At 62.0% G+C, this 57,542-nt stretch carries 51 protein-coding genes and 1 pseudogene (1 of these 52 running past the window's edge); 29 read left to right on the forward strand and 23 right to left on the reverse strand.

What is annotated here, in order from left to right; genetic code table 11:
• Positions 1-175: 175 nt before the first annotated feature.
• Complete coding sequence (locus tag M5B99_RS02990) at positions 176-1,042, reverse strand: LysR family transcriptional regulator (RefSeq protein ID WP_248802585.1); 867 nt, start codon at positions 1,040-1,042, stop codon at positions 176-178.
• A 128-nt stretch (positions 1,043-1,170) separates the two neighbouring features.
• Here M5B99_RS02990 and gstA point away from each other — a divergent pair, with 128 nt between their 5' ends.
• Positions 1,171-1,776: a glutathione transferase GstA gene (gene gstA / locus M5B99_RS02995; RefSeq protein ID WP_248802586.1), complete on the forward strand. Its 606-nt coding sequence runs from the start codon at positions 1,171-1,173 to the stop codon at positions 1,774-1,776.
• Between the two features lie 156 nt (positions 1,777-1,932).
• Here gstA and M5B99_RS03000 read toward each other — a convergent pair.
• Positions 1,933-2,040, reverse strand: a pseudogene (locus tag M5B99_RS03000) (fatty acid desaturase); the annotation flags it as partial.
• Positions 2,041-2,357: 317 nt separating this feature from the next.
• Between M5B99_RS03000 and M5B99_RS03005 the strand changes: the two are divergent.
• Both M5B99_RS03005 and M5B99_RS03010 read left to right on the forward strand, forming a co-directional pair.
• Positions 2,358-2,783 carry a GNAT family N-acetyltransferase gene (locus M5B99_RS03005; RefSeq protein WP_248802587.1) on the forward strand — a complete coding sequence of 142 codons (426 nt, stop codon included), beginning with the start codon at positions 2,358-2,360 and terminating at the stop codon, positions 2,781-2,783.
• A gap of 60 nt (positions 2,784-2,843) precedes the next feature.
• Positions 2,844-3,680, forward strand: coding sequence for a class I SAM-dependent methyltransferase (locus M5B99_RS03010; protein ID WP_248802588.1), 837 nt, complete (start codon positions 2,844-2,846; stop codon positions 3,678-3,680).
• Between the two features lie 22 nt (positions 3,681-3,702).
• Here M5B99_RS03010 and def read toward each other — a convergent pair whose 3' ends face one another.
• The 3 genes from def to M5B99_RS03025 form a co-directional block, all read right to left on the reverse strand.
• Positions 3,703-4,242 (reverse strand): peptide deformylase, encoded by a 540-nt coding sequence (gene def, locus M5B99_RS03015; RefSeq protein WP_248802589.1) that lies wholly within the window; start codon positions 4,240-4,242, stop codon positions 3,703-3,705.
• Between the two features lie 2 nt (positions 4,243-4,244).
• Positions 4,245-5,189, reverse strand: coding sequence for a YihY/virulence factor BrkB family protein (locus M5B99_RS03020; protein ID WP_248802590.1), 945 nt, complete (start codon positions 5,187-5,189; stop codon positions 4,245-4,247).
• Between the two features lie 187 nt (positions 5,190-5,376).
• A complete protein-coding gene (locus tag M5B99_RS03025) occupies positions 5,377-5,568 on the reverse strand; it encodes a CsbD family protein (RefSeq protein ID WP_248797255.1) in 192 nt (63 codons plus the stop codon).
• Positions 5,569-5,777: 209 nt separating this feature from the next.
• On the opposite strand from M5B99_RS03025, the gene M5B99_RS03030 reads away from it, so the two are divergent.
• The gene (locus tag M5B99_RS03030; RefSeq protein ID WP_248797254.1) at positions 5,778-6,158 is read left to right on the forward strand and encodes a hypothetical protein; all 381 of its coding nucleotides are present in this window, start codon (positions 5,778-5,780) and stop codon (positions 6,156-6,158) included.
• Positions 6,159-6,416: 258 nt separating this feature from the next.
• On the opposite strand, the gene fadD1 is transcribed toward M5B99_RS03030, so the two are convergent.
• Together fadD1 and fadD2 are read right to left on the reverse strand one after the other, a co-directional pair.
• Positions 6,417-8,114 (reverse strand): long-chain-fatty-acid--CoA ligase FadD1, encoded by a 1,698-nt coding sequence (fadD1, locus tag M5B99_RS03035; RefSeq protein WP_248802591.1) that lies wholly within the window; start codon positions 8,112-8,114, stop codon positions 6,417-6,419.
• A gap of 411 nt (positions 8,115-8,525) precedes the next feature.
• A complete protein-coding gene (fadD2, locus tag M5B99_RS03040) occupies positions 8,526-10,214 on the reverse strand; it encodes a long-chain-fatty-acid--CoA ligase FadD2 (RefSeq protein ID WP_248802592.1) in 1,689 nt (562 codons plus the stop codon).
• 242 nt (positions 10,215-10,456) lie between these two features.
• Here fadD2 and M5B99_RS03045 point away from each other — a divergent pair, with 242 nt between their 5' ends.
• Positions 10,457-11,401 (forward strand): alpha/beta hydrolase, encoded by a 945-nt coding sequence (locus M5B99_RS03045; protein ID WP_248802593.1) that lies wholly within the window; start codon positions 10,457-10,459, stop codon positions 11,399-11,401.
• 72 nt (positions 11,402-11,473) lie between these two features.
• Positions 11,474-11,944 (forward strand): MaoC family dehydratase, encoded by a 471-nt coding sequence (locus M5B99_RS03050; protein ID WP_248802594.1) that lies wholly within the window; start codon positions 11,474-11,476, stop codon positions 11,942-11,944.
• Positions 11,945-12,113: 169 nt separating this feature from the next.
• Here the strand turns inward: M5B99_RS03050 and M5B99_RS03055 are convergent, their stop codons facing one another.
• Entirely contained in the window at positions 12,114-12,578 is a 465-nt protein-coding gene (locus M5B99_RS03055) for a ferritin-like domain-containing protein (RefSeq protein ID WP_248802595.1), read from the reverse strand.
• Between the two features lie 208 nt (positions 12,579-12,786).
• On the opposite strand from M5B99_RS03055, the gene M5B99_RS03060 reads away from it, so the two are divergent.
• Positions 12,787-13,023 (forward strand): DUF3820 family protein, encoded by a 237-nt coding sequence (locus M5B99_RS03060; protein ID WP_027619874.1) that lies wholly within the window; start codon positions 12,787-12,789, stop codon positions 13,021-13,023.
• A 25-nt stretch (positions 13,024-13,048) separates the two neighbouring features.
• Positions 13,049-14,233: an aminotransferase class V-fold PLP-dependent enzyme gene (locus M5B99_RS03065; protein WP_248802596.1), complete on the forward strand. Its 1,185-nt coding sequence runs from the start codon at positions 13,049-13,051 to the stop codon at positions 14,231-14,233.
• 161 nt (positions 14,234-14,394) lie between these two features.
• On the opposite strand, the gene M5B99_RS03070 is transcribed toward M5B99_RS03065, so the two are convergent.
• From M5B99_RS03070 to zwf, 3 genes are read right to left on the reverse strand one after another with little or no spacing between them, the layout of a single operon-like run.
• The gene (locus M5B99_RS03070; protein ID WP_248802597.1) at positions 14,395-15,060 is read right to left on the reverse strand and encodes a bifunctional 4-hydroxy-2-oxoglutarate aldolase/2-dehydro-3-deoxy-phosphogluconate aldolase; all 666 of its coding nucleotides are present in this window, start codon (positions 15,058-15,060) and stop codon (positions 14,395-14,397) included.
• 17 nt (positions 15,061-15,077) lie between these two features.
• Complete coding sequence (pgl, locus tag M5B99_RS03075) at positions 15,078-15,791, reverse strand: 6-phosphogluconolactonase (protein ID WP_248802598.1); 714 nt, start codon at positions 15,789-15,791, stop codon at positions 15,078-15,080.
• Complete coding sequence (gene zwf, locus M5B99_RS03080) at positions 15,778-17,247, reverse strand: glucose-6-phosphate dehydrogenase (protein ID WP_248802599.1); 1,470 nt, start codon at positions 17,245-17,247, stop codon at positions 15,778-15,780. Before zwf ends, pgl begins: the two co-directional genes overlap by 14 nt.
• Positions 17,248-17,473: 226 nt before the next feature.
• Here zwf and M5B99_RS03085 point away from each other — a divergent pair, with 226 nt between their 5' ends.
• On the forward strand, positions 17,474-18,334 hold the full coding sequence (locus M5B99_RS03085; protein WP_191487487.1) for a MurR/RpiR family transcriptional regulator: 861 nt from the start codon (positions 17,474-17,476) through the stop codon (positions 18,332-18,334).
• A gap of 220 nt (positions 18,335-18,554) precedes the next feature.
• On the opposite strand, the gene M5B99_RS03090 is transcribed toward M5B99_RS03085, so the two are convergent.
• The 7 genes from M5B99_RS03090 to M5B99_RS03120 all read right to left on the reverse strand — a co-directional run bounded on the left by M5B99_RS03090 (position 18,555) and on the right by M5B99_RS03120 (position 26,868).
• Positions 18,555-19,409 carry a D-hexose-6-phosphate mutarotase gene (locus tag M5B99_RS03090; protein WP_248802600.1) on the reverse strand — a complete coding sequence of 285 codons (855 nt, stop codon included), beginning with the start codon at positions 19,407-19,409 and terminating at the stop codon, positions 18,555-18,557.
• 207 nt (positions 19,410-19,616) lie between these two features.
• Positions 19,617-20,963 (reverse strand): carbohydrate porin, encoded by a 1,347-nt coding sequence (locus M5B99_RS03095; protein WP_248802601.1) that lies wholly within the window; start codon positions 20,961-20,963, stop codon positions 19,617-19,619.
• A gap of 162 nt (positions 20,964-21,125) precedes the next feature.
• Positions 21,126-22,286 carry an ABC transporter ATP-binding protein gene (locus tag M5B99_RS03100; protein ID WP_121134084.1) on the reverse strand — a complete coding sequence of 387 codons (1,161 nt, stop codon included), beginning with the start codon at positions 22,284-22,286 and terminating at the stop codon, positions 21,126-21,128.
• Positions 22,287-22,288: 2 nt separating this feature from the next.
• Positions 22,289-23,134 carry a carbohydrate ABC transporter permease gene (locus M5B99_RS03105; RefSeq protein WP_218225410.1) on the reverse strand — a complete coding sequence of 282 codons (846 nt, stop codon included), beginning with the start codon at positions 23,132-23,134 and terminating at the stop codon, positions 22,289-22,291.
• Complete coding sequence (locus tag M5B99_RS03110; protein WP_248802602.1) at positions 23,127-24,035, reverse strand: carbohydrate ABC transporter permease; 909 nt, start codon at positions 24,033-24,035, stop codon at positions 23,127-23,129. Before M5B99_RS03110 ends, M5B99_RS03105 begins: the two co-directional genes overlap by 8 nt.
• Positions 24,036-24,192: 157 nt before the next feature.
• Entirely contained in the window at positions 24,193-25,479 is a 1,287-nt protein-coding gene (locus M5B99_RS03115; protein ID WP_248802603.1) for an ABC transporter substrate-binding protein, read from the reverse strand.
• Positions 25,480-25,623: 144 nt separating this feature from the next.
• Positions 25,624-26,868 carry an AGE family epimerase/isomerase gene (locus tag M5B99_RS03120; protein WP_248802604.1) on the reverse strand — a complete coding sequence of 415 codons (1,245 nt, stop codon included), beginning with the start codon at positions 26,866-26,868 and terminating at the stop codon, positions 25,624-25,626.
• Between the two features lie 483 nt (positions 26,869-27,351).
• Here M5B99_RS03120 and M5B99_RS03125 point away from each other — a divergent pair, with 483 nt between their 5' ends.
• Positions 27,352-27,996, forward strand: a complete 645-nt coding sequence (locus tag M5B99_RS03125; RefSeq protein ID WP_248802605.1) for an AP2/ERF family transcription factor — start codon at positions 27,352-27,354, stop codon at positions 27,994-27,996.
• On the opposite strand, the gene M5B99_RS03130 is transcribed toward M5B99_RS03125, so the two are convergent.
• The 4 genes from M5B99_RS03130 to edd form a co-directional block, all read right to left on the reverse strand.
• Complete coding sequence (locus M5B99_RS03130) at positions 27,965-29,425, reverse strand: ATP-binding protein (protein ID WP_248802606.1); 1,461 nt, start codon at positions 29,423-29,425, stop codon at positions 27,965-27,967. The genes M5B99_RS03125 and M5B99_RS03130 overlap by 32 nt on opposite strands.
• The gene (locus tag M5B99_RS03135; protein WP_121134094.1) at positions 29,415-30,146 is read right to left on the reverse strand and encodes a response regulator; all 732 of its coding nucleotides are present in this window, start codon (positions 30,144-30,146) and stop codon (positions 29,415-29,417) included. The genes M5B99_RS03130 and M5B99_RS03135 overlap by 11 nt, the downstream gene beginning before the upstream one ends.
• Before the next feature lie 318 nt (positions 30,147-30,464).
• Positions 30,465-31,442 (reverse strand): glucokinase, encoded by a 978-nt coding sequence (locus M5B99_RS03140; protein ID WP_248802607.1) that lies wholly within the window; start codon positions 31,440-31,442, stop codon positions 30,465-30,467.
• Positions 31,439-33,265, reverse strand: a complete 1,827-nt coding sequence (edd, locus tag M5B99_RS03145; protein ID WP_248802608.1) for a phosphogluconate dehydratase — start codon at positions 33,263-33,265, stop codon at positions 31,439-31,441. The genes M5B99_RS03140 and edd overlap by 4 nt, the downstream gene beginning before the upstream one ends.
• Before the next feature lie 212 nt (positions 33,266-33,477).
• Between edd and gap the strand changes: the two genes are divergently transcribed.
• The 3 genes from gap (at position 33,478) to M5B99_RS03160 (ending at position 35,561) form a co-directional block, all read left to right on the forward strand.
• Positions 33,478-34,479, forward strand: coding sequence for a type I glyceraldehyde-3-phosphate dehydrogenase (gene gap, locus M5B99_RS03150; protein WP_248802609.1), 1,002 nt, complete (start codon positions 33,478-33,480; stop codon positions 34,477-34,479).
• 35 nt (positions 34,480-34,514) lie between these two features.
• The gene (locus M5B99_RS03155) at positions 34,515-34,979 is read left to right on the forward strand and encodes a methylglyoxal synthase (RefSeq protein WP_248802610.1); all 465 of its coding nucleotides are present in this window, start codon (positions 34,515-34,517) and stop codon (positions 34,977-34,979) included.
• A gap of 291 nt (positions 34,980-35,270) precedes the next feature.
• Positions 35,271-35,561: a nucleotidyltransferase family protein gene (locus M5B99_RS03160; protein WP_248802611.1), complete on the forward strand. Its 291-nt coding sequence runs from the start codon at positions 35,271-35,273 to the stop codon at positions 35,559-35,561.
• Between the two features lie 280 nt (positions 35,562-35,841).
• On the opposite strand, the gene M5B99_RS03165 is transcribed toward M5B99_RS03160, so the two are convergent.
• On the reverse strand, positions 35,842-36,267 hold the full coding sequence (locus M5B99_RS03165) for a hypothetical protein (RefSeq protein ID WP_248802612.1): 426 nt from the start codon (positions 36,265-36,267) through the stop codon (positions 35,842-35,844).
• Positions 36,268-36,680: 413 nt separating this feature from the next.
• Between M5B99_RS03165 and M5B99_RS03170 the strand changes: the two genes are divergently transcribed.
• From M5B99_RS03170 to gcvT, 16 genes are all read left to right on the forward strand, one after another.
• Positions 36,681-37,199: an RNA polymerase sigma factor gene (locus tag M5B99_RS03170; RefSeq protein WP_248802613.1), complete on the forward strand. Its 519-nt coding sequence runs from the start codon at positions 36,681-36,683 to the stop codon at positions 37,197-37,199.
• Positions 37,200-37,308: 109 nt separating this feature from the next.
• Positions 37,309-38,274, forward strand: coding sequence for a FecR family protein (locus M5B99_RS03175; protein ID WP_412548688.1), 966 nt, complete (start codon positions 37,309-37,311; stop codon positions 38,272-38,274).
• A 118-nt stretch (positions 38,275-38,392) separates the two neighbouring features.
• Positions 38,393-40,978 carry a TonB-dependent receptor gene (locus M5B99_RS03180; RefSeq protein ID WP_248802614.1) on the forward strand — a complete coding sequence of 862 codons (2,586 nt, stop codon included), beginning with the start codon at positions 38,393-38,395 and terminating at the stop codon, positions 40,976-40,978.
• A 113-nt stretch (positions 40,979-41,091) separates the two neighbouring features.
• Positions 41,092-41,700 carry a biliverdin-producing heme oxygenase gene (locus tag M5B99_RS03185; protein ID WP_248802615.1) on the forward strand — a complete coding sequence of 203 codons (609 nt, stop codon included), beginning with the start codon at positions 41,092-41,094 and terminating at the stop codon, positions 41,698-41,700.
• Positions 41,701-42,072: 372 nt separating this feature from the next.
• The gene (locus M5B99_RS03190; protein ID WP_248802779.1) at positions 42,073-42,480 is read left to right on the forward strand and encodes a YbaN family protein; all 408 of its coding nucleotides are present in this window, start codon (positions 42,073-42,075) and stop codon (positions 42,478-42,480) included.
• Positions 42,481-42,688: 208 nt separating this feature from the next.
• Entirely contained in the window at positions 42,689-44,041 is a 1,353-nt protein-coding gene (locus tag M5B99_RS03195) for a CoA transferase (protein WP_248802616.1), read from the forward strand.
• A 663-nt stretch (positions 44,042-44,704) separates the two neighbouring features.
• Positions 44,705-46,132, forward strand: a complete 1,428-nt coding sequence (gene arcD, locus M5B99_RS03200) for an arginine-ornithine antiporter (RefSeq protein ID WP_248802617.1) — start codon at positions 44,705-44,707, stop codon at positions 46,130-46,132.
• Between the two features lie 35 nt (positions 46,133-46,167).
• Positions 46,168-47,424: an arginine deiminase gene (arcA, locus tag M5B99_RS03205; protein WP_248802618.1), complete on the forward strand. Its 1,257-nt coding sequence runs from the start codon at positions 46,168-46,170 to the stop codon at positions 47,422-47,424.
• Between the two features lie 147 nt (positions 47,425-47,571).
• On the forward strand, positions 47,572-48,582 hold the full coding sequence (locus M5B99_RS03210; RefSeq protein WP_248802619.1) for an ornithine carbamoyltransferase: 1,011 nt from the start codon (positions 47,572-47,574) through the stop codon (positions 48,580-48,582).
• A 228-nt stretch (positions 48,583-48,810) separates the two neighbouring features.
• Positions 48,811-49,740 carry a carbamate kinase gene (arcC, locus tag M5B99_RS03215; RefSeq protein WP_248802620.1) on the forward strand — a complete coding sequence of 310 codons (930 nt, stop codon included), beginning with the start codon at positions 48,811-48,813 and terminating at the stop codon, positions 49,738-49,740.
• Positions 49,741-49,795: 55 nt separating this feature from the next.
• On the forward strand, positions 49,796-50,155 hold the full coding sequence (locus M5B99_RS03220) for a DUF5064 family protein (protein ID WP_248802621.1): 360 nt from the start codon (positions 49,796-49,798) through the stop codon (positions 50,153-50,155).
• Between the two features lie 111 nt (positions 50,156-50,266).
• Positions 50,267-51,775: a sigma-54-dependent transcriptional regulator gene (locus M5B99_RS03225; RefSeq protein WP_248802622.1), complete on the forward strand. Its 1,509-nt coding sequence runs from the start codon at positions 50,267-50,269 to the stop codon at positions 51,773-51,775.
• A gap of 428 nt (positions 51,776-52,203) precedes the next feature.
• Entirely contained in the window at positions 52,204-52,581 is a 378-nt protein-coding gene (gene gcvH / locus M5B99_RS03230) for a glycine cleavage system protein GcvH (RefSeq protein WP_248802623.1), read from the forward strand.
• A gap of 9 nt (positions 52,582-52,590) precedes the next feature.
• Positions 52,591-55,440 carry an aminomethyl-transferring glycine dehydrogenase gene (gene gcvP, locus M5B99_RS03235; protein WP_248802624.1) on the forward strand — a complete coding sequence of 950 codons (2,850 nt, stop codon included), beginning with the start codon at positions 52,591-52,593 and terminating at the stop codon, positions 55,438-55,440.
• Between the two features lie 237 nt (positions 55,441-55,677).
• On the forward strand, positions 55,678-57,054 hold the full coding sequence (locus M5B99_RS03240) for an L-serine ammonia-lyase (protein ID WP_248802625.1): 1,377 nt from the start codon (positions 55,678-55,680) through the stop codon (positions 57,052-57,054).
• A 57-nt stretch (positions 57,055-57,111) separates the two neighbouring features.
• Positions 57,112-57,542 carry the 5' end (the start) of a glycine cleavage system aminomethyltransferase GcvT gene (gene gcvT / locus M5B99_RS03245; protein WP_248802626.1) on the forward strand. The gene runs 694 nt beyond the window's last position, so 431 of the gene's 1,125 nt are visible here — the first part of the coding sequence; the start codon lies at positions 57,112-57,114; its stop codon lies beyond the right edge, outside the window.

The raw sequence follows: 57,542 nt of genomic DNA on the forward strand, positions 1-57,542 counted from the left end.
GGCCCTCAAGGCCGCCAAAAGCTTCGCGGGCAAGCTCCGCTCCCACAGGTTTGCGGGCGTATACAGGCCTCCGGTCCGACGCCGATATCGTGGGAGCCGGATTTATCCGCGAAGAGGCCTTCAAGGCCGCCAAAAGCTTCGCGGAAAATCTCCTCGATGCCGATCCCCCGGCAATTCACCGCAACATTTCGAACAAGGCCCGCACCGCCGCCGAACGAGCCCCCGCGGCCGACGGCAGCAGACCGAAGTGCCGTTTGATCGGCACCTCCAGGCGCAGCACCCGCAGGCCCTTGCGCTCGGCGGGCAGGGCCAGTTCGGGGACCAGCGTCACCCCGAGGTTCTCCCGCACCAGGGTGTAGGCGCTGCTCCACTCACGGACCTCGACGCGCACGTCCTGCAGCGACAGGCCGATTTCGCTGGCAATGCTCCGCGCGTTGACCGCGCAACCACCGGTTGCCAGGACAAAGGGCTCGGCCACCAACTCGGCCAGGCTCACGCAACCATCAGCCCCCCTGGCGGCCAGTCGATGCCCCATGGGGACCACCGCAACCCAGGTGTCGTGCCCCAGCTCCAGGGCGCCACTGTCGATATCAGGGTTGAGCACCACGCCGACATCCACGGTGTCATTGGCAAGCATGGCCTGCACTTCATGGTCGCTGACTTCCAGCGCCACCACTTCGATACCGGGATGACGCTGGCGGAACTGACGCAACAGTGGTGGCAGCAAGGTGCCCAGGATCATGGGAAAGCTCGCCAGGCGAATGCTGGCGCCGACCAGCCCCTTATCACTGTCGACCTGCTGGCGGATATTCTCCAGGGCGGCGAGCATCACCCGCGCCTGGGCCAGGACCTGCAGGCCGATGGCGGTGGGCAATGACTGGCGGGCATGGCGGGTGAACAGCTGGACGCCGAGGGTCTGCTCCATCGCCGCCAGCGCCTGGCTGGCCGCCGATTGGGTCATGCCGACCTGTTCAGCCGCGTGGGTCAGGGTGCCGCTATCGAGTACCGCCACCAACAGGCGCCAATGCAGCAGATTCATCATGACAGTAGCTAACCTTATGGCTGGTTTTTCAAGAATTAATTTTACCCAGGTCGGGGCGCTAGAAGACACTGCCGTTCGCCAAGGCCATCAAGGCTCAAAACGGTTCTTACCCAGGGAGTCTCATTGTCATGAAGCTGTACTACGTCCCAAACACCTGCTCGCTGTCACCGCATATCGTCCTGCGTGAGCTGGGCCTGCCCTTCGAACTGGTGCGGGTCGACAACCAGAGCAAAATCACCGAGCACGGTGAGGACTTTCTCAAGATCAATCCCAAGGGTTATGTGGCGGCGCTGCAGCTGGACGACGGCCGGGTGCTCACCGAAGGCACCGCCATCGTCCAGTTTCTCGCCGATCTCAAACCCGAGGCCGGGCTGGCGCCGGCCAATGGCAGTTGGGAGCGCTCGCGCCTGCAGGAGATGCTGAATTTCATTTCCGGCGAAGTGCATGGCGGGATGGGGCCACTGTTCAACAGTGCGATCCCGGATGAGGTGAAGGCGATTTTCCGGGAAAAGCTGTACAAGCGTTTCGCCCTGCTAAGCAACACCCTGGAACAGCAGGACTATCTGCTCGGCGAACACTTCAGCGTGGCCGATGCCTACCTGTTCACCGTGCTGCGCTGGACGGCCTTCCTTGGCCTGGACCTGGGGCCATGGCCGGCGCTGCAACGGTTCATGGCACGGATCGATCAGCGTCCGGCGGTGATTGCCGCGCTGGCGGCGGAACTGACCGCCTGAGGATCAGGTCCCGATAACAACCCGGGACCGTCTTGTTCATACGCTGCACAGCACACTCCAGGGCTGAGTGGTTCGGCCAGCCCGCTGACTGAAGGAGCGGCTTTCCGGCCCCCCGGCAAACTCAGGGGCCGGCCAACGGTACGGCGACCCCACTCGATAGCCACCGATCAGCAATAGCCAGCTCGGCCATTCGGTACGACCGGTGAAGCTTTGCTGCAGGTGCAGGATTTCTTCGCGTTGGGCAACATCGAGATAGTTGGGCATCGTTCGGCTTCACACAGGTTCAGCCGACGGATAAACCTCGGCTTTATCCCCTGCTGTGGATTACCGACGACAAATCTTGCAGATCAATGGGTTATATCCTTAGCACCCTCAGTGACCGAACACATCCACCTTCTTGGCCTTCTTCGCCGCACGCTTTTCGTCGGCGCTCTTGGCGGGTTTCTTCTTGGCGGCTTTCTTTGAATCCATGCCCTTGCTCATGATGCGTACTCCAGGAGGATGTAGACTCAGGTATACACCCATCTGACCACTTCGGCTCTCTTATAATCCCGCGCCAGCCCCCTCCAGCGATGAATTCCATGCCCACTCCCGACTACGCACGACTGCCGGAAACGCTGCGACCGCTGCTGAACAAGTTCTACCGCACACACAATTCGCCCATGCGTTCGGCCAGCGACGGACAACTGTGGGTGGCCCGGCAAGGGGAGATCATCGGCGGGCTTTCGCTGACACCGGTTGCCCAGGGACATTGGCTCACCGGACTGTTCATCGCCCCGTCACGACGCAGCCAGGGCATTGCCGCGCAGTTGGTGCAACAGGCACTCGGCAACTGCAACGGCCCGGTCTGGCTGTTCTGCCATCCCGACCTGCGCGGGTTCTATGAACGTCAGGGCTTCCACGGCGACCCGACACTGCCGCAGCCACTGGCGGAACGTCTGGCACGCTACTCACGCAGCAAACCGATGATCGCCCTGGGTATAAGGTCGACTGCGAAAAATCTGTGATGGGCGGTGCATTAGCCCCGTGCTAGCCTCGAACCCACACTCGTTTTGACCAGGATGATCATGAAACGCACGCTCGTAGCTTTATCCTTGACCGCCCTTCTCGCCCCCCTTGCCAGCCAGGCCGCCGGCGCCAGTAGCGCGATCAGCGACGCGCAATACGCCAAGGTGCTGGCCGGCCCGTGGCGGGCGCCGGAAAACAGCGTCCGCGACGGTTACCGCCATCCCCAACAGACCTTGCAGTTCTTCGGTTTGCAGGCCAACCAGACGGTGATCGAGATCACCCCCGGCGCTGGCTGGTACAGCGAAGTGCTCGCGCCGCTGCTCAAGGACCACGGGCGTTACATTGCTGCCGTGCAGGCACCCGCCACCAGCGCGTTCGCCAAGCGCTCGGCCGACAACCTGAAGCAGAAATTCGCCAAGGATCCAAGCCTCTACGCCAAGGCCGGTGTGGTCGAGTTCAATCCCCTGGCACCGGTGTTCGGCAAGCCCGACTCGGCCGATCGGGTGCTGACCTTCCGCAATGTGCACAACTGGGTCATGGCCGATGACGCCCCGGCGATGTTCAAGGCCTTCTTCGCGGTACTGAAACCGGGCGGCGTGCTCGGCGTGGTGGATCACCGGGCCCAGGACGGCGCCGACCTCGCCAGCATCAAGCAAAGCGGCTATCTACCCAGCGCCTATGTGGTGAAACTGGCCACCGATGCCGGGTTCACCCTGGAAGGACAAAGCGAAATCAACGCCAACCCCAAGGACACCAAGGACTACCCTGGTGGTGTCTGGACCTTGCCACCCTCGCTGAAGCTGGGTGAGCAGGACCGGGCCAAGTATCTCGCCATCGGCGAATCGGACCGCCTGACCCTGCGCTTCGTCAAACCCGGCAAGGTGACGGCCCAATAACAACGGCTGGGCGCCTCGGCGGTCAGTCGTCCGCCGTCGGGTCCAGGTCGGGGAACAGCACTTCGGTGAAACCGAATTTACTGAAGTCACTGATCCGCGACGGGTATAGCCGGCCGATCAGGTGGTCGCATTCGTGTTGCACCACACGGGCGTGGAAACCTTCGGCAAAGCGCACCAGCGGCTCGCCATTGGGCGTGAAGCCTTCGTAGCGGATACGCGAGTAACGCTGCACCGCGCCACGCAGGCCCGGCACCGAGAGACAACCTTCAATGCCCTCTTCCATCTCCGGTCCCAGGGGCGTGATCAGCGGGTTGATCAGGATGGTCTGCGGCACCGCTTCGGCCTCCGGATAGCGCTCGCTGTGCTCGAAACCGAAGATCACCAGTTGCAGGTCGACGCCGATCTGCGGCGCGGCCAGGCCGACGCCACCGACGTGCTCCATGGTCTGGAACATGTCGTCGATCAGGTCCCACAATTCCTTGCTGTTGAACAGTTCCGCCGGCACCGGCGGGGCGATGCGCAACAGGCGCTCATCGCCCATTTTCAGGATTTCACGAATCATGATCAGGCTTCGTCAGTAGTCGGCTTGAGGGAGTGGTCCCGCCCCAACCCGGAGATAGGCATGGTGTCGTCATGCTCGCGGAGTCCCTTTTCGCCAGGATTCTTGCCTTCGGACGACAGATGTTCGATCACCGCATTCATTTCAGCCCCCAGCAACAGGACCGCCGCGGAAATGTAGAAGTACAGCAGCAATACGATGATCGCCCCGATACTGCCATACATTGCGTTGTAGTCGGCGAAGGTTTTCACGTAGTAGCCGAAGCCCAGGGACGCGACGATCCAGACCACCACCGCCAGCACCGAACCCGGGGTGATAAAACGAAATTTCTGCTTCACGTCGGGCATCACGTAGTACATCAGGGCCACGGCGAACATCAGCAGCAGCACCACCACCGGCCAACGCAGCCAGGTCCAGAGCGTGACGACGTACTCCTGCATGCCGATCTGTCCCGCCAGCCAGCTCATCACCTGCGGCCCGAGCACCATCAGCGCGGCGGCGGCCAGCAGCATCACGGCGATACCGACGGTGTAGAAGATCGACAGCGGGAAGCGCTTCCAGATCGGTCGGCCCTCGACCACATCGTAGGCGGCGTTCATCGCGCTCATCATCAACCGCACGCCGGCCGAGGCGGTCCACAGGGCGATGACGATACCCACCGAGAGCAGGCCGCCCTTGGATTGCTGCAACTGATCGATCACCGGGTTGACCTGGTCCAGCGCCTGGGGCGGCAATACCAGCTCCGACTGCATGCGTAACCAGGTGAAGAAGTCCGGCAGGTGCAGGAAACCGATCAGGGCAATCAGGAACAACAGGAAGGGAAACAGCGAAAACAGCATCTGGTAGGCCAGTGCCGAGGCGTAGGTCGACATTTCGTCGGCGACGAATTCAGTGACCGTGCGCATCATCACGCGGTGCAGGGGCAGGTCGCGCAACTCAGGGAAAATCATAGCGTCTCCTTTCGCCGCAAATAGAAGTAGCGAGTCAAGGCGACTCAAAGGATGGTTCCAATACAGCTCTTTCTAACCCAAAGCAACGCGGTTGGCGACCCTCAACGCATTTCTCGATCTTAACCAGTGTAGCCGCCACGCGAAAACGGCCATCCTGGGATGGCCGCTGGGTCCGTTTCCCGAAGGGTCAGGCTCGATCGACGCCTTTCTTGATGGCGTCCTTGGTTTTGCCTACAGCCTTCTGGGCATCGCCCTTGAGTTCCTGGACCTTGCCTTCGGCGCGCATCTGGTTGTTGCCGGTGGCCTTGCCGACGGCTTGCTTGATGTTACCCACTGCTTCGTTCGCCGTGCCTTTGATTTTATCGCTGGTGCTGCTCATGATATTTCTCCAGGTAAGAAATGCGGGTGTCATGTCTCGACATAAGGTTGACCCGAGGCCCGCGCGGGGAGTTTCATTTTTTTCAGTCGGTGTTTAGCCCGGCTTTTCATCGAAGAATTCAGGTTTGGCTTTATGTTTGCCCGCCAACCCCTGAGAATGCGCGCCAGATTCAGGCTTCGGCGCTGAAGATCGATAACGGTAGGAAAGTCATGAAACTCGATAAAAAGCAGGCCATCGCCCGCCGCAACCAGGAACTGGGCGGCGCGGTGCTGGGCGTCAACAACTGTCACTTCACCGAATTGAACCGCAACAAGAACATCTGGTGGTTCGATATCCCGGTGGCTCGTCTGGCGATCGGCCAGTACGAATGGGTGCACCTGTTGCTGCACACCCCGAGCAGCGACCAGCTGCTGCACCTGAAGGTAACCACGGCGTTCCTGCGCGAGAAGATGGAAGGCCTGGTGGTACGCAACGCCGGCAAACGCCGACCGACCCTGAGCCTGGAGCTGAGCGCCGACAAGGACTCGTTCCTCAAGGACGTGCGCCCGGCCGGCACCGGCGTGGACTTCTCACAGTTCCAGCAGCCCTGAATGTGGCGAGCGGGCTTGCCCGCGTTCGACTGCGAAGCAGTCGTAAAACCTTTGACCGCGTTCTACCTGACACCATGAGGTCACTGATTTCAGAGGCGCTTCGCGCCCCAGCGCGGGCAAGCCCGCTCGCCACAAATCTCGCTCAGACTTGAGATTGTTTTTAACTGACTGATATTCGAGCTCGCCACAGGTTCTGCGCCAATCAGACCTTTATAAACGACAAAGCCCCGCATCGCGGGGCTTTGTCGTTTCAGTGGGTCAGGCGATTTTCTTCAGTCCCAGCTTCGCAAGCTCGCTATCGCGCAGCTCGCGACGCAGGATCTTGCCGACGTTGGTGGTCGGCAGCGCATCACGGAACTCGACGAACTTGGGCACCTTGTAGCCGGTGACATTGGCCCGCATATGCTCCATCACCTGGTCCTTGGTCAGGGTCACACCCGGCTTGGCGACGATGAAGATCTTGATGACCTCCCCGGACCTCTCGTCCGGCACGCCGATGGCCGCGCATTGCAGCACGCCCGGCAAAGTCGCCAGCACGTCTTCCAATTCGTTCGGATAGACGTTGAAGCCCGACACCAGGATCATGTCCTTCTTGCGGTCGACAATCCGCATGTAGCCGTCCGGCTGGATGACCGCGATGTCGCCGGTCTTCAACCAGCCTTCGCTGTCGAGGATCTCGTCGGTGGCGTCCTGGCGCTGCCAGTAGCCTTTCATCACCTGCGGCCCCTTGATGCACAGCTCGCCGATTTCGCCCAGTGCCTGTTCTTCCCCGGCATCGTTGATCACCTTGCACAGGGTCGAGGGCACCGGAATACCAATGGTACCGATCTGGATACTCTGGCTCGGGTTCACCGTCGCCACCGGGCTGGTTTCGGTCATGCCGTAACCTTCGCAGATCGAACAGCCGGTCACCGCCTTCCAGCGCTCGGCCGCCGCCAGTTGCAGGGCCATGCCGCCGGACAGGGTGACCTTGAGTGCGGAGAAGTCCAGCTTGCGGAAACCCTCGTTGTTGCACAGCGCCACGAACAAAGTGTTCAGGCCGACAAAGACACTGAACTTCCACTTCGACAATTCCTTGACCATCGCCGGCAAGTCGCGCGGGTTGCTGATCAGAATGTTGTGGTTGCCGATCAGCATCATCGCCATGCAATGAAAGGTAAAGGCATAGATGTGGTACAGCGGCAGCGGGGTAATGACGATCTCGCTACCTTCATTGAGCTCCGACCCCATCAGTGCCTTGCACTGCAGCATGTTCGCCACCAGGTTGCGATGGGTCAGCATTGCGCCCTTGGCCACGCCCGTGGTGCCGCCGGTGTATTGCAACACCGCGACGTCGCCGCTGGTCGGATTGGCTTCCTTGACCGACTGGCCACGGCCCTTGCTCAGCACGTCGTTGAACTTGACGGCCTTGGGCAGGTGATAGGCCGGAACCATCTTCTTCACGTACTTGATGACGCTGTTGATCAGCAAGCGCTTGAGCGGCGGCAACAGGTCGGCGACTTCGGTGACGATCACATGCTTGACGCCAGTCTTGGGCACCACGGCTTCGGCCAGGTGCGCCATGTTCGCCAGGCATACCAGGGCCTTGGCCCCGGAGTCGTTGAACTGATGTTCCATTTCCCGCGCGGTGTACAGCGGGTTGGTGTTGACCACGATCAGCCCGGCGCGAATGGCGCCGAAGACCGCGACCGGATATTGCAGCACATTGGGCAACTGCACGGCGATGCGATCGCCCGGTTGCAGGTCAGTGTGTTGTTGCAGGTAAGCGGCAAAAGCACCCGACAGTTCGTACAACTCACCGTAGGTGAGTGTCTGGCCGAGGTTGCTGAAGGCCGGCTTGCTGGCGAATCGTTGGCAAGACTGTTTCAATACCGTCTGAACATTCGGGTACTCGTCAGGATTGATATCGGCAGCAATCCCAGCCGGGTACTTATCCTTCCAAAAGTCTTCGATCATGGAAGCCTACTCCTCAGCAACGCGAATTCAGCACCGCATTTGATGCGATTATTATTTGTCTGTGTTTTTTATGGGGTGAAACCGGCTTTAACTTACGCCGAGAAGTCACAAAGCGCGCCGAGAGTAGCAGCTTTGCCGAGGGTCGCCTAGAGCCAAACGTGGCCCTCACGGTCATAAATATGACTCAAGAAATACCAATGGTCATTTTTAGAGTAAAAATTCTATTTTTTTTATTTCTGCTCTAGATCAATGGTTTCAGGGCTAAAAAGCTTCGTCGGAACGCCGCCCGGACCAAGCTCCGCTCCCACAGTAGATTGGCGTCGTACTCGAAATAACGGTACGACAACATTCCACTGTGGGAGCGGAGCTTGCCCGCGAATAGGCCCTCAATGACGCCACGCCAGGTCCGGCCTAGGCGATATCGCGCAGCTCCCGCCGCAGGATCTTGCCCACCGCCGTCATCGGCAACGAATCGCGCAGCACGATGTGCTTGGGTACCTTGTAGCCGGTGAAGTTTTCCTTGCAGTAGGCCTTCAGTTCTTCAAGGCTGACCCCCGTATCCCGCGCCACCACGAACAACTTCACCGCCTCGCCGGAACGCTCGTCCGGTACGCCGATCACCGCGCAATTGGCAACCTTCGGATGGGCCATGACCACGTCCTCGATTTCATTGGGGTACACGTTGAAACCGGAGACGATGATCATGTCCTTCTTGCGGTCGACGATACGCACGAAACCGTCCGGGTCGATCACCGCGATATCGCCGGTCTTGAACCAGCCCTCAGCGTCCAGCACCTGTTCGGTGGCCTCGACCTGCTGCCAGTAACCTTTCATGACCTGCGGTCCCTTGATACACAGCTCGCCGCGCTCACCCAACGGCTGCTCGACATCGTTGTCATCGATGACTTTCAAGGCCGTGCCAGGTACCGGCAGGCCCACCGTGCCCAACCGCCCCTTGTCGCCATAGGGGTTGGTACAGGCGATCGGCGAAGTCTCGGTCAGCCCGTAGCCTTCGGTGATGCGACAGCCAGTGAGTTTCTGCCAACGGTCGGCGGTGGCCTTGACCAGCGCGGTACCGCCGGAGTTGGTGAGCTTCAGGTTGGAAAAATCCAGGGTCTTGAAATCCGGATGCTCCATCAACGCCACAAACAGGGTGTTAAGCCCCAGCAGTGCGGAGAAACGCCAGTTCTTCAGTTCCTTGATAAAGGCACCGATGTCCCGTGGATTGCTGATCAGCACGTTGTGGTTGCCGGTGACCATCATGCACATGCAATTCGCCGTGAAGGCATAGATGTGGTACAGCGGCAGCGGCGCGATCATCACCTCCTGGCCTTCCTTGAGCAGCGGCTGGCCGTCCGGGCCGGGCTGGGACAGGCAGCCACGGGCCTGCTGCATGTTCGCCACCAGGTTGCCGTGGGTCAGCATCGCGCCCTTGGCCAGGCCGGTGGTGCCGCCGGTGTATTGCAACACCGCGATATCCTCCAGGCCAACGCTCAAGGGCCGGATGGCATGGCCGCGGCCCAGGCGCAAGGCGCCCTTGAACGAGGCCGCCTGGGGCAGGTCGTAGGTCGGCACCAGCTTCTTCACCTTGTCCACCACCAGGTTGGTCAGCCACCCCTTGGCGGCGGGCATCAGGTCGCCCATCTTCGCTTCGATCAGGTACTCGATCTGGGTATCGGGCAGCACTTCCTGGACCCGCTGGCCGAACAGGTTCAGGTACACCAGTGCGCGGGCGCCGGAGTCCTTGAACTGATGGCGCATCTCGCGAACGGTGTACAGCGGATTGGTGTTGACCACGATCAGCCCGGCGCGCAACGCGCCGAACACGGCAATCGGGTAATGCAGGACGTTGGGCAACTGCACCGCGATACGATCGCCCGGTTGCAGTTCGGTATGGCTTTGCAGGTAACCGGCGAAGGCCGCGCTGTAGCGCTCGAGCTCGGCGTAGGTCAGGGTCACGCCCATGTTGCTGAAAGCCGGACGGTCGGCGAACTTCTTGCAGGAGCGCTCGAACACCTCGATCACCGACTTGTAGGCGCCCAGATCGATGTCCAAGGGAACGCCGGTGGGGCGTTTGTCATTCCAGAAATCAGGTTGCATTGTTTTTGTCCTCTTACCTGAGCCTCTGCGGGGCCGCCTGCGCCCAAGGCGAAAAAAGCGGTGCTTAGCGGACGTTAGCAGTTAACGAGCATCAGGCAAATATGCCGGACACAGTCATTAACATCATGAATCTTGCTGCCAATGCGCAGGAGGGTCTGCTTCCCGGGCAAGGATGCGCTATACAATGGATCGACACCGTGCCCCAAGCGATGTCCGTCTCGTCCCCGTGCAAAGGAACCGCCATGATCCATGACACCTTCTGGCTGACCGTGAGTGACCACAGCCGCCTCTACGTCAATCGCTGGTTGCCGGACGGCCCGCCGAAAGCGCTGATCATGCTGTCCCACGGCATGGCCGAGCACAGCGGGCGCTACGAGCGCCTGGCCGAGGCGCTGTGCGCCGCCGGCCACGGCCTGTACGCCCTCGACCAACGCGGCCACGGCAAGACCGCCGAACACGGTATCCTCGGCCACTACGCCGACCAGGACGGCTGGTGCGCGATGGTCAGTGACCTGGCCAGCCTCAACCAGCGTATCGGCGAACAGCACCCCGGGGTGCCGATCATCCTGCTCGGCCACAGCATGGGCAGCTACATCGCCCAGGCCTATCTGCTGCACCACAGCGCCAGCCTGCAGGGCGCGATTCTCAGCGGCTCGAACTTCCAGCCGGTGGCGCTGTACCGCGCGGCCGCTGCGATTGCCCGCTTCGAGCGCTGGCGCCAGGGCCCCACCGGACGCAGCGCACTGATCGACTGGCTGTCGTTCGGCTCATTCAACAAGGCCTTCAAACCCAACCGCACGGCCTTCGACTGGTTGAGCCGTGACCCCGATGAAGTGGACAAATACGTCAACGACCCGCTGTGCGGTTTCCGTTGCACCAACCAATTGTGGATTGATCTGCTCGGCGGCCTGCAGCAGATCAGCAAGACGAAAAACCTTGCACAGATCGACCCGGGCCTGCCGCTGCTGGTGATCGGCGGCGAATGTGATCCGGTCAGCGAGGGCAAGCGTCTCAAGGATCTGGCCGACGCTTTGCGCGCCGCCGGTAGCCAGAACCTGCAATTGAACGTCTACCCACAGGCACGGCATGAAGTGTTCAACGAGACCAACCGCGAGGAAGTCACCCGCGATGTGATCCAGTGGCTGGAACAGGCCCTGGCCCATCGTCGACCGTCGCGCTCGGAATGATCGCCGGCTCAATCACCAACGTTGAAATCAATCCGTTGATTTCAGATAACACCCTTACAGGACCACCTTGCGATGACCCAGGTTACCAACACGCCTTACGAAGCCCTTGAAGTCGGCCAGACCGCCAGCTACAGCAAGACCGTTGAAGAGCGCGATATCCAGTTGTTCGCCGCCATGTCCGGCGATCACAACCCGGTGCACCTGGACCCCGAGTTCGCTGCGGCGAGCATGTTCAAGGAACGTATTGCCCACGGCATGTTCAGCGGTGCGCTGATCAGCGCCGCGGTGGCCTGCGAGCTGCCCGGGCCGGGCACCATCTACCTGGGCCAGCAGATGAGCTTCCAGAAACCGGTGAAGATCGGCGACACCCTGACCGTGCGCCTGGAGATCCTCGAGAAGCTGCCGAAATTCCGTGTACGCATCGCCACCCGTGTGTTCAACCAGCGCGATGAACTGGTGGTCGACGGCGAGGCCGAGATCCTCGCACCGCGCAAGCAACAGACGGTCACCCTGACCAGCCCGCCGCCGATCACCATTGGCTGATCACGGTCTCATAGGGGCCTGTCAGTCGAGGAAATTTGAGGCAAAACGCCGTCTTGTGGTTGTGGCGAGCGGGCTTGCCCGCTCGCCACAGGAGCGTGCCTGGCTTCACATTTTCTTGAACCCACAAAAAACGCCGGATCAACCGGCGTTTTTTGTGGCAGCGTGAAACCTAGCTGGCGCGGGCGATGTTACGCAGCGCTTTCACTTGGTCGTGGTTGCGCAGCACACCCTGGTATTGACGGTTCACCAGGTCGGTGAGGCCCACCAGGTTGTGCTTGGTCAGCTTCACCAGTGCTTCGCTGTAGGCTTTCTTGGCGTGGTCTTCACCGCGCTCGGCTTCGTTGAGGACCGCCTCTTCACCCTTGCCGGTGAACAGCGATTTCACATCTACCCAACGACGGCGCAGGTCACCGGCCACACTGGTAGAAGTCTCCGGATCGCCGCCCAATTTGCGCACCTCGACCTGCAGCTCCGCCGCGGAGGTCGCACACTCGCTGGCACGCTGCACGAACAACGCCTTCAGCTCGGGATTCTTGATGTCTTCAGCACAGCTCTGAAAACCTTTCTGACCGTCTTTGCTGACTTCGATCAGATCGTTGAGAATCGATATGGCTTCTTTATTGATGTTGGTCATGGCTCAATTCCTTCTGGTGGTGAACGTTAGCCAAGACGGTTGCAGTCACCGTGCCAAACCCTGATCGATTATTTTTTACTTATATTTCATAAGTTTAAAAATATTCAAAGAATCTGTATGGCGGTTATTTGCATGATCTGTCAATTGGCCTGCATGCAGAATGCCTGTATTTTTCGAGACGCCTGAACAGCGCAAGACAAGGTTGCCCATGAATCCCGAGAAACTTGAACTGCTGGTCACCCGTGAAATGCCGTTTGGCAAATACAAGGGGCGGATCATCGCCGACCTGCCCGGCCCGTACCTGAACTGGTTCGCCCGCGAGGGTTTCCCCCACGGCGAACTCGGTGGTCTGCTCGCCTTGATGCAGGAGATCGACCACAACGGTTTGTCCGACCTGCTCGACCCGCTGCGTGCCAAGCACGGCAAGCCCAAACCCCGCCATTGACCCCGTTGTCGAGAGAAGCACCACCATGCCATGGAATGAAGAGCACGCCCGCGACGAACACTTCTGGCACGGCGTGGCCGCGCGCTATGACCTGGAGCCCGGCCCGATCAACCTGGAAAACGGCTACTTCGGGCGTATGACCCGCAGTGTCGTGGAGGCCTACGAAGGCCATATCGAGTTCATCAACCGCAGTAACTCGGTGCATGTACGCCAACGCTTCGAAACCATCGAAAGCCTGGAGATTCGCGCGCAACTGGCCGATCTGCTGGGTACCCGACACGAGGCCGTGGCCCTGACCCGCTGCGCCAGCGACGGCCTGCACTCCCTGATCCGCAACTACAACGTCCTGCGGCCCGGCGATCAGTTGCTGGTCAGCGACCAGGAATACCCCAGCGTCCTCGGCGCCATGCGCTGGCTGGCACGCAACCGCGGCGTCGAGTTGATCGAGATCAGCCATCCCTGCCCGGTGAGCTTCGCCAGCCTGGTGGAAACCTATGAGGAAGCTTTCGAGCGTTATCCTCGACTGAAGCTGATGGCCCTGACCTACGTCACCCATCGCAGCGGGTTGGTGATGCCGGTGCAGGCCATTGCGGCCGCGGCCCGCGAACATGGGGTGGATGTGATTCTCGATGGCGCCCATGCCCTGGGCCAGATCGATTTCAACCTCGAAGCGCTGGGTATCCTGTTTGCCGGTTTCAACCTGCAGAAATGGATGGGCGCGCCCCTGAGCCTGGGCTTTATCTATATCGATCCGACGCGCCTGGCGGATATCGACCCGGATATGGGCGAGGAACGCTACCCGATCAGCGACATCCGCGCCCGTGCCCCCTATGGCACGCCGAATATCCCCGCCTGGATGACCTTGCCCCTGGTCTTCGAGGAACATCGGGCACTGGGCGGCTCGGCGGCCAAGGGCGCACGACTCAATTACCTGCGGGATATCTGGGTGAGCGCGGCACGCGGGATGCCGGGTATCGAGGTGCTGACACCGGATGATCCGCGGCTGTATTGCGGCATCACCTCACTGCGCTTTCGACATGAACCGGACCAGCAGCGGATGGTCGACCGACTCTTGGCGCAGTACAACCTGTTTACCGTGGTCCGCGACGGTACGGCCCATGGCAATTGCATCCGGGTCACACCGGGGTTGGCCAACTCGGCGCAAGACCTGAAGTTGCTGGCGCGGGCGCTGGGCGAATTGAGCGGTTGAATGGCCCGCTTCGCGGGATCGCGAGCAAGCTTGCTCCTACAGGTCCGCGTCCTACGCGCGATAACGGTACGGCACGGCTTTTCGCCAGGCAAAAAAAAACGGTGCGCCGACCAAGCGCACCGTAAAGCCGTAGAACACACAACGAATTCAGTAACGATGAATCAGTCCAGCAGGGCCAGCGCCTCGGCGGTGCACTCCTGGATCCGCGCCCAGTCACCGTTCTTGATCCACTCGGGATCGAGCATCCAGCTACCGCCCACGCACATCACGTTTTTCAACGCCATGTAGCTCTTGATATTGGCCGGGCCGACACCACCGGTCGGGCAGAATTTGACTTCGCCGAACGGGCCGCCCAGGGCCTTGATCGCCGCCACGCCGCCGCTGACTTCCGCCGGGAACAGCTTGAAGCGGCGATAGCCCAGGCCATACCCCTCCATGATCCCCGAGGCATTGCTGATGCCGGGCAACAAGGGGATCGGGCTGTCGACGCTGGCTTCCAGCAGGTCACGGGTAATCCCCGGGGTGACGATGAACTGCGAACCCGCCGCCTCCGCCGCCGCCAGCATCTGCCGATCGAGCACGGTGCCGGCACCGGTCACCAGCTCCGGACGCTGTTCGCGCAGGATCTGAATGGCCTTGAGACCGAACTGCGAGCGCAGGGTCACTTCCAGTGCGGTCAGGCCGCCGGCGGCCAGGGCGTCGGCCAGCGGCAGGACATCCTGCTCGCGGGCAATGGTGATCACCGGAAGAATCCGTGCACGGGCGCAGAGCTCATCGATCAGGGCGACCTTGTCTGCCATGGAGACGGTCGGGACATTTTTTGTCATAGCAGCGGATCCTTGACTCATGGGCACCAGTAGATATTCAGGGTAGGTTGCAAGAAAGCGCGAATCGGCATGGCGGCGAGGTCATCGCCGGCCAATGCGGCATTCAGGGTGGCCAGCTTCGACTGGCCGGAAATCGCCAGCACGGTGAAGGCCGCCGAAGCCAGCAGGGCCCGGCTCATGGTCAGGCGCTGGTGCGGCACGCTCGGCGCCAGCATCGGCCAGATCCGCCGGCTGCCATCCACTTGCAGGGCCGCCGCCAGGTTCGGGCTGCCGGGGAACAGCGAGGCGGTGTGACCGTCGTCGCCCATGCCCAGGACCAGCACGTCGATAGGCGGCAGTTCGGCGAGCAGTTGATCAGCTTGTTCAGCGGCCGCTTCCAGGTTCGCCGCGGCACTGTACAAGCCGATAAACCGCGCCTTGGCCGCCGGGCCCTGGAGCAGGTAGCGCTTGAGCAGGCCGGCATTGCTGTCAGCGTGTTCCACCGGCACCCAGCGCTCGTCGGCGAGGCTGACGACCACACGAGACCAGTCCAGCGCCTGTTTCACCAGGCTCTGGAAGAACGCCACCGGGCTGCGTCCGCCGGACACCACCAGGGTCGCCACGCCGCGCGCGGCAATGGCCGCCCGCAGTTGCTCGGCCACGGCTTGCGCCTGGCCCTCGGCTAACAGCGCCGGGCTGCGGAATTCATGCGCCTGCACGCCCAGGGGCAGTTTCAATTCAGATATCGCCATACCACGACCTCCCATCCCGCGTGATCAGTGCAATGGAGCTCATCGGTCCCCAGGACCCCGCCGCGTACGGCTTGGGCGCATCGCCGGATTTCTTCCAGCCGGCGATCAACTGGTCGCACCATTTCCACGCGGCTTCGATCTCATCTTTACGGACAAACAGGTTCTGGTTGCCGTGCATCACTTCCAGCAACAGACGCTCGTAGGCGTCCGGAATCCGCGCACTGCGATAAGTGTCGGAGAAATTCAGTTGCAGCGGCCCGCTGCGCAGTTGCATGCCCTTGTCCAGGCCCTGCTCCTTGGTCATCACCCGCAGGGAAATACCTTCGTCCGGTTGCAGGCGGATGATCAGCTTGTTGCTGATCTGCAGGCGCTGCTCCGGGGCGAAGATATAGTGTGACGGTTCCTTGAAGTGGATGACGATCTGCGACAACTTCTGCGGCATGCGCTTGCCGGTACGCAGGTAGAACGGCACGCCGGCCCAGCGCCAGTTGCGGATATCGGCACGCAGGGCGACGAAGGTCTCGGTGTCGCTCTGGGTGTTGGAGTTTTCTTCCTCCAGGTAACCCGGCACCGAATGCCCTTCGCTGTGCCCGGCGATGTACTGGCCGCGCACCACCTGGGTGGTCAGGCCTTCCGGGCTGATCGGCGCCAGGGCCTTGAGGACCTTGACCTTCTCGTCACGGATGCTGTCGGCCGAAAGGTCGGCCGGCGGGTCCATGGCGATCAGGCAGAGCAGTTGCAGCAGGTGGTTCTGGATCATGTCGCGCAGTTGGCCGGCCTTGTCGAAGTAGCCCCAGCGGCCTTCGATACCGACCTTCTCGGCCACGGTGATTTCCACGTGGGAGATGTAATTCTGGTTCCACTGGGTTTCGAACAGGCTATTGGCGAAACGCAGGGCGATCAGGTTCTGCACCGTCTCCTTGCCCAGGTAGTGGTCGATGCGATAGGTGCGGTTTTCCGGGAAGAACCGCGCCACGGCGTCGTTGACCTTGCGCGACGACTCGAGGTCCGAACCGATGGGTTTTTCCAGCACCACCCGGGTGTTGTCCGCCAGGCCGACCTTGGCCAGGTTCTCGCAGATCGCGCCATAGACCGATGCCGGCGTGGCGAAATAGGCGATCAGGCACTGGCGGGTACCGGCCTGCTCGGCCAGGGCGACATAATCGTCGGGCTTGAGGAAGTCGACATGCAGGTAGCTCAGGCGCGCGAGGAAGCGCTCGAGCACCACTTCGTCGATTTCCCGGTCCTCGACAAACACCCGCAGTGCTTCTTCGATGGTCGCCAGGTGCTCGGCATTGCTGCCGGGCTCGCGGGCCAATGCCAGGATGCGCGTGTCCTCATGTAGCAGGCCCGCGCCATCGAGGTGATACAAGGCAGGAAACAGCTTGCGAAGCGCCAGGTCGCCCAAGGCGCCAAACAAGGCAAAGGTGCACGGTTCAACCGTTATCGAAGGCATGATGTTTGTTCTTTTATCAAGTTAAACGATAAATACCTTTTTTCGAGGCATCACTCAAGGAAAAATGTAGTAATAACCACAACATTTTATCAATATGATGATTCCGAGTGGTGGTCATCACACGCCATCAGTAGGATAGGCCACCGCCGGGAGCTGCCCAAGGGCATTGTTCCGGGCCTTGCAGAACCCAAGTTGCCTCGAATCAAGGAACCACCAAATGGACCGCGTGCGAAATCTCCTGGAGCAGATCCAGGGCCGCCTCGAAGACCTGAACAAGGCCGAGCGCAAAGTCGCCGAAGTCATCCTGCTCAACCCACAGCAGGCGACCCGTTTCAGCATCGCCGCCCTGGCGCAGGCGGCCTCGGTCAGCGAGCCGACAGTCAACCGCTTCTGCCGCTCGTTCGGAGTCAGCGGCTATCCCGAACTCAAGTTGCAACTGGCCCAGAGCCTGGCCAGCGGCGCGGCCTATGTCAGCCGCGCGGTGGAAGCCGATGACAATCCCGAGGCCTACACGCAAAAGATCTTCGGCAGCGCCATCGCCTCCCTGGACAGCGCCTGCCAGGCCCTCGACCCGAACCTGATCAGCCGCGCCGTCGACCTGTTGATCCAGGCCCGGCAGATCCACTTCTTCGGCCTGGGCGCTTCGGCGCCGGTGGCCCTGGATGCCCAGCACAAGTTCTTCCGCTTCAACCTGGCGGTCACCGCCCACGCCGATGTACTGATGCAGCGGATGCTCGCTTCGGTGGCCCACACGGGTGAGCTGTTCGTGATTATTTCCTATACCGGGCGCACCCGCGAGCTGGTGGAAGTGGCGCGTATCGCCCGGGAGAACGGTGCTTCGGTGCTGGGGTTGACGGCGGCGGGTTCGCCGCTGGCCAAGGCCAGTACCCTGAGCCTGAATATTCCGCTGCCGGAAGACACCGACATCTACATGCCGATGACCTCGCGGATCATCCAGTTGACGGTATTGGACGTGTTGGCCACCGGCATGACCCTGCGTCGTGGCGTGGATTTCCAGCCACATCTGCGCAAGATCAAGGAAAGCCTCAACGCCAGCCGTTATCCGGTGGGTGACGAGTTCAACTGAGCCTCTGAGTGAGGTGAAACGCTGATATCGCCTTCGCGGGCAAGCTCCGCTCCCACAGTTTGACCGCGAATCACCTGTGGGAGCGGAGCTTGCCCGTGAATCACCTGTCGGAGCGGAGCTTGCCCGTGAATCACCTGTCGGAGCGAAGCTTGCCCGCGAATCACCTGTGGGAGCGGAGCTTGCCCGCGAAGGCGGCCGGACAGCCGCCGCCTTACTCAGCTCAAATACTGGCCCGCGCCTGCAAACTCAGATGCGCCCGCTCCCCGGGTGCCAGGCACAGGCTGTCGGTGCCGCCACTGGCGGCCTCGACACAGACAAACCCCATCACTTCATTCCAGCTCACCCCCAGCAACGGCCGGTGCCCCGGATGCCAGACCACGGTGTCGGCGCTGTCGCCGGTGTCGATGCACAGTTCCCGCTGCCAGGCGTGATCCTTGAGGTGCAGTTCACCGTCATGCTGGAACACCCGCTGACACCCGCCATCGACCCGCAACTCACCTTCCTGCCGGCATGCCTGGCGATTCAATTGGTCATAACCCTGCGCGCCGTCGAGCCCAGACAGCGCTATCTCACCGACATCGCCAATACGCCAATAGGCGTGCAATGCATGGCTCAACTGGCACGGCTCACTGTCCTGATGCTCGGTGCTCAAGCGCAGTTCCATGTTTTCGCCCAGCCGCGCATGCAGGTCGACCTGCCAGTCGCAGAGCTGCAAACGCCAGTGCAGGCTGACACCCTCCTCATCGCTGCTGCTTTCCAACAGTTTCCAGTCGATCAGCCGCGCCCAACCATGGGACGGCCAGGCGTTTTCGCTCGGATGCCGGCCATACCAGGGCCAACACACCGGCACCCCGCCGCGAATCGCCCCGACCTGTGGCCATTTGGCCGCGCACCACAACCAGGGTTTCTGCCCGCTCGGCTGGAAATGCAGCAACTGCGCGCCCTGGCGGCTGAACACCGCCTGGCACAGCGGATGGTCGATCACCAGCACCTCGCGCTGTTGAAAGCGCTCCCACTGGAACACCGGCTGTTCACGCCGGGATTTGAAAAAGCGTTGTAGCGGTTGCTCATGCATGTGCCGCGAATCCTGAAAATCGTTTGCCGTATCCATGTGACTGTGGGAGCGGCGATCCGACACGCCCTGCTCCCACAGGTTACGTAGCGTCTGCGAAAGCGTATTGCTCTGGCGCTTCGCCCTTGCTACGCACCCAAAAAAAAGCGGACGGTCTGGTGGACCATCCGCAAGATGCGCACATAGAGAGAGAGCTTATCAGCCGAAGCCTTAGAAGACCGACTGAATTTTCAGGCCAGCAACCACGGCGTTGTCGACTTGATTCACACCACCCGGGTGGGTGACGTACTGCAGGTTGGGACGTACGGTCAGCCAGTTGGTGACGTGGAAGCCGTAGTTGATCTCGGTGTTGAACTCGGTGTCGCGCAGTGGCGAGTACAGCGGGTTGTTGTAGTCGCTGACGTTATTGGCCGCGTTTTGCAACTCGGCGTTTTCCCTCACGTCCTGGTTGACATGGATACGGGCGAAACCGATCCCGACGTCATCCTTCGGACGCGCATCGAACGGCCCCTTGTACACGAACATCACCGACTGGTAGTTGTCGACGAGGTTGGTGGCCTTGTCGTGGAAGGTCGCGTTGGCCGCGATGTTCAGACCGCGGGAAGCGTCGCCGTTGTGGCTGGTGAGTTGCTGCTGGGCCACGAACCAGTAACCGTGCTTGCTGTTGTGGACACGATAAGGGAGACCGCTCGCTGCCGCGTCCCCACCATTGTTGTCCCTGAGCACGTCATTAGCCGGAGCCGCGCTTTTGTAGTAACCGACACGGTATTCGCCCGGCAGGTCGTTGACCTTCGGTGACCAGACCAGTTCGACCGGCAAGACGGTGCCCTTGGTCCCACTGCCGCTGAGCTTGAAGCCGTTACCGTGCTGCAGTTGCGAGGGGTTCTGGTTGTACGCACCGATCTGCGCATACAGCTCAGGCGTGATGTTGTACTTCACACGAATAGCGGCCTGGGCGACAGGCCAGTTGTACCAGGTGTTGACATAGTTACCCACCTGCGAGCCACAGAACGACAGGTTCTGGAAATCGCACGGAAAGGTGTTGAAGTCTTCGCCTTCGCCGAAATAGCCGAGTTTCACGTCCAGCTTGTTGTCGAACATCTGGTGCTGGATCCACAACTGGGTCAGACGGACCATGTGGCCGCGACCGTCGACTTCCTGGGAGGAGCTCAAGGTGCCGGCACGAGGGTCGCCAATGCGATCATTGGAGATGTTCTCACCGTTACGGTTGGTGAGCTGGATCTTGGCCTGGGTGTTATCCCAGCCCCACAATTTTTGCAGGTCCAACGCCACGCCCAGACCAAACTGGTCGGCGTAACGCGAGGTATGGTTGTTGTTGTAGCCACCGTGCAGATTGCTACCGACTTCACCGACATAATCCATCTTGATGTCGATGCCTTCTTCGATCAGCTTGGTGCGCTCTCCGCCCCAGTCACCGGTCATCCATTTGGAATTGGCACTGAACGCATCGTCCGCCATTGCATGGCCAGCCAGGACCAGTGTTGCCGCCGCCGACAATTGGCAAAACAGGCGGGCATTGGTGTTTTTCTTTTTCATCCCTACATCCTCGTCTTATTGTTATTAACGGTTTTTATCAAACGTCGTTTACATCGTCTGTAATGCGTCAAATCTCTTTGGCAGACGCTTTTCCTGATACATCCCATGCTCAGGTTTCAGGGCCGCTTCGCGGCCCAGCGGGAGCAAGCTCCCTCGCCACAATCAGCGGCCCTTGAATTGCGCCACATTGTCGGCATGCACCTGGGCTTGCGGCTTGGCCACCACCCCCAGGCGTTCACCGGTCTGGGCGTCGAACAGCAACACCTTGGCCGGATCGAATTGCAGGGTCAGGGTTTCGCCGACCTGCGGCGCCACGTCCGGCGCCAGACGGCAGCAGACCTTGGTTCCATTGAGGTTGACGAACACCAGGGTGTCCGGACCGGTCGGTTCGGTGACCTGCACTTCGGCACGGATGCTCGGCAGCCCATTGGGCTCGCCCTGCATCAGGCTGATCTGCTCCGGGCGCATGCCGAGGATGATTTCGCGGTCTTCAAGACCGGCGTCGGTCACCCCCAGCGGCAACTCGCAACGGGCCTGGCCGCTGTCGAGCAAGGCCAGCAGGCGACCGTCCTTGCGTTGCAGGCGCAGGGGGATGAAGTTCATCGGCGGCGAACCGATAAAGCTGGCGACGAACAGGTTCGCCGGGTCGTTGTAGATCTGCTTCGGCGTGCCGAACTGCTGGATGATGCCGTCCTTCATCACCGCCACCTTGTCGCCCAGGGTCATGGCTTCGATCTGGTCGTGGGTCACGTAGACCGTGGTGGTTTTCAGGCGCTGGTGCATCAGTTTCATTTCGGTGCGCATCTCGACCCGCAGCTTGGCGTCGAGGTTGGACAGCGGTTCGTCGAACAGGTAGATCTTCGGCCGCCGCGCCAGGGCACGGCCCATGGCCACGCGCTGTTGCTGGCCGCCGGACAACTGGCCGGGCTTGCGGTTGAGCAAATGTTCGATCTGCAGCAGCTTGGCGACCCGGGCGACCTCCTCGTCAATGGCCGACTGCGCCATCTTGCGGATTTTCAAGCCGAACTCGATGTTCTCGCGCACGCTCATGGTCGGGTACAGCGCATAGGACTGGAACACCATGGCGATGTCACGATCCTTCGGACTCATGCCGCTGACGTCCTGGTCATCGATCATGATCGCGCCGCCGGTGATGTTCTCCAGGCCCGCGATGCAGTTCATCAGCGTCGACTTGCCACAGCCCGAAGGCCCCACCAGGATCAGGAACTCACCGTCCGAGATCGACAGTTCGATGTTCTTCAGGGTGTCCGGCAGACCGGCGCCGTAGGTCTTGTTTACATTACGAAGTTCGAGCGTTGCCATGATTACCCCTTGACTGCGCCGGCCGTCAGCCCGCGCACGAAATACTTGCCTGCGACCACATAGACCAGCAGGGTCGGCAGCCCGGCGATCATCGCCGCTGCCATATCAACGTTGTATTCCTTGACCCCGGTACTGGTGTTGACCAGGTTGTTCAGCGCCACCGTGATCGGCTGCGAATCACCGCTGGAGAACACCACACCGAAGAGGAAGTCGTTCCAGATCTGGGTGAACTGCCAGATCAGGCAGACCATGATGATCGGGGTCGACATCGGCAGAATGATCAGCCGGAAGATGGTGAAGAAACCCGCGCCATCCAGGCGTGCCGCCTTTACCAGCGCATCGGGAATGCTCACGTAGTAGTTACGGAAGAACAGCGTGGTGAACGCCAGGCCGTAAACGATGTGCACGAACACCAGGCCCGTGGTGGTGCTGGCCAGGCCCATCTTGCCGAGGGTGAACGAGGCCGGCAGCAGCACGGTCTGGAATGGCAGGAAGCAGCCGAACAGCAACAGGCCGAAGAACAACTGCGAACCGCGAAAGCGCCACATCGACAGCACATAGCCGTTCAACGCGCCGATGGCGGTGGAGATCAGCACCGCCGGAACGGTGATCTTGATCGAGTTCCAGAAGTAGCCGTTGACCGTAGCCCAGGCCTTGACCCAGCCGATATCGGTAATCACCGTCGGCCAGCTCAGCAGGTTGCCGGTGCTGATGTCTTCCGGTGATTTGAAGCTGGTCAACAGCATGACCACCAGCGGTACCAGATAGAGCAGCACGGCGAGGATCAGCACCGCGTAGATGGCGATGCGACTCAGGCTGATCGCCGGTTTGTGGGCAAGACTAGTCATGACGCTTGGTCCTCAGCTCGGAATACAGGTAAGGCACGATGATCGCGAGAATCGCACCGAGCATCAGAATCGCACTGGCCGAGCCCATGCCCATCTGGCCGCGACTGAAGGTGAAGGAATACATGAACATGGCCGGCAGGTCGGACGAGTAGCCCGGGCCACCGGCGGTCATCGCCGCGACCAGGTCGAAACTCTTGATCGCGATGTGCGCCAGGATCATCACCGCACTGAAGAACACCGGACGCAGGCTTGGCAGTACTACCTTCCAGTAGATCCTGGGCAGGCTCGCGCCATCGATCTGGGCGGCACGGATGATCGATTGATCGACACCGCGCAGGCCGGCCAGGAACATCGCCATGATGAACCCCGAGGCTTGCCAGACCGCTGCGATCACCAGGCAATAGACCACACGGTCCGGGTCGATCAGCCAGTCCAGGCGGAAGCCTTCCCAACCCCAGTCACGTAGCAGTTTGTCCAGGCCCATGCCCGGGTTGAGCAGCCATTTCCAGGCGGTACCGGTGACGATCATCGAGAGCGCCATCGGGTACAGGTAAATGGTACGGATGAAACCTTCGCGACGGATGCGCTGGTCGAGGAACACCGCCAGCAGCACGCCGATCACCAGGGTGACGCCGATGAACAAGCCGCCGAACAGCGCCAGGTTCTTGCTCGCCACCCACCAGCGGTCGTTATCGAACAACCGCGCGTATTGCGCCAGGCCGACCCATTTGTAGGACGGCAGGAAAGTCGAGTTGGTGAACGACAGTACGAACGTCCACAGGATGTAGCCATAGAAGCCCACCAGGACAATGAACATGCTGGGCGCCAGCACCAGTTTGGGTAGCCAGCGCTGCAATGCATCGAACGGCGAGGCTTTGCTGAACACAGCAACAGAACTCATGGGAAAATCCACTACAGGGGAATAAGGACTACATGCAGATCCCTTGTGGAAACCGGCTGGCTGGTGATGACGGTGTGTCAGTAGGTACATCCCGTGACTGACATTCCGTCATCGCCGGCAAGCCAGCTCCTACAGGGTGGAGCTGCGCTGCTGAAAACTACTTGGCGGACTTGACCGCTGCGCCGAGTTTTTTGGCGGCATCGGCTGGATCGGCTTTCGGGTCGTTGATGTAGTTGGTCACTACGTCAAAGAACGCGCCCTGTACCGCCAACGTGGTTGCCATGTTGTGCGCCATGCTCGGTTGCAGGCCGCCGGTCTTGGCATCATCCAGGAAGTCCTTGGCCGCTTTCTGGGCACACTCGTCGAAGCCGAGCTTGTCCATTTCGTGGAGCATGTCGTTGCGAACCGGGATCGAGCCCTTGTTGATGCTGAAGATTTTCTGGAAGTTTTCACCCAGGACCACCTTGGCGATGTCCTGCTGGCCCGCCGCGGTGCCCTTGTCTTTCTGCTTGAACATCGCCAGGGAGTCGATGTTGTAGGTGAAGGCTTTCTCGGTGCCCGGGAAGGCTACGCACTGGTAGTCCTTGCCGGCGACTTTCTTGGCTGCCGTCCATTCGCTCTTGGCCCAGTCACCCATGATCTGCATGCCGGCCTTGCCGTTGATGACCTTGGCCGCTTCCAGGTTCCAGTCCTGGCCTTTACCGTCGACGTCCATGTAGGTCGCGACTTTCTTCAGCTCGGTCAGCGCCTTGACCATTTCAGGACCGGTCAGGGCGGCGTTGTCCAGGTCGACCAGGGCTTTCTTGTAGCCATCGACCCCCATCACCGACAACACGACTGCTTCGAACACGGTGCTATCCTGCCAAGGCTGACCGCCGTGGGCGAGCGCAATGAAGCCCGCGGCCTTGAGCTTGTCGCCGGCGGCGTAGAATTCCTGGAGGGTGGTCGGGGCTTTTTCGATACCGGCTTTCTTGAAGACTTCAGGGTTGATCCACAGCCAGTTGACGCGGTGAATGTTCACCGGCACGGCCACGTAATCACCGTTGTACTTCACGGTATCGGAGACTTTCTTGTCGAGCAGGCTGTCCCATTTCTCATCTTTGGCAACGGACTTCAGGACATCCGTGTCAAGCAGCCCGGTAGACGCCCACTCCTGGATGTCCGGCCCCTTGATCTGCGCGGCACCCGGAGGGTTACCGGCCACGGCACGGCTTTTCAGCACGGTCATGGCAGTGGCACCGCCGCCGCCGGCTACAGCGCCGTCTTTCCAGGTGAAGCCGTCTTTTTCAACTTGAGCTTTCAGGACATCGACCGCGGCTTTTTCACCACCGGAAGTCCACCAATGGACAACTTCCACGGACCCTTTCGAGTCGGCGGCAAGAGCGCTTAGGGGAAACAACGAGGCGAGAGAAACGACAGCGGCGAGGCGGGAAATCGAATTCATCTGTAGTACCTTTCTTGTTGTTATGCATGCAAGTCTGGTGCTTGCGCTGCATGGGATTCTAGTCAAGGCAAGGCCCCTCGCAGGTAACGAAGGGACGTGCAAATGTCACCGCATGGTTACATGGTTTTCGTTGCGGTGATCAGTCTAGGATTGGCGGGCCAGAGCGCTCGCGAGGCTCGGAGCGAGTGGCAGGCCCGGAAGCAGCACCGCTTGAAAGGCATGATAGAGGTCGGGTTTGCCACCCCAGATCTTGGCATCGGGCCGATTGTGCTCATCCAGTTCGTGGTGCCAGCTGCCCAGCGCCTGATCGATGAAGTGCAGCTCGATGAAATCCCAGAAGCGTCGATACCAGGTTTCGTACTGCGCCTCGCCGGTGCGCCGGAGCAAGGCGGCGGCCGTGGCGCTGGCTTCGGCATGGGTCCAATGCAGGCGCTGGCGAACCACCGGGCGATTGTCCCAGTCCAGCGTGTAGACGATACCCGGGGCCCCATCGGCGTTCCAACCATGACGACAGGCGCTGTCGAACAGCCCACGGGCGTCGTCCAGCAGCCAGCCAGGGGTGAGCAGGCCGGCCTGGCGGCGCGCGGCCTCCAGGTGCAACACCAGCCGCGCCCACTCGAAACCGTGACCGGGCGTGATGCCATAGGGGCGAAAGCCGTCCGCCGGGTTGTCGTGGTTGTACTCGCGCAGGGGTTGCCACTGGCGATCGAAGTGCTCGATGACCATGAAATCGTTGCCGGCGGCGTGATGGTGGATCACCCGTTCGACAATGCGCAACGCGCGATCCAGCCAGCGACTGTCGCCGGTGACATCGGCCAGGGCGAGAAAGGCCTCGGTGCCGTGCATATTGCTGTTGGCACCGCGATAGGCTTCTTCCTGCTGCCAATCGCGGACGAAGGATTCACACAGGGTGCCCTCCTCCTCGCTCCAGAAATGCGTCTCGAGCACACGGATCGCTTCGGCCAGCAGCCGCGGGGCATCGGCGCTGCCGGCGAGCACCGCGGAACTCGCGGCCAGGGCGACAAAGGCATGCAGGTAGGCGGCCTTGCCACTGTTGCCGTCGCGGTGATCAGGTGCCGCATACCAACCGCCGTGGGTGGCATCGCGCAACGGGCCCCACAGGGCGGCGACACCGTGATCGACCAGCCCCAGGCAACCGGGAATCCCCTGGATATGCGCCATCGCGAAACTGTGGGTCATGCGCGCGGTGTTCATGGTTTCGGCCATGGCCCCCTCCGCCAGTTGCCCGCGCTCGTCGAGATTGCCGAAGCCTTCGGCCAGGCGCGAAGCCTTGGCGAACGCCAGCAATCGCCGGCCTTCGGCGAGCAACCAGGCACCATGAGCCGGGGCATTGAGCCAACTGCTGAAGGGCAGTTCAAGGGTGTTCATCCGAGTACCTTTCTTATTGTCAGTATCAAAAGACAAGGCGCATTCCCAAGGCCGTCAAATAAGGAAATGCGACTTTGAAAACATCGGCCTCCCTGTAGGAGCTGGCTTGCCGGCGATGGCGGCGGTGAAAGTGACATCGCTATCGCCGGCAAGCCAGCTCCTACAGCTGACCGTGTTCAATCTTGGCTGATCGGCAGTGGAACGAATGCCTGTCATCGGGCGATTCTAGCCAGCCATCCCACGCAGCCAGGTCACGAAGCCCCGCGCAAATGTCACCAACCAGTGACAAAACCATCTGGGCAGCATCCTTCGGCGCCAGGCTCCGCAAGGTAGGAAAATTGCTGAATAAGCCGTTTCCCTTTCCAATGTAGGAGCGATCCCTAACGTCTTTTCCCACATTGAAGCACTCCTTTACTTCGGCGAATCTGCTGCACTTCTTCATTTCAGGTGCGCCGGTCCAGCGCCCCAAAGGAGGTGTGATCCATGGTTGCCCCCCATCTGCGCAACCCCCGCCAATGCGGCATTTTCCCGGTCTACAACGGCCAGGGCCTGTGTGCCTGGAAGGTCGAGGTCATACGTGGCGGCGCCCAACTGGGCGGGGTCTTCAACTTTGCCGAGTGTGGTGGCGAGGAACCGGCCCGGTGCATGGCCGAGTCCTACCGCAACGCCCTGGTACTGAAAATGCAGCCTTCGCAAAGCTATGAAGAGCGCCAGCGCCTGATGCCCCACAACACCAGCGGGCATCCCGGGGTGATCCGGGTCGAGACCAACAACACCGGCTACTGGCGGGCCAGTACACGGATTCACGGTTACTGCCTGAGCCGCAGTTTCAGTGTTCGCCGCCATGGTGAAGAACAGGCCAAGCGCCTGGCGCTGCATGAGCGTGAACGGCAGCTGGCGTTGTGCGGCGAGCCCTATGAACAGGCGATGGAAGCCTTGCAGCGCTACTTCAGCCAGAGCAACAGCCGCGTGCGCGAGCACCGCATCCGTGCGGCCATGGCGCGTGCGCGGGAAGTGCCGGTCTCAGCCGATATCCTCATGCCAGACGCACTCGAGCCGGCACTGAGCATCAGTGCGGAACAGGCCTGCCTGTCGATCAGTCGGCATTTCGCGGCAAGTACAAAGTAACCCGCAGCCCGCCGTCGCGCAGGTTTTGCAAGCTCACTTCGCCGCCATGGCTGTGGGCGATATTGCGCGCAATGCCCAGCCCCAGGCCGTAGCCCTGTTGCTGGCCGGACAAGCGAAAATGCGGTTCGAACACCTGCTCCAGACGTTGCTCGGGCACCCCCGGGCCCTCGTCGTCGACATGCAGCACAAAGGCCTCCTCGTCGTCTTCGATGTGCAGGTGGGCCTTGTCACCATATTTGAGGGCGTTGTCGATCAGGTTGCCCATGCAGCGCCGCAGCGCCAGTGGCTTGCCGGGAAAGGCCGAGTGGGCGCGCCCCTCCAGCGTGACCCGACCGTTGCCGTTGGGCGGCAGGTAGGGTTCGATCAGGCAATCGAGGGCGTGGTTGAGGTCCACCGGCTCGATGTTCTCGTGGATATCGGTGTCCTTCACGCATTGCAGCGCGCCCTTGACCAGCATTTCCAGCTCGTCGAGGTCGCGACCGAACTTGTGCTGCAGTTTCTCGTCCTCCAGCAACTCGACCCGCAGGCGCAGGCGGGTGATGGGCGTGCGCAGATCGTGGGAAATCGCGCTGAACAACTGGCTGCGCTCGGTCAGGTAGCGGCTGATACGCTCACGCATGGCGTTGAACGCCCGCCCCACCTCCACCACTTCGCTGCCACCGCCCTCGGCCACCGGCCGTACCTGCGCATCCCCCAGGGACATGTCCCGCGCCGCCCGCGCCAGGCGTTTGAGCGGTCGGCTCTGCCAGTGCACCAGCAGGCCGATGAACAACAGCAGAAAGCTGCTGGTGAGGACGATAAACCACACCTGCTGGGACGGCAGGCCTTCCTCTTCCAGGCTGGTGTAAGGCTCCGGCAGCAGGGAGGCGATGTACAGCCATTCGCCGGGGGACATCTGGATCTGCGTCACCAGCACCGGCGGATTGACCGGCTCCAGGGTCAGCGCGTAGTGGGCCCAGGAGCGCGGCAGCTCGTCGAGCTTCAGGCCGCCGTTGAAGATCCGCAGGTCGTCGGGGCTGACGAATTGCACCGAGATATCCACCTCGTTGCCCAGGGCCTGGCGCAAGACCTCGTGCACGGCGTCGAGCACCGCGGTCTTGCGCGGCGTAGCCGGCAACAGGCGCATATCCAGGGGTTTGTCATTGAGGGTCACGACAAACCGCGTGCCGCCCATGCTGCGCAATTGATCGAGCACCAGCGGGCGGTAGGCCAGCGGCAGCGAGCGCAGGTAGCTGACACTGGCGGTCATCGAGTGCGCCAGGCTGCGGGCGCTGGTGACCAGGCCTTCGAGCTGCGTCGCGCGCAACTGCGAGAGCCAGATCACACTGGACAACGTCTGGGCGATCAACACCGCCAGCAGGGTCAGCAGCAACATGCGGCCCAGCAGCGAGCGCGGAACCGGCAGGCGCCGGCGCAGTTCAGAGAGCATTGGCCGCAGTGACGTTGGCCGCCAACTGATAGCCGCTGCCGCGCACGGTGCGAATCAGCCGCGGCGGTTTTTCGGTGTCGCGAAGGCGTTGGCGCAAGCGGCTGACCGCCATGTCGACGATCCGGTCCAGGGGCATCAGGTCGCGCCCACGGGTGGCGTTGCCGATGGTGTCGCGGTCGAGGATTTCCTGGGGGTGATCGAGGAACAGCTTGAGCAGGGCGAAGTCGGCGCCGGAGAGAATCACTTCTTCGCCGTCGGTGTGGAACAATCGGTGACTGACGGTATCCAGGCGCCAGTCGTCGAAGGCCAGGACCTCGCTGCCGTTGCGCTCCTGGCCGAACTGGGCACGGCGCAACAGGGCCTTGATCCGCGCCTGCAGTTCCCGTGGGCTGAAGGGTTTTCCCAGGTAATCGTCGGCGCCCAACTCCAGGCCGATGACCCGATCGGCCTCGTCGGAGCTGGCGGTGAGCATGATAATCGGCACCTGGGCCTGGCGCGGATGCTGGCGTACCCAGCGGCAGAGACTGAAGCCGTCTTCGTCGGGCAGCATGACGTCGAGGATCACCAGATCGCTGTGGGCATCGTTGAGGGCCTGGCGAAAGCCGGCGCCATCGCCGACGGTACGCACCTGGAAACCGGCACGGCTGAGGTAGGTGTCCAGCAATTCGCGGATTTCCTGATCGTCGTCGACCAGGAGAATGGACTTACTGAATACGCTCACGGAAATCGTCCTTGTTGTTGTGGGGAGGACTGAAATGCGGATTATGCCTTAATCGATTAAGCCGTGAAGCAGTGTTGCCCGGGTGAATACCTTTGCGGACAAGCCCATGAATACCAGCCAGTATCAAGTCTGGCCAAGATCTGTGGCGAGCGGGCTTGCCCGCGCTGGGGTGCGAAGCGCCCCTAAAACCGGTAATCGCGGTGTATCAGGTAGACCGTGGTGCCTGGTTTTACGGCTGCTTCGCAGCCGAGCGCGGCGGTGCGGCGTTCCGACAAGCCCGCTCGCCACAATGAAAATTGCGTCTACCTGAAGCCTTACTCAACCCGCCGACACCGGGGTGTGCCCGAAAGCCTGCTGCAACGCCACCCCCGCGCCAATCAGCCCGGAATACGGGGCTGTCACCAGCCATACCGGGATGCCCTTGAAGTAATCGCTCATGCAGCCTTTGTCGGCGAAGCTCCTGGCAAAACCGCTGTTGATGAAAAAGTCGGCAAACCGTGGGATCACCCCACCGACGATATACACCCCACCGCGCGCGCCCGTGGTCAGGACGTTATTACCCGCCACCCGACCCAGCCAGCAACTGAACTGCTCCAGCACTTCCCGGGCAATCGGATCACCGGCCAGGCCGGCCGCGGTGATCGATTCCGGGGTTTCCAGTACCGGCACATGCCCGTCCACCGCGCAGATCGCCCGGTAGACCCGTGGCAAGCCGCCGCCGCTCAAGGCGGTCTCGGCGCTGACATGGCCGATTTCGCTGTGGATATGCTGCCAGAGCTGGGTTTCACGCAGGCTGCTCAGGGGCAGGTCGACATGCCCACCCTCCCCCGGCAAGGCCATGAAGTGCTGCTCGCCCAGGGGCAACAAAGTGCCCACCCCAAGCCCGGTGCCGGGACCGATCACCACCGCCGGGCGCAACGGCTCCGGCGTGCCTTCACAGACCACGCGGTAATCACCCGGCTCGAGCCGGGTCATGCCCAGGGCCATGGCGGAAAAGTCGTTGACCAGCAACAGCTCGTCGACTTGCAAGGTCTCACAGAACGCCCGGCGGCTCAGCCGCCAGTGGTTATTGGTGAAACGAAACTCGTCGCCGCCCACCGGACCGGCCACCGACAGGCACACCGCGCCGACCGATCCCAACGCCAGACCCAGGCCGTCGAGGTAGACCTTGATGGCCTCCTCGGGGCTGGCGTGATCGACGGTCGCCAGGACCTTCACCGAATCCAGGGCATTGTCCTTCCACAGCGCAAACCGCGCATTGGTCCCGCCGATGTCGCCTACCAACGCCAACTTCATTCAAGGTGCTCCAGGGCCGAAGTGAACGCGCTGGCGCCCTGCTCCGCCGAGCTGAAGGCCATGCGCATGAAGCCGAAGAGTTCACGGCCACAGCCGATATTATTACCCAACGAGCCGACCGCAGGCGTGCGCGCGGCGAATTCGGCATCGTCCACCAGCACCCGCAAGGTGCCGTTGACCCCGTCCACGCGAATCACGTCGCCATCGCGGACCCGCGCCAGCGCACCACCGACATGGGCTTCAGGGCAGACATGAATGGCCGCCGGGATCTTGCCCGAGGCCCCGGACATCCGACCGTCGGTGACCAGCGCGACTTTGAAGCCGCGGTCCTGCAACACGCCGAGGAACGGAGTCATCTTGTGCAATTCCGGCATGCCGTTGGAACGCGGCCCCTGGAAGCGCATCACCGCGACGAAATCCTTCTCCAGCAAACCGGCCTTGAATGCGTCGGCCAGGTCCTGCTGGTCCTCGAACACCACTGCCGGCGCTTCGACGACCTGGTGTTCCAGGGCCACGGCGGAGACTTTCATCACACCGCGTCCGAGGTTGCCTTCCATCACCCGCAGACCGCCTTCTGGAGAGAAGGCACGGGCCACGGGGCGCAGGATGGTTTCATCGAGACTTTCGATCGGGCCGTCGCGCCACACCAGTTCGCCATCCTGCAGGAACGGCTCCTGGGTGTAACGGCTCAGGCCGTGGCCGGCGACGGTATTCACGTTTTCGTGCAACAGGCCGGCTTCGAGCAGTTCGCGGATCAGGAAGGCCATGCCGCCCGCCGCCTGGAAGTGGTTGATATCGGCCTTGCCGTTCGGATAAACGTGGGACAGGGTCGGCACCACCTCGGAGAGGTCGGCCATGTCCTGCCAGGTCAGCTGGATACCCGCCGCCTGGGCAATCGCCGGCATGTGCAGGGTGTGGTTGGTCGAGCCGCCGGTGGCGTGCAGCGCGACGATGGAGTTGACCAGCGAACGCTCGTCTACAATCTCACCCAAGGGCATGAAGCTGCCGCTCTGTTTGGTCAGGCGGGTGATCTGGTGCGCCGCTTCGCGGGTCAGGGCATCGCGCAGCGGGGTATTCGGGTTGACGAAGGAGGAGCCCGGCAAGTGCAGGCCCATGACTTCCATCAGCAACTGGTTGGTGTTGGCGGTGCCGTAGAAGGTGCAGGTGCCGGGGCTGTGGTAGGACTTCATCTCCGACTCCAGCAGCTCCTCGCGGCTGGCCTTGCCTTCGGCGTAACGCTGGCGCACGTCGGCTTTTTCCTTGTTGGAAATCCCCGAGACCATCGGCCCGCCGGGGACGAAGATGGTCGGCAGGTGACCGAAGCGCAAGGCGCCCATCAACAGGCCGGGCACGATCTTGTCGCAGATGCCGAGCATCATCGCCGCGTCGAACATGTTGTGGGACAAGGCCACGGCGGTGGACAGCGCGATCACTTCGCGGCTGGCGATGCCCAGCTCCATACCCGGCTCACCCTGGGTCACGCCATCGCACATGGCCGGCACGCCACCGGCGAACTGACCGACCGAGCCGATCTCGCGCAGGGCCTGCTTGATCTGTTGCGGGTAGGTTTCGTAAGGCTGGTGCGCGGAGAGCATGTCGTTATAGGACGACACGATCGCCACGTTGGCGGCGTTCATCAGCCGCAGGCTCTGCTTGTCGTCGGTGCCGCAGCCGGCCACGCCGTGGGCGAAGTTCGCGCATTGCAGCTTGCCGCGCATCGGGCCGTCACTGGCGGCACCGCGAATCAGTGCCAGATACGCCTGGCGAGTGGCGTGGCTGCGGGCGACAAGCCGTTCGGTGACCTCAAGAACGCGGGGATGCATGTGTAGAACTCCAGGCTAACGGATGTGGCGACCTGTGGTTCCAAGCTGACCGAAAGCCTCGTGTGACGGGGCTTTTCAATCATCCAGACCCGTTGATTCAGGTCACTCGTTGTAGATAAAACAAAATATTGCCACTAAAAAGGCTTGTTTTCTATTTTTATGCGAATAATCTTGTAATTCCAACAACAAATCTATGGAAGGCGCGTCCCTAAATGACTCTACGAATCGCAATCAACGGTTTTGGCCGCATCGGCCGCAACGTCCTGCGTGCACTCTATACCCAAGGTTACCGCCAGGACCTGCAGGTCGTCGCCATCAACGACCTGGGCGACAGCGCCATCAATGCTCACCTGCTCAAGTTCGACACGGTTCACGGCACCTTCGATGCCAGCGTAGAACATGACAATGAAAGCCTGACCGTCAACGGTGACCGTATCTCGGTCAGCGCGATCCGCAATCCGGCCGAACTGCCCTGGGCCGCCGAGAAGATCGACGTGGTGTTCGAATGCACCGGTCTGTTCACCGACCGTGCCAAGGCTGCCGCGCACCTGACTGCCGGCGCCCGCAAAGTCATTATTTCCGCACCGGCCAAAGGCGCCGATGCCACCGTGGTGTACGGGGTCAACCATGACATCCTGCGCCAATCGCACCAGATCATTTCCAACGCGTCGTGCACCACCAACTGCCTGGCCCCGGTGGCCCAGGTGCTGCACCGCGAACTGGGCATCGAAAGTGGCCTGATGACCACCATCCACGCCTACACCAACGACCAGAACCTGACCGACGTCTACCACACCGACCCGTACCGCGCGCGCTCGGCGACCCAGAACATGATCCCGAGCAAGACCGGCGCCGCCGAAGCCGTGGGCCTGGTGCTGCCGGAACTGGCGGGCAAGCTGACCGGCATGGCCGTACGTGTGCCGGTGATCAACGTGTCCCTGGTGGACCTGACCGTGCAACTCAAGCGCGAGGCCACGGCTGAAGAAGTCAACGCCCTGCTCAAGGAAGCCAGCCAGCATTCGAAGATCCTGGGTTACAACACCCTGCCGCTGGTTTCCAGCGACTTCAACCACAACCCGCTGTCGTCGATCTTCGACGCCAACCACACCAAGGCCAGCGGCAAGCTGCTCAAGGTCCTGGCCTGGTACGACAACGAGTGGGGTTTCTCCAACCGCATGCTGGATAACTGCCTGGCGCTGTGCAACGCCGAATAAATGCGGAACGAGGAACAGGTGTGGAGCAGGAACCGATGATAGGGATCAGCTTTACCCAGGCCACCATGGCGGCGCGCAAGCGCATCGCCCTGGTGGCCCATGACCATTGCAAAGTGTTCTTGCTGGACTGGGCCGAACGCCAGAAAGACCGCCTGGCCCAGCATGAGCTGGTGGCCACGGGCACCACGGGGTTGTTGCTGAACAAGCGCCTAGGCCTGCCGGTGGAAAGCATGATCAGCGGCCCGTTGGGCGGCGACCAGCAATTGGGCGCCCGCATCGCCGAGCAGCGAGTGGACATACTGGTGTTCTTCTGGGACCCGTTCGAACCGCAGCCCCATGACCCGGATATCAAGGCATTGCTGCGGGTCGCGGCGGTGTGGAACATTCCCGTGGCCTGCAACGAATGCACCGCCGACTACCTGCTCAGCAGCCCGATGATGGAACAGGCGCATGAGTATCGGGTGCCGGATTATGAGGCGTATCTGGCGGCACGGCGTTAACGTCGGTCAGCCATGCTGAACACAATCTCCTGTAGGAGCTGGCTTGCCAGCGATAGCGGCGGTGAATGTGACATTGCCATCGCTACGTCAGCGCTTTTTACCGTTGACGGGGCCTTCGCTTATCCATAGGATTTGCTCCATTATCCACCCGGACAGGGCTCAAATGCTGCAAGCATTGATTTCGCCGGGGGACATACGAAATGTTGAAAGCCCACCTCTGGTGGGCTTTTTTCGTTTTGGCCTATCGGTTTCAGTCGAATGAAGGGCTGCCCAGCAAAGGTGATGCTGACCATGAGACCATCTGTAGCACTCGATATGAAACGCAGTGCGGTACGCGAAGCGATGAGTCGTTTCCACATATCGAATCCCCGTATTTTTGGCTCAGTGCTGCACGGCACTGACCAGGAAGGTAGCGACCTTGATCTGCTGGTCGACGCCCCGCCCGGCACGACGTTATTCGATCTGGGCGGGCTGCAAGATGAGCTGGAATCGCTGCTTGGTATCCACGTCGATCTGCTGACCCCAGCCGATCTGCCACCGAAGTTTCGAGCCAAGGTGCTCGCAGAAGCTCAGCCACTATGAAAGCCCACCTTTGACGCAATGCCGCTCACTTAAGAATGATCTCAAGCCTGGTCTAGTTTTGTGGCGAGCGGGCTTGCCCGCGCTCGGCTGCGAAGCAGTCGTAAAACCTCCCGGCCACCTCGGTCTACCTGATGCACCGGATTCGCCGGTTTTAGGGCCGCTTCGCGCCCCAGAGCGGCGGTGCGGCGTTCCGACAAGCCCGCTCGCCACAAGACAGTGTTCGACCTCACCTCTTGGGTGAACAACATTGCGCCTTTGCGGGCTTTTCCATTTTCGCCTATCAACTCTCCGATGTAGGCGAGGCGGAATCAGATGCGCGCGAACCGTCCAGCAACGCGTCCACCACCGCACGCGCCACTTCCACCGAATGCAGCATGCCCCAGAACAACGCCCGCTCGACGGGGTTGGTATGCAGGCTGATTTCGTCGCCGTTGAGTTCCGCCGTTTCGAGCAGATTGGAAACGTAGGTCAGCGCGTCCTGGGCGTTGATGCCTGGTTGGATGGCAAATAACGTGGGCTTGTACGGGGCTTCGGGGATGACGGGTTTGGAGCAGGTGAACGCGAGGGTATCGAGCAAACGAGGCGTATCTTCCGGGGTCGGCTCAGTTGAAGGCTCATCAGAGACTTTACGCAGATACATCGCCCTGTCAGCCATGCTGAGAGCATTGCGAACGGTCGGCGGATCGGGGGTGATCTTCTTGGTCATGGTGAAACTCCTTTGCTGGGTTAGGAGCTCGTCATCCACGCTGCAAAACGAAAGGTGGCGAGCCGTACACAGGTTTGCAGACCGGAGCAAAGGAACCGGCAGGCCGAAGCCTCCTGCGCACAGCCCGCCATGAAGCGAGCACAAAAATACCGCTTTCGCGGCGCTGTGCGCCTTTGCTGAGACGGGCTGCAAAACCCATATCGCTGAATTTGCAGCGACAGCCCAACTTAGCGTTCACCTCTTGCGCGCGCAATATTCTCCCACGCCCGAAGCTCGTAGGAAATGTTAGATATTTTCGAAGTCCATTTGGCCTTTCTGTAGGTGCGATGCACCGACGGCGAAATACATTAGGACTTGACCTGCAAGGTAGATGATAAGCATTATCATTCGCTTGCAATCGGTCCGGTGCTTCCGTGAGTCAGTCCCACTTCAATACTGTCTTCCTCGCCCAGCGTGTCACACTGCTGCGGACCTTGCAGCGCATGGTCAACAACCCCAGCACCGCCGAGGACCTGCTGCAGGAAACCTACCTGCGGGTCACCCGCGCCCTGAACGAACGCCCGGTGGATCACCTCGAGCCCTTTGTCTTCCAGACCGCCCGTAACCTGGCGCTGGACCATCTGCGTGCGCTGCGTATCCAGTCGCGCACCCTGATAGACGACGTGCCGCTGGACGTGATGCAAAATATCGCCGCGCCCCTGAGCACGGCGGAAGACGCCGCCCATGCCGAACAGATGCTCAAGCGCCTGAGCGTCAGCCTCGGCCAGTTGAGTGCCCGCCAGCAGCAGATATTCATCCTCAGCCGCCTCCACGGCTGCAGCTACCAGGAGATCGCCGACGAGCTCGATGTGTCCCTGAGCACCGTGCAAAAAGAACTCAAGCTGATCATGGCGATCTGTGTCGGTGTGGCCGAACGCCTGGATCGCCCTTAAGCTCTGGCGCCTGAGCGCGTGGACAGTCCGCGCAAAAGCACTACAGCGGTATCGCGGCAAATCATAAGATCGTTGAACCAGACCGTGGCAAACGCGCCGAGGAACACCCGTGACAGACAGCCAAGACCTGCCCTCCTCCGCCTCCGGACCGGTGCCCCATGACGCAGCCATGGACCAGGCATTGGACTGGCTGATCCTGATGGAGTGCCCGAGCGCCGAGCAGCAGGCCGCCTTCGACACCTGGCTGGCCGCCGACCCGCGCCATGCCCAGGCCTATGCCCGCGCCAGCGGCGCCTGGAACGCGCCGCCTGTGTTCGCCGCCGCCCAGGTCCTGCAAAAACGGCGGCGCCCGTCACTGCTGCGACACCTGCGCCCACACTGGAAACCCCTGGCCACCGCCGCCGTGCTGCTGATCGCCATCGGCAGCTACAGCAATCTGCCCCTGCGCCTGCAGGCCGATCACCTGACCGTGGCCGGCGAGCGCCAGCACCTGCAACTCGAGGACGGCTCGAAAGTCCTGCTCAATACCAATTCGGCGTTCTCCAGCAACTTCAGCGGCCGCCAGCACAAGGCCCGGCTGTACAAGGGCGAGGCCTTCTTCGAGGTCGCCGCCGAGCGCGAACACCCTCTGGAAGTCGATGCCGGACCGGTCCGTGCCAGTGTCAGCGACACCAGCTTTGCCGTGCGTTACCTCGACGGCGAAGCCCAGGTGCAAGTCCAGCGCGGCGATGTCGACCTGCGCACCCTCGACGACAGCGCGCGCCTGCGTCTCTCCGCCGGCAACAGCGTAAAGGTCGGGCCCCATGGCTTCGGCCGCCCGGAAAAGCTCGATGCGCAGAAGGACCTGGCCTGGGTCCAGGGCCGCCTGGTGTTCGAAAATTGCCCGATGGGCCAGGTCCTGGCCGAACTGCGGCGCTATTACCCCGGCTGGATCGTCAACAACAACGAGCACCTGGCCCAGGTTGCCGTCACCGGCAACTACCGTCTGGACAAGCCCCTGGACGTGGTCCGCTCCCTGGCCCAGATCACGTCCGCCAAGGTTTCGGAGTACCCCGCGCTGGTGATTCTCAACTGAGAACAATTATTTTTACGCGATAGCTCCAGGTGATTCGTCTCGTTATATCTAATGCGATTTATTCTCACTTTGAATCACGCAACACCTATAACGATTCGTCCACCCGGGAGCGCTATCGATGCCCACTCGTTTTACCTCCAAGACCCGCACTGGCGGCCTGCAACAATGCACCCTGTCCTTGCTGACCGCAGCCATCCTGCTGGCCGGTGCACAAGCAACGCCAGTGCTGGCCGCCGGTAGCGCCGAACAACCGGCCAGGAGCCTGGGCAATTACAGTTTCTCGATCGCGCAACAACCCCTGGTCTCGGCGCTCAACGCCTTCACTTCGATCACCGGCTGGCAGGTCGGCTTGCCCGCCGAACTCGGCCAGGGCGTGGCCTCGCCGGGCGTACGCGGCGCACTGCCGCCGGAAAAGGCCCTTGAGCGCCTGCTGGTCGGCACCAACCTGAGCTACCGCAAAGTCGGCGACAACAGCATCGTCCTGGAAAAACGCGCCAGCGGCAGCACCCTGAACCTGGAGCAGGTGACCATCAGCGCCACCCGCCAGGAGCAGGACGTCAACTCGGTGCCCAATACCGTGACGGTGAAGGGTCGCCAGCAACTCGACCGCCAGAACGTCAACACCCTCAAGCAACTGGTGCGGGACGAACCCGGTGTCTCGGTCGGCGGTACCGGCCAGCGTGGCGGTGGCATCAGCAACTACAACATTCGCGGCATCGACGGCGACCGGATCCTGACCCAGGTCGACGGCGTCGAGATTCCCGACAGTTTCTTCAACGGACCCTACGCCAACACTCAGCGCAATTACGTCGATCCGGAAATCGTCAAGCGCGTGGAGATCCTCCGCGGCCCGGCCTCGGTGCTCTACGGCAGCAACGCCATCGGCGGCGCCGTGAGCTACTACACCCTCGACCCGGACGACATCATCAAGCCGGGCCAGGACGTCGGCGCCCGCCTGAAGAGCGGCTACAGTTCCGTCGATGACAGCTGGCTGACCTCCGGCACCGTCGCCGGCCGCAGCGGTGATTTCGACGGTTTGCTGCACCTGAGCCAGCGCAACGGACGCCAGACCGAGTCCTATGGCGATACCGGCGGTGACGGCCTGAACCGCACCGCCGCGAACCCGGAGAAAGCCCGTGCCACCAACGTATTGGCCAAGCTCGGCTGGAACTACCACGACGACTCGCGCCTGGGCCTGACCTACGAGCGCTACAAGGACTCAGTCGATACCAACCAGCGCAGCGCCGTCGGCGGCCCGTTCAACGTCGGACAGCCGCTGGGCATGTACCGCTCGCGCACCGGCAACGACACCATCAGTCGTGAACGCTTCGGCATCGAGAACAGCTTCGGCCTGGACAATGCCGTGGCCGATCACGTCAAGCTGAGCCTGAACTACCAGATCGCCAAGACCGACCAGAGCACCCTGGAAAACTACTTCCCGTTCACTCGTAACGTCCTGCGCAGCCGCGATACGGTCTACGAAGAAAAGCAGTGGGTCTTCGATGCCCAGGCCGACAAGGCCTTCAATATCGGTGCAACCGATCACCTGCTGACCTACGGCACCACCATCAAGCAGCAGGAAATCACCGGTTCGCGCAGCGGTTCCGGGGTCTGTCTGGCCGTGGGCCGGGGCTGTACCGCCGTGGGCGCCGACAGTCCGTCCGATCGCCTGGTCAAGTCCAGCGACTTCCCGGACCCGACCATCGACAGTTACAGCCTGTTCGCCCAGGACCAGATCAGTTGGAACCAATGGACCTTCCTGCCGGGTCTGCGCTATGACTACACCCAGCTCAAGCCGCATATCACCCAGGAGTTCATCAACACCATCGCCGCGGCGGGCGGCGGCGCCGTCGACGGTTCCAACAAGACCTGGCATCGCGTCTCGCCCAAGTTCGGCCTGACCTACGCCCTGAGCGACCAGTACACCTGGTACGGCCAGTACGCCGAAGGTTTCCGCACCCCGTCGGCCAAGGCCTTGTACGGTCGTTTCCAGAACCTGAGCACTGGCTATCAGGTCGCGCCCAACCCGAACCTGCAACCGGAAAAGAGCAAGAGCTACGAGACCGGCCTGCACGGCAAGTTCGACGCCGGGTCCTTTGATCTGGCGGTGTTCTACAACCAGTACCGCGACTTCATCAATGAAGACGCCATCGCCCCCGGCTACAGCGAGCTGACCTTCCAGAGCAACAACATCCGGCACGCCACCATCAAGGGTGCCGAGCTCAAGGGTCGTCTCAACCTGGATGCCTTCGGTGCGCCGCAGGGTCTCTACAGCAAGGGCTCCCTGGCCTATGCCTACGGTCGCAACAACGACACCGGGCAGCCACTCAACAGTGTCAACCCGCTCACCGCCGTCATGGGCCTGGGCTACGACCAGGACAACTACGGCGGCCTGTTGAGCTGGACCCTGGTGCAACGCAAGAACAGCGTCGACAGCAGCAACTTCTTCTCGCCGGACGGCAAGGGCGAGCAGTTCAAGACCCCGGGATATGGCCTGCTGGACCTGACCGGCTACTACAGGGTCACCCATGACATCACCGTCAATGCCGGTCTCTACAACCTGACCGACAAGAAGTACTGGAACTGGGATGACGTGCGCGGCTACGACAGCGTCGGCGAAGCCGGTGTGCTGAACCCGGCCAACCTCGAGCGCCTGACCGCGCCGGGGCGCAATTTCTCGGTCAACCTGATCTGGGATATCTGATCAAGCCGCACCTCACCCGGGCGGACTTCACCGCGCGGGGTGAGTTTTTTTACTGTCGCGCGTCTTCTGATTCGTCTAGTCAAACAGCGCTTCTCATTCTCAAGGACATTGTCATGACCACCCCGGACAACACCCAGCGCCCGAGCCTGCGCTCGCAACGCCTGAACCAGATCACCCACGCGCCACATGCCAAGCTCGACCAGTTGGTCAAGGCCCATGCGCCGTTCGAAACCCAGGCGAATTTTGCCCGTTTCGTGGTGGCCCAGTACCTGTTCCAGTCGGAACTGGTGTCGCTGTACAACGATCCCGAACTGATCGCCATCGTTCCTGATCTGGCCGCACGTTGCCGCGCTGAAGCGGCCAGGGCCGACCTCGCCGACCTGGACACCGAAGTCCCGGCGCCGCTGGCCGGTGCCGTGCACAACCCGAGCAAGGCCGAGGCCCTGGGCTGGCTCTTCGTTTCCGAGGGCTCCAAGCTCGGCGCCGCGTTCCTGATCAAGCGCGCCGAGGGCCTGGGTCTCAGCGAAACCTTTGGTGCCCGTCACCTGGGCGAACCGGCCGGCGGTCGCGCCGAAGGCTGGAAGCGTTTCACCAGGACCCTCGACGGCCTGGAGCTGAGTGCCGAAGAAGAAGCAGAGGCGGAGAAAGGTGCGATTGACGCGTTCCTGCGCTTCACCCTGTTGCTGGAACAGGCTTACGCCACGGCGCCGGAACTGGCCTGATCAGGCGCCAGATGAAACCTTGTGGCGAGCGGTTACCGCGATATACCCGATGCTACGCGGTCGCAGGTTTTAGGGTTGCTTCGCACCCAGCGCGGGCAAGCCCTGATGCCGTTCAGTCAAGGTGAGTGGGACATTGAAAACGCCACGCCACTGTGGGAGCGGAGCTTGCCCGCGAAGCTTTAAGCGGTCTCAAGGCCCCCTTCGCGAGCAAGCTCAGCTCCCACAGTGACCGTGTTCGGCCTTGATTGAACGGCACCAGCGCAAAACCCGCTCGCCACAAAACTCGTTCGGCTCAAGATCACGTAGAACATGACTAGCCATACAGGACACCAAGACTTGAGCCAATTCGCTCAGCACACCACAATTGACGCCATGACCCAGCCAAAACCCTCCTCCTCGAAACTCGCCCGCGTGCTCTTCGGCCTGCTCGCCTACGTCAGCCTGGGCATCGGCCTGGTCGCCATTGTCATTCCCGGCCTGCCGACCACCGAGTTCATCCTGCTGGCCGCCTGGGCCGCCACCAAGAGTTCGCCGCGCCTGAGCGCCTGGCTGGAAAACCATCGGTTGTTCGGCCCGATCCTGAACAACTGGCGCAACGGCAAGATCATCGCCCGCCGGGCCAAGGTCAGCGCCACTGTGAGCATGTTGCTTTGTGCCACGCTGATGCTGGTGATGCTCGAACACGGCTGGCCGGTGTACCTGGCGATCGCCGGGATGAGCCTGGGCAACCTGTGGATCTGGTCGCGCCCGGAGCGGCTTGTCGTGTCCGACGCGTCCTGACCCCCTGCCGGCTGCGTCAGAACTCCAGTCACGGAATACCTTGCGGTAAAGCCCGGCCTGTGGGAGTCGGCTTGCCGGCGATGAGGCCCGTGAGCCTTGCGGCGCCCATCCGGCTGCCATCGCCGGCAAGCCGGCTCCCACAATGGTGCCTGACATCGACAATCGGCAGTATTTCAGGTGCAATGGCCGTTCTCACGGAGAGCCTTCGATGACCGATCTACTGACGTCCATTCAAGCCGCGCTCGACCTGCCCCTCTCGCCGCCGCTCTTCACCGGCAGCGGTGTCCTGCCCTCGACTTTCGCTGTTACCGAACTGGCCGCCGCCACCCTCGCCGCCGCCGGCCAGGCGGTGGCCGAACTGCTGCTGCAACAGAGCGGACAGCGCCCCGCCGTCGAAGTCGACCGGCGCCTGGCCTCGCTCTGGTTCGGCACGGCGGTACAGCCCGTAGGCTGGGAAATCCCACCCCCCTGGGACCCGCTTGCCGGCGACTACGCCGGCACCGACGGCTGGATCCGCCTGCACACCAACGCCCCGCACCACCGCCGCGCCGCCGAACGCGTCCTGGGGCTGGCCACTGATCGCAACGCCATGGCCAGCAAGGTTGCCCAATGGTCCGCCGAGGAACTGGAGCAGGCGGTGGTCGAGGCCGGTGGCTGCGCCGCGCAAATGCGCTCATGGGCGACCTGGAAAGAACATCCCCAAGGACTCGCGGTCAATGCCGAACCGCTGGTCCAGCGCGTCACCCATGACAGCCACGGCTCACGTACCTGGCTGGGCTCGCAGGCCCGCCCGCTGGCCGGCATCAAGGTCCTCGACCTGACCCGCGTACTCGCCGGTCCCGTGGCCAGCCGCCTGCTGGCGGGACTGGGCGCCGAAGTGCTGCGCATCGACCCGCCGAGCTGGGACGAGCCGGCCCTGACGCCAGACGTAACCCTGGGCAAGCACTGCGCCCGCCTGAACCTGCATGACGCCGCTGACCGCGAGGTCTTCGAAGGCTTGCTCGGCGGCGCCGATATCCTCCTGCACGGCTACCGCGCCGATGCACTCGATGGACTCGGCTACGACGCCCGACGGCGCCAGCGCCTGGCCCCGGGACTGATCGATGTGAGCCTGAACGCCTATGGCTGGAGCGGACCGTGGCGCAATCGCCGGGGCTTTGACAGCCTGGTGCAGATGAGCAGCGGTATCGCCCAGGCCGGCATGCTCTGGAAACAGGCGGACCAGCCCGTACCGTTGCCGGTGCAAGCGCTGGACCATGGCACCGGTTACCTGATGGCGGCCGCGGCGATCCGCGCGCTGAGCGAACGTTTGCACAGCGGACTGGGCGGCTCGGCGCGCCTGTCGCTGGCCCGTACGGCGAAGTTGTTGGTGGAACAGGGGGCGGTCAATGGGACCGAAGCGCTGTTGCCCATCGGAGTGCAAGACTGGAATCCGCTGCTGGAACAGACCTCCTGGGGGCCGGCGCAGCGTTTGCGGTCGCCGCTGAAGGTCGGGGCAATGCCGTTGCAATGGGCCTGTGCTGCTACGAAGCTGGGGGCTCATCCACCGCAGTGGTGGTGAATTCGAAATCGCTTTCGCGGGCAAGCCCTGCGCCTGCGGTTTGCGTGAAACCGAAAGCTTATGTACGACGTCAAACTGCAGGTGCAGGGCTTGCCCGCGAAGAGGCCCTGGAGATCGCCGACCACCTCAAGATCAGCTTGAGATCGGCATCCCCCCTCTCGCCCCTCCCAGGACAACCAGCACGCCGAGTCGCCATGCCCGGATCGGCCCCGGCATATCAACGCCCTCAATCACTTAATTGTTTCAATATTTAACAAAGGAACAATTGTCCACTCGGTTAATTATCCAGCGTGCCCCTACGTTTATTCGACAGGGATGACAAAGATAGGCGCTCAAGACCGACAGCGCCTATAAAACCCGTTCGACTCGATGATTTTTCGGGCTGTTTCCAATAAATCGAACGCGTTTGAAAAAGCGCTGTCAGAAATTTGCACAACCCACAGGATTGGCTGGTTTAACCCCCCCACGGCAATACGAAAAATTCTTTTTACGCTCTATCGACCGCTCTGGGACAGGTGTCTTCAGGCGTCTGTCGGCGTGTCCGCGCTCCCTCCAAGTCGTTCATAAGCAACGGAATGTGCCAATGATCTGATCTATATCATTTTTCGTTTTTGCCCCTGACCTAACCTATTCGCCTCAATGCCCATGGATCGGAGTCATGCAATGTCTGAATCACCCGGAAAACTGCGATTAGGCGCGCTGGTCGCTCTGGTGGTGGGTTCAATGATTGGCGGCGGTATCTTTTCCCTGCCGCAAAACATGGCCGCCAGTGCCGATGTCGGCGCTGTTCTGATTGGCTGGGCGATTACCGCCGTGGGCATGTTGACCCTGGCCTTCGTATTCCAGACCCTGGCCAATCGCAAACCGGACCTGGACGGTGGGGTCTACGCCTACGCCAAGGCCGGTTTCGGCGACTACATGGGTTTCTCGTCCGCCTGGGGTTACTGGATCAGTGCCTGGCTGGGCAACGTCGGCTACTTCGTCCTGCTGTTCAGCACCCTGGGGTACTTTTTCCCGGTGTTTGGCGAAGGCAATACCGTGGCCGCGGTCGTCGGTGCCTCGCTGCTGTTGTGGGCCGTGCACTGGCTGGTACTGCGCGGCATCAAGGAAGCGGCGTTCATCAACCTGGTCACCACCGTGGCCAAGGTGGTGCCGCTGCTGCTGTTCGTGCTGATCGCGCTGTTCGCCTTCAAACTGGATATCTTCAGCGCCGACATCTGGGGCCTGAAGAACCCGGGCCTGGGCAGTGTCATGAACCAGGTGCGCAACATGATGCTGGTCACCGTCTGGGTGTTCATCGGCATCGAGGGCGCGAGCATCTTCTCGGCCCGCGCGGAAAAACGCTCGGACGTGGGCAAGGCCACGGTCATCGGCTTCATCACCGTGCTGCTGTTCCTGGTACTGGTCAACGTCCTGTCCCTGGGCATCATGACCCAACCGGAACTGGCGAAACTGCAGAACCCGTCCATGGCCGCCGTGCTCGAACACGTGGTCGGTCACTGGGGCGCGGTGCTGATCAGCGTCGGCCTGGTCATCTCGTTGCTCGGCGCCCTGCTGTCCTGGGTACTGCTGTGCGCGGAGATCATGTTCGCCGCCGCCAAGGACCACACCATGCCGGAGTTCCTGCGCCGGGAAAATGCCAACCACGTACCGGCCAACGCCCTGTGGCTGACCAACGCCATGGTGCAGATCTTCCTGATCATCACGCTGTTTTCCGCCAGTACCTACCTGTCGCTGATCTACCTCGCCACCTCAATGATCCTGGTGCCCTACCTCTGGTCGGCGGCCTATGCCGTGCTGTTGGCGGTGCGTGGCGAAAGTTATGAACAGGCCCCGGGCGAACGCCGCAAGGACCTGGTCATCGGCGCCATCGCCCTGATCTACGCGATCTGGCTGTTGTACGCCGGTGGCGTCAAGTACCTGCTGCTCTCCGCCCTGCTCTACGCCCCCGGCGTGATCCTGTTCGCCCAGGCCAAGCGCGAGCTGGGCAAAGCGATTTTCACCCCTGTCGAGAAGCTGATTTTCGCCGCAGTGGTCATAGGCGCCCTGGTGGCTGCCTATGGCCTGTACGACGGTTTCCTGACCCTTTGACACCCTGATTGTTACGCTCTCTGGAGGATCTGCAAATGACCACGGAAAAAGTGAAATACGGCGTTCATTCCGAAGCCGGCAAGCTGCGCAAGGTGCTGGTCTGCTCACCGGGCCTGGCGCACCAGCGGCTGACGCCGAACAACTGCGACGAGCTGCTGTTCGACGATGTGCTCTGGGTAGCCCAGGCCAAGCGCGATCACTTCGACTTCGTCACCAAGATGCGCGAACGCGATATCGACGTCCTGGAAATGCACAACCTGCTGACCGATATCGTCGCCCAGAAGGAAGCCCTGGACTGGATCCTCGAGCGCAAGATCACCGCCAACCAGGTCGGCCTGGGGCTGGTCCACGAGGTCGACTCGTGGTTGCGCAGCCTGGAGCCACGCAAGATCGCCGAGTTCCTGATCGGCGGTGTTTCGGCCGATGACCTGCCGAACAGCTTTGGCGGCAAGACCATCGAGATGTTCCGCGACTTCCTCGGCCACTCCAGTTTTATCCTGCCGCCGCTGCCCAACACTCAGTTCACCCGTGACACCACCTGCTGGATCTTCGGCGGCGTGACCCTCAATCCGATGTACTGGCCGGCACGCCGCCAGGAAACCCTGCTGGCCAGCGCCATCTACAAGTTCCACCCGGAATTCGTCAACGCCGACTTCCAGGTCTGGTACGGCGACCCGGACCAGGAGCACGGTAACGCCACCCTCGAAGGTGGCGATGTGATGCCCCTGGGCAACGGCGTGGTGCTGATCGGCATGGGCGAGCGCTCCTCGCGCCAGGCCATCGGCCAGTTGGCGCTGAACCTGTTCAAGCACAACGCGGTGGAGCGAGTGATCGTCGCCGGCCTGCCGAAGTCCCGCGCGGCCATGCACCTGGACACCGTGTTCAGCTTCTGCGACCGCGACCTGGTGACTATCTTCCCGGAAGTGGTGAGCCAGATCGTCGCCTTCAGCCTGCGCCCTGACGACAGCAAGCCCGGTGGCATCGATGTCCGCCGGGAAGAAAGCAACTTCCTCGACACCGTCGCCAAGGCCCTCAACCTCAAGGCCCTGCGCGTGGTGGAAACCGGCGGCAACAGCTTCGCCGCCGAACGCGAACAGTGGGACGACGGCAACAACGTGGTGGCCGTGGAACCCGGCGTGGTGATCGGCTACGACCGCAACACCTACACCAACACCTTGCTGCGCAAGGCCGGCGTGGAAGTCATCACCATCAGCGCCGGCGAACTGGGCCGTGGTCGCGGCGGTGGCCACTGCATGACCTGCCCGATCATCCGCGACCCGATCGATTACTAACCGATGTTCAAACCTGCCCTTGCCCCCACGAAGGGCCATGGCCGGATGCGTAGCGTTTCTCTGTAGGAGCTGGCTTGCCAGCTCCTACAAGGGCGCCATGCACCCAGCCGGACAGGCGGATAACCCATACCCGAGGAGATCCAGTAAATGGCTTTTAACATGCGTAACCGCAGCCTGCTGAGCTTGATGCACCACACCAATCGCGAGCTGCACTACCTGCTCGACCTGTCCCGTGACCTCAAGCGCGCCAAGTACACCGGCACCGAGCAGCAACACCTCAAGGGCAGGAACATCGCGCTGATCTTCGAAAAGACCTCGACCCGCACCCGTTGCGCCTTCGAAGTCGCGGCCCATGACCAGGGCGCCCACGTCACCTATATCGACCCGGTGTCGTCGCAGATCGGTCACAAGGAAAGCATGAAGGACACCGCCCGCGTACTGGGGCGGATGTTCGACGCCATCGAGTACCGCGGCTTCGAGCAGGAGATCGTCGAAGAACTGGCGAAGTTCGCCGGCGTGCCGGTATTCAACGGCCTGACCGCCGAGTTCCATCCGACGCAAATGATCGCCGACACCCTGACCATGCGCGAGCACAGCGACAAACCACTGCATGACATCAGCTACGCCTACCTGGGCGATGCGCGCTACAACATGGGCAACTCGCTGCTGATGATCGGCGCCAAGCTCGGCATGGACGTGCGTATCGGCGCGCCGAAAGCGCTGTGGCCCCATGAAGATTTCATCGCCCAGTGCAAGGCCTTTGCCGAGGAAAGCGGCGCGCGCATCACCATCACTGAAGACCCGCAGGAAGCGGTCAAGGGCGTGGACTTCATCCACACCGATATCTGGGTGTCCATGGGTGAGCCGGTGGAAGCCTGGGACGAGCGTATCGAGCAACTGATGCCCTATCAGGTCAATGCGAAAATGATGAAGGCCTCGGGCAATCCCCGGGTCAAATTCATGCACTGCCTGCCGGCGTTCCACAACAGCGAAACCAAGGTCGGCAAGGATATCGCGGCGCGTTACCCGCACCTGGCCAACGGGGTTGAAGTGACCGAGGAGGTCTTCGAGTCGCCGGCCAATATCGCCTTCGAGCAGGCGGAAAACCGCATGCACACGATCAAGGCGATCCTGGTCTCGGCGTTGGCGGATATCTGACGAGCCAACCTCAAACCCGTATATGTGATGAACGGTTTTCTGTGGCGAGCGGGCTTGCCCGCGCTGGGGTGCGAAGCGCCCCTGAAACCTGGCAACTCGATGTACCTGATAAACCGAGGTTGCAGGTTTTGCGACTGCTTCGCAGCCGAACGGGGGCAAGCCCCCTCGCCACAAGGCCAGGTGCCACAAGGTTCGATCGCTCTCGTTTGCTTTGGAAGGACAGTGCTTATGCGTATCGTCGTAGCCCTGGGCGGTAACGCCCTCCTGCGTCGTGGTGACCCCATGACCGCGGACAATCAACGCGCCAATATCCGTATCGCCACCGAACAGATTGCCAAGATCTACCCTGGCAACCAGTTGGTCATCGCCCACGGCAATGGCCCGCAGGTCGGCCTGCTGTCCTTGCAGGCGGCGGCCTACACCCAGGTCTCGCCCTACCCGCTGGATGTTCTCGGCGCGGAAACCGAAGGCATGATCGGCTACATCATCGAACAGGAACTGGGCAACCTGCTGGACTTCGAAGTGCCCTTCGCCACCTTGCTCACCCAGGTCGAAGTCGACCCCAAGGACCCGGCCTTCCAGCACCCGAGCAAACCCATCGGCCCGGTGTACGGCAAGGCCGAGGCAGAACAACTGGCCGCCGAAAAAGGCTGGAGCATCGCTCCTGACGGCGATAAGTTCCGCCGCGTGGTCGCCAGCCCCAAACCCAAGCGCATCTTCGAGATCCGCCCGATCAAATGGTTACTGGACAAGGGCAGTATCGTGATCTGTGCCGGCGGCGGCGGCATCCCGACCCTGTACGGCGAGGACGGCAAGCTCAAAGGAATAGAAGCCGTGATCGACAAGGACCTGTGTTCGGCGCTGCTGGCCGAACAGCTGGACGCCGACCTGCTGGTGATCGCCACGGACGTCAATGCCGCTTTTGTCGACTGGGGCCAGTCCTCCCAGAAGGCCATTATCCAGGCACACCCGGACGAGCTCGAGAAACTCGGTTTCGCCGCCGGCTCCATGGGCCCGAAAGTCCAGGCCGCGTGCGAATTCGCCCGGCACACCGGCAAGGTCGCGGTGATCGGCTCACTGGCGGATATCGAGGCGATAGTCCAAGGTAAGGCCGGTACGCGGATCAGCACGGCGCAACCCGGCATCACCTATTCATGAGAACCATCGGGCAGGCCCGTGGTCTGCCCTACTCCATGCCTTGAAGGAGAACACCATGGCCACGTTCACGCCCGGTCACCTGCATATCGAACGCCATGCGCTGAACAAGGACGATTTCAGCTACAACCTGTATATCGACTACGAGGTCGCCCAGGATCCGAAGGAAGGTGCGGGCATGCGATTTACCCTGCACGGCACGATCGAGAGCAAATCCCTGGCCGAGTCGTTCTTCCTGGCCAAGGACCAGGCCTTCGACTTTGCCCGTGCCGCCAGCAATATCGCGCAGAAATACGGCATGCCGAGAAATGCCAGCATCATTTCCCTGCACAAATACTATGACGAGATGTTCGAAGATGTGCGGACGCAACTCGACGTCAAGTCAGGCGATCCGATGAAACTTGAACATTTGAGCTGACCAGAGGCTCGTTCCAGCAATGGGACAGGAGCGTTCGCGCGGTAGATTTCACCAAACCCCGCGCGCCAAGGCATAATTGCCGCCCTCGCGTCCGGAACACCGAATCGCCCCATGCGTATCCACGTCAGTTTCATCGACCGCGTCGGCATCACCCAGGAAGTCCTGGCCCTGCTCGGTGGACGCAATCTCAACCTGGATGCGGTGGAGATGGTTCCGCCCAACGTCTATATCGACGCCCCGACCCTCAGCCCGCAAGTGCTGGAGGAGTTGCGCGATGCGCTGTTCAGCGTCCGTGGCGTGCAGGCGGTGACGGTGGTCGACATTCTCCCGGGACAGCGCCGGCACCTGCAACTCGACGCCCTGCTCGCGGCCATGACCGACCCGGTGCTGGCCCTCGACAGCGCCGGCCATGTGCTGCTGGCCAACCCGGCCCTGATCGCCCTGTACGGGCGCGAGCCGGCCGGCGAAAGCGTCGCCGAACTCTTTGCCGATCCCAAGCTCCTGGACAGCTTGCTGGAAAACGGTTTTCGCCTGCCGCTGCGGGAAATCACCGTCAACGGCCAGACCCTGCTGCTGGATGCCACGCCGATCACCGATGCCGGCGCGCTGCTGACCCTCTATCAGCCGAACCGTATCGGCGAGCGCCTGTCAGCCCTGCATCACGACCATGCCGAAGGCTTCGACGCGCTGCTCGGCGAGTCTGCGGCGATCCGCACCCTCAAGACCCGCGCCCAGCGAGTCGCAGCCCTCGACGCACCGCTGCTGATCCAGGGCGAAACCGGCACCGGCAAGGAGTTGGTGGCGCGGGCCTGCCATGCCATCAGCGCGCGCCACGGCGCACCGTTCCTGGCCCTGAACTGCGCGGCCCTGCCGGAGAACCTCGCCGAAAGCGAACTGTTCGGCTACGCCCCCGGGGCCTTTACCGGGGCCCAGCGCGGCGGCAAGCCGGGACTGATGGAACTGGCGAACCAGGGCACGGTGTTTCTCGATGAAATCGGCGAAATGTCGCCGTACCTGCAAGCCAAGTTGCTGCGTTTTCTCAATGACGGCAGCTTTCGCCGTGTGGGCGGTGACCGCGAGGTCAAGGTCAACGTGCGGATTCTCAGCGCCACCCACCGCAACCTGGAGAAGATGGTCAGCGAAGGCAGTTTTCGCGAAGACTTGTTCTACCGGCTGAACGTGCTCAACGTCGAGGTCCCGCCGCTGCGTGAACGCGGTCAGGACATCCTGCTGCTGGCGCGCTACTTCATGCAGCAGGCCTGCACGCAGATCCAGCGCCCGGTCTGCCGGCTGGCGCCCGGGACCTACCCGGCGCTGCTGGACAACCGCTGGCCGGGCAATGTGCGGCAGTTGCAGAACGTGATCTTCCGCGCGGCGGCGATCTGCGAAAGCAGTGTGGTCGACATCGGCGACCTGGATATTGCCGGGACCTCGGTGGCGCGCCAGAGCGATCCCGAGATCGACAGCCTGGAACAGGCAGTGGAAGATTTCGAGAAGAACCTGCTGGAAAAACTCTACGTGCAGTACCCCTCGACCCGGCAACTGGCCAGCCGCTTGCAGACTTCCCATACGGCCATTGCCCATCGGCTACGCAAATACGGTATTCCCGGCAAGTCCTGAGGCAACCTTCGTCCGTCAAGAACACCAGAGAACTCTGTGGGAGCCCGGCTTGTCGGCGAGGGTGTCCTTGGGCTCGATGCAGGGCTTGAGGGCCTCATCGCTGCCAAGCCAGCTCCCATAGGGGCAGCGACGCCAAAAACGACCTCCATCTGTACTGAAAGCGCTACAGTGGAACGATTTCGCTACACAACAAGACAATCCCCATTCCACAAGGCTTTGATCCTGTTGGGCTTTTTTTTTGCTCCCCAGCTGTAGCGATTTCGCTACAGCGGCTATTGCCCAACACCCATAAAAAACCCGCAATCCCTTGATTTACAAGCCTCGAGCAGTATTGGCCACAAACTTGCTAAGGGAATCCCATTCAGCGGGACGTCGATCCCGCATCCCTGCGTCCACCTGACGACGAGTCTGGCCCCCTAGGAGTTTCCATGAGCGAGTTGCGTTTTACTGAAGACCACGAATGGCTGCGTACCGAAGCCGATGGCAGTGTCACGGTCGGCATCACGGCTTTCGCCCAGGACGCCCTCGGCGACGTGGTGTTTGTGCAACTGCCGGAACTGCAGCACTACGACAAAGGCGCCGAAGCCGCCACCGTGGAATCGGTCAAGGCCGCCAGTGGCGTGTACATGCCCTTGGACGGTGAAGTGCTCGAATTCAACCCGGTGCTGGCCGACAGCCCTGAACTGGTCAACGAAGATCCGCTGGGCGCCGGCTGGTTTTTTCGCTTCCAGCCTACCGATGCCTCGGCAGTCGCTAGACTGCTGGATCAGGCCGCCTACGACCGCCTGATCAAAGCCAACGCCTGAGGAACCGTCATGACTGTCAATCTCAGCACCGCCAACGAATTCATTGCCCGTCATATCGGCCCGCGCCAGGCGGACGAACAGGCCATGCTCGAAACCCTGGGTTTCGACTCCCTGCAAGCCCTCAGCGCCAGCGTGATCCCCGACAGTATCAAGGGCACCAGCGTCCTTGACCTCGGGGCCGGGCAAAGCGAAGCCGACGCCCTGGCGTCGATCAAGGCCATCGCCGAAAAAAACCAGCTTTTCAAGACCTACATCGGCCAGGGTTACTACAACTGCCATACGCCGTCGCCGATCCTGCGCAACCTCCTGGAGAACCCGGCCTGGTACACCGCCTACACCCCTTACCAGCCGGAAATCTCCCAGGGCCGACTGGAAGCGCTGCTGAACTTCCAGACCCTGATCAGCGACCTCAGCGGCCTGCCGATCGCCAACGCTTCGCTGCTCGACGAAGCCACCGCGGCCGCCGAAGCCATGACCTTCTGCAAGCGCCTGAGCAAGAACAAGGGCAGCATCGCCTTCTTCGCCTCCGTGCACTGCCATCCACAGACCCTCGACGTCTTGCGCACCCGTGCCGAGCCCCTGGGTATCAACGTGGTGGTCGGCGATGAACGCCAACTGACCGACCTCAGCCCGTTCTTCGGAGCCCTGCTGCAATACCCGGCGAGCAACGGTGATCTGTTCGACTACCGTGCGCTGACCGAGCGTTTCCACGCGGCCAACGCCCTGGTAGCGGTCGCCGCCGACCTGCTGGCCTTGACCCTGCTGACCCCGCCGGGCGAGTTCGGCGCCGACGTAGCCATCGGCAGCGCCCAGCGCTTCGGTGTTCCGCTGGGCTTCGGTGGCCCGCACGCGGCCTACTTCTCCACCCGCGATGCGTTCAAGCGCGACATGCCCGGCCGTCTGGTCGGCGTCTCGGTGGACCGTTTCGGCAAGCCGGCCCTGCGCCTGGCCATGCAGACCCGCGAGCAACATATCCGTCGCGAGAAAGCCACCAGCAACATCTGCACCGCCCAGGTCCTGCTGGCCAACATCGCCAGCATGTACGCGGTGTATCACGGTCCAAAAGGCCTGACCCAGATCGCCCAACGCATCCACAGCCTCACCGCGATCCTGGCCAAGGGCTTCGGCGCACTGGGCCTGGCGGTCGAGCAGGAACACTTCTTCGACACCCTGACCCTGAACACCGGCGTGCATACCACCGCCCTGCACGAACAGGCCCGCGCCCAGCGCATCAACCTGCGCGTCGTGGATGCCCAGCGCCTGGGCCTGTCCCTGGACGAAACCAGCAGCCAGGCCGATATCGAAACCCTGTGGAAACTGCTGGCCGGCGGCAAGGCCCTCCCGGACTTCAACGTCCTCGCCGCGTCGGTCGAAAGCCGTATCCCGGCCGCCCTGGCGCGCCAGTCGAGCATCCTCAGCCACCCGGTGTTCAACCGCTATCACTCGGAAACCGAGCTGATGCGCTACCTGCGCAAGCTCGCCGACAAGGACCTGGCCCTGGATCGCACCATGATCCCGCTGGGTTCCTGCACCATGAAGCTCAACGCCGCCAGTGAAATGATCCCGGTGACCTGGGCCGAGTTCGGCGCCCTGCACCCGTTCGCCCCGGCAGAACAGAGCGCCGGCTACCAGCAACTGACCGATGAACTGGAAGCAATGCTCTGCGCCGCCACCGGCTACGACGCGATTTCCCTGCAACCGAACGCCGGGTCCCAGGGTGAATACGCCGGCCTGCTGGCGATCCGCGCCTACCACCAGAGCCGTGGCGACGAGCGCCGCGATATCTGCCTGATCCCTTCGTCGGCCCACGGCACCAACCCGGCCACGGCGAACATGGCCGGCATGCGCGTGATCGTCACCGCCTGCGATGCCCGCGGCAACGTCGATATCGAGGACCTGCGGGCCAAGGCCATCGAGCACCGCGAACACCTCGCCGCGCTGATGATCACCTACCCGTCGACCCACGGTGTGTTCGAGGAAGGCATCCGCGAAATCTGCGGCATCATCCATGACAACGGCGGCCAGGTGTATATCGATGGCGCCAACATGAACGCCATGGTCGGCCTCTGCGCCCCGGGCAAGTTCGGCGGCGACGTGTCGCACCTGAACCTGCACAAGACCTTCTGCATTCCCCACGGCGGCGGCGGCCCGGGCGTCGGCCCGATCGGCGTGAAATCACACCTGACCCCGTTCCTGCCGGGTCACGCCAGCATGGAACGCAAGGAAGGCGCGGTGTGCGCGGCACCGTTCGGCAGCGCGAGCATCCTGCCGATCACCTGGATGTATATCCGTATGATGGGTGGCGAAGGCCTCAAGCGCGCCTCGCAACTGGCGATCCTCAATGCCAACTACATCGCTCGACGCCTGGAAGAACACTACCCGGTGCTCTACAGCGGCAGCAATGGCCTGGTGGCGCACGAGTGCATCCTCGACCTGCGTCCGTTGAAGGACAGCAGCGGTATCAGTGTCGATGACGTCGCCAAGCGCCTGATCGACTTCGGTTTCCACGCCCCGACCATGTCGTTCCCGGTGGCCGGCACCCTGATGATCGAGCCGACCGAAAGCGAATCCAAGGAAGAGCTGGACCGTTTCTGCGCAGCCATGATCCACATCCGCGAAGAAATCCGCGCGGTGGAAAACGGCAGCCTGGACAAGGACGACAACCCGCTGAAGAACGCCCCGCACACCGCGGCGGAAATCGTCGGCGAGTGGTTCCATCCGTACAGCCGCGAACAGGCGGTGTACCCGGTGGCGTCGTTGATCGAGGCCAAGTACTGGCCGCCGGTGGGGCGTGTCGACAACGTGTTCGGCGACCGCAACCTGGTCTGCGCCTGCCCGTCGATCGAGAACTACGCTTAACCCGGTGTAAACATCCGATTCAGCGGTGCCTGCTCCGACGTCTTCGCGGGCAAGCACCGCTCCCACAGGTTTTTCGTTTGTACAAAAGGTCCGGATTCAACCCGGATATTGTGGGAGCGGAGCTTGCCCGCGAAGAGGCCCCAGAGGCCAGCAAAAACTTCGCGGTCAAACCCGCCCCCATAAGACGCCTGACGTGCTTCCAAGCCGATAATTACTAGAAAACACCGGAGAACCCACATGTCCCTGAGCGTGTTCGACCTGTTCAAGATCGGCATCGGCCCCTCCAGCTCCCATACCGTCGGGCCGATGCGCGCAGCCGCGCGTTTCGCCGAGGGTCTGCGGCGCGAGCAACTGCTGTCACACACCACCTGCGTCAAAGTCGAGCTGTACGGCTCGCTCGGCGCCACCGGCAAAGGCCATGGCAGCGACAAGGCCGTGCTCCTGGGCCTGGAAGGTGAACACCCGGATACCGTCGATACCGAAACCGTCGCCGCCCGCCTGCAGACCATTCGCAGCAACGGCCGCCTGAATCTGCTCGGCGAACACTCCATCGAATTCAATGAAAAACTCCATCTGGCGATGATCAGGAAACCCCTGGCCTATCACCCCAACGGCATGATCTTCCGCGCCTTCGACGCCGCCGGCATCCAGATCCGCAGCCGCGAGTACTACTCGGTGGGCGGCGGTTTCGTGGTCGATGAAGATGCCGCCGGCGCCGACCGCATCGTCGAGGACAGCACGCCGCTGACCTTCCCGTTCAAAAGCGCCAAGGAACTGCTCGGCCATTGCACCACCTACGGCCTGTCCATCAGCCAGGTGATGCTGACCAACGAAAGCGCCTGGCGCCCGGAAGCGGAAACCCGCGCCGGCCTGCTGAAGATCTGGCAGGTGATGCAGGACTGCGTCGACGCCGGTTGCCGCAATGAAGGCATTCTGCCCGGCGGCTTGAAGGTCAAGCGCCGCGCCGCCGCGCTGCACCGGCAATTGTGCAAGCATCCGGAAGCGGCGCTGCGCGATGCGCTGTCGGTGCTGGACTGGGTCAACCTCTACGCCCTGGCGGTCAATGAAGAAAACGCCAACGGCGGTCGCGTGGTCACCGCACCCACCAACGGCGCGGCCGGAATCGTCCCCGCGGTGCTGCATTACTACATGCGCTTCATTGCCGGCGCCAACGAGGACGGCGTGGTGCGTTTCCTCCTTACCGCCGCCGCCATCGGTATTCTCTACAAGGAAAATGCCTCGATCTCCGGTGCCGAAGTCGGCTGCCAGGGCGAAGTCGGCGTGGCCTGTTCGATGGCCGCCGGAGCCTTGTGCGAAGTGCTTGGCGGCAGCGTGCAACAAGTGGAGAACGCCGCCGAAATCGGCATGGAGCACAACCTCGGCCTGACCTGCGACCCCATCGGCGGGCTGGTGCAAGTGCCATGTATCGAACGCAACGCCATGGGTTCGGTGAAAGCTATCAATGCCGTGCGCATGGCCTTGCGCGGCGACGGCCAGCACTTCGTCTCCCTCGACAAGGTGATTCGCACCATGCGCCAGACCGGCGCCGACATGAAAAGCAAATACAAGGAGACCGCTCGCGGCGGTCTGGCCGTCAACATCATCGAGTGCTGAGCCTTATTCAAGGGGAGTGGCTCAGGCCCTCCCCTCCACCCCCTACAAGGAGCTGCAATGTCCACCGAATCCCTCAAGCAAACCCCGCTGCATGCCCTGCATCTGCAACTCGGCGCGCGCATGGTGCCGTTCGCCGGCTATGACATGCCCGTGCAATACCCGCTGGGCGTGATGAAAGAGCACCAGCACACCCGTGAAAAAGCCGGGCTGTTCGATGTCTCGCACATGGGCCAGATCCGCCTGGTCGGCGCCGCTGCCGCCAAGGCCCTGGAAGCCCTGGTGCCGGTGGACATCATCGACCTGCCGGTGGGCATGCAGCGTTATGCAATGTTCACCAATGAATCCGGCGGTATCCTCGATGACCTGATGGTCGCCAACCTGGGCAACGACGAGCTGTTCCTGGTGGTCAACGCCGCCTGCAAGGAACAGGACCTGGCACACCTGCAAAAACACCTCGGCCACCTGTGCGAGGTGGTGCCACTGTTCGA

It is taken from the genome of Pseudomonas sp. MWU13-2100, from assembly GCF_023242365.1.
GTDB lineage: Bacteria > Pseudomonadota > Gammaproteobacteria > Pseudomonadales > Pseudomonadaceae > Aquipseudomonas.

Excerpts from the sequence above, each read along its gene's own strand:
- arcA (WP_248802618.1), top strand. The coding sequence starts at position 46,168 with ATGACCACGGAAAAAGTGAAATACGGCGTTCATTCCGAAGCCGGCAAG.
- zwf (WP_248802599.1), bottom strand. The coding sequence starts at position 17,247 with ATGCCTTCGATAACGGTTGAACCGTGCACCTTTGCCTTGTTTGGCGCC.
- edd (WP_248802608.1), bottom strand. The coding sequence starts at position 33,265 with ATGCATCCCCGCGTTCTTGAGGTCACCGAACGGCTTGTCGCCCGCAGC.
- M5B99_RS03225 (WP_248802622.1), top strand. The coding sequence starts at position 50,267 with ATGCGTATCCACGTCAGTTTCATCGACCGCGTCGGCATCACCCAGGAA.
- M5B99_RS03010 (WP_248802588.1), top strand. The coding sequence starts at position 2,844 with ATGAAACGCACGCTCGTAGCTTTATCCTTGACCGCCCTTCTCGCCCCC.
- gcvH (WP_248802623.1), top strand. The coding sequence starts at position 52,204 with ATGAGCGAGTTGCGTTTTACTGAAGACCACGAATGGCTGCGTACCGAA.
- M5B99_RS03120 (WP_248802604.1), bottom strand. The coding sequence starts at position 26,868 with ATGAACACCCTTGAACTGCCCTTCAGCAGTTGGCTCAATGCCCCGGCT.
- M5B99_RS03045 (WP_248802593.1), top strand. The coding sequence starts at position 10,457 with ATGATCCATGACACCTTCTGGCTGACCGTGAGTGACCACAGCCGCCTC.
- M5B99_RS03180 (WP_248802614.1), top strand. The coding sequence starts at position 38,393 with ATGCCCACTCGTTTTACCTCCAAGACCCGCACTGGCGGCCTGCAACAA.
- M5B99_RS03090 (WP_248802600.1), bottom strand. The coding sequence starts at position 19,409 with ATGCATGAGCAACCGCTACAACGCTTTTTCAAATCCCGGCGTGAACAG.
- M5B99_RS03030 (WP_248797254.1), top strand. The coding sequence starts at position 5,778 with ATGAAACTCGATAAAAAGCAGGCCATCGCCCGCCGCAACCAGGAACTG.
- M5B99_RS03050 (WP_248802594.1), top strand. The coding sequence starts at position 11,474 with ATGACCCAGGTTACCAACACGCCTTACGAAGCCCTTGAAGTCGGCCAG.
- M5B99_RS03165 (WP_248802612.1), bottom strand. The coding sequence starts at position 36,267 with ATGACCAAGAAGATCACCCCCGATCCGCCGACCGTTCGCAATGCTCTC.
- fadD2 (WP_248802592.1), bottom strand. The coding sequence starts at position 10,214 with ATGCAACCTGATTTCTGGAATGACAAACGCCCCACCGGCGTTCCCTTG.
- M5B99_RS03095 (WP_248802601.1), bottom strand. The coding sequence starts at position 20,963 with ATGAAAAAGAAAAACACCAATGCCCGCCTGTTTTGCCAATTGTCGGCG.
- M5B99_RS03105 (WP_218225410.1), bottom strand. The coding sequence starts at position 23,134 with ATGACTAGTCTTGCCCACAAACCGGCGATCAGCCTGAGTCGCATCGCC.
- M5B99_RS03240 (WP_248802625.1), top strand. The coding sequence starts at position 55,678 with ATGTCCCTGAGCGTGTTCGACCTGTTCAAGATCGGCATCGGCCCCTCC.
- fadD1 (WP_248802591.1), bottom strand. The coding sequence starts at position 8,114 with ATGATCGAAGACTTTTGGAAGGATAAGTACCCGGCTGGGATTGCTGCC.
- def (WP_248802589.1), bottom strand. The coding sequence starts at position 4,242 with ATGATTCGTGAAATCCTGAAAATGGGCGATGAGCGCCTGTTGCGCATC.
- M5B99_RS03125 (WP_248802605.1), top strand. The coding sequence starts at position 27,352 with ATGGTTGCCCCCCATCTGCGCAACCCCCGCCAATGCGGCATTTTCCCG.
- M5B99_RS03110 (WP_248802602.1), bottom strand. The coding sequence starts at position 24,035 with ATGAGTTCTGTTGCTGTGTTCAGCAAAGCCTCGCCGTTCGATGCATTG.
- arcD (WP_248802617.1), top strand. The coding sequence starts at position 44,705 with ATGTCTGAATCACCCGGAAAACTGCGATTAGGCGCGCTGGTCGCTCTG.
- M5B99_RS03055 (WP_248802595.1), bottom strand. The coding sequence starts at position 12,578 with ATGACCAACATCAATAAAGAAGCCATATCGATTCTCAACGATCTGATC.
- M5B99_RS03130 (WP_248802606.1), bottom strand. The coding sequence starts at position 29,425 with ATGCTCTCTGAACTGCGCCGGCGCCTGCCGGTTCCGCGCTCGCTGCTG.
- M5B99_RS03185 (WP_248802615.1), top strand. The coding sequence starts at position 41,092 with ATGACCACCCCGGACAACACCCAGCGCCCGAGCCTGCGCTCGCAACGC.
- arcC (WP_248802620.1), top strand. The coding sequence starts at position 48,811 with ATGCGTATCGTCGTAGCCCTGGGCGGTAACGCCCTCCTGCGTCGTGGT.
- M5B99_RS03195 (WP_248802616.1), top strand. The coding sequence starts at position 42,689 with ATGACCGATCTACTGACGTCCATTCAAGCCGCGCTCGACCTGCCCCTC.
- gap (WP_248802609.1), top strand. The coding sequence starts at position 33,478 with ATGACTCTACGAATCGCAATCAACGGTTTTGGCCGCATCGGCCGCAAC.
- M5B99_RS03220 (WP_248802621.1), top strand. The coding sequence starts at position 49,796 with ATGGCCACGTTCACGCCCGGTCACCTGCATATCGAACGCCATGCGCTG.
- M5B99_RS03070 (WP_248802597.1), bottom strand. The coding sequence starts at position 15,060 with ATGACAAAAAATGTCCCGACCGTCTCCATGGCAGACAAGGTCGCCCTG.
- gcvP (WP_248802624.1), top strand. The coding sequence starts at position 52,591 with ATGACTGTCAATCTCAGCACCGCCAACGAATTCATTGCCCGTCATATC.
- M5B99_RS02990 (WP_248802585.1), bottom strand. The coding sequence starts at position 1,042 with ATGATGAATCTGCTGCATTGGCGCCTGTTGGTGGCGGTACTCGATAGC.
- M5B99_RS03060 (WP_027619874.1), top strand. The coding sequence starts at position 12,787 with ATGAATCCCGAGAAACTTGAACTGCTGGTCACCCGTGAAATGCCGTTT.
- M5B99_RS03025 (WP_248797255.1), bottom strand. The coding sequence starts at position 5,568 with ATGAGCAGCACCAGCGATAAAATCAAAGGCACGGCGAACGAAGCAGTG.
- M5B99_RS03005 (WP_248802587.1), top strand. The coding sequence starts at position 2,358 with ATGCCCACTCCCGACTACGCACGACTGCCGGAAACGCTGCGACCGCTG.
- pgl (WP_248802598.1), bottom strand. The coding sequence starts at position 15,791 with ATGGCGATATCTGAATTGAAACTGCCCCTGGGCGTGCAGGCGCATGAA.
- M5B99_RS03155 (WP_248802610.1), top strand. The coding sequence starts at position 34,515 with ATGATAGGGATCAGCTTTACCCAGGCCACCATGGCGGCGCGCAAGCGC.
- gstA (WP_248802586.1), top strand. The coding sequence starts at position 1,171 with ATGAAGCTGTACTACGTCCCAAACACCTGCTCGCTGTCACCGCATATC.
- M5B99_RS03160 (WP_248802611.1), top strand. The coding sequence starts at position 35,271 with ATGAGACCATCTGTAGCACTCGATATGAAACGCAGTGCGGTACGCGAA.
- M5B99_RS03190 (WP_248802779.1), top strand. The coding sequence starts at position 42,073 with ATGACCCAGCCAAAACCCTCCTCCTCGAAACTCGCCCGCGTGCTCTTC.
- M5B99_RS03100 (WP_121134084.1), bottom strand. The coding sequence starts at position 22,286 with ATGGCAACGCTCGAACTTCGTAATGTAAACAAGACCTACGGCGCCGGT.
- M5B99_RS03020 (WP_248802590.1), bottom strand. The coding sequence starts at position 5,189 with ATGATTTTCCCTGAGTTGCGCGACCTGCCCCTGCACCGCGTGATGATG.
- M5B99_RS03140 (WP_248802607.1), bottom strand. The coding sequence starts at position 31,442 with ATGAAGTTGGCGTTGGTAGGCGACATCGGCGGGACCAATGCGCGGTTT.
- M5B99_RS03210 (WP_248802619.1), top strand. The coding sequence starts at position 47,572 with ATGGCTTTTAACATGCGTAACCGCAGCCTGCTGAGCTTGATGCACCAC.
- M5B99_RS03115 (WP_248802603.1), bottom strand. The coding sequence starts at position 25,479 with ATGAATTCGATTTCCCGCCTCGCCGCTGTCGTTTCTCTCGCCTCGTTG.
- M5B99_RS03065 (WP_248802596.1), top strand. The coding sequence starts at position 13,049 with ATGCCATGGAATGAAGAGCACGCCCGCGACGAACACTTCTGGCACGGC.